The 57,671-nt window shown below is 76.0% G+C and carries 22 protein-coding genes, 1 pseudogene and 1 CRISPR repeat array (2 of these 24 running past the window's edge); of the genes and pseudogenes, 4 read left to right on the forward strand and 19 right to left on the reverse strand.

What is annotated here, in order from left to right; all coding sequences use genetic code 11:
- From C1701_RS00690 to C1701_RS00700, 3 genes and pseudogenes are all read right to left on the reverse strand, one after another.
- Positions 1 to 10,739 (reverse strand): annotated as a pseudogene (locus tag C1701_RS00690) (SDR family NAD(P)-dependent oxidoreductase); its annotated part reaches 451 nt to the left of the window's first position; the annotation flags it as partial.
- Between the two features lie 141 nt (positions 10,740 to 10,880).
- On the reverse strand, positions 10,881 to 17,153 hold the full coding sequence (locus C1701_RS00695; RefSeq protein WP_103055314.1) for a type I polyketide synthase: 6,273 nt from the start codon (positions 17,151 to 17,153) through the stop codon (positions 10,881 to 10,883).
- A gap of 16 nt (positions 17,154 to 17,169) precedes the next feature.
- Positions 17,170 to 29,508 carry a type I polyketide synthase gene (locus C1701_RS00700; RefSeq protein WP_103055315.1) on the reverse strand — a complete coding sequence of 4,113 codons (12,339 nt, stop codon included), beginning with the start codon at positions 29,506 to 29,508 and terminating at the stop codon, positions 17,170 to 17,172.
- Positions 29,509 to 29,761: 253 nt separating this feature from the next.
- Between C1701_RS00700 and C1701_RS00705 the strand changes: the two genes are divergently transcribed.
- The gene (locus C1701_RS00705; protein ID WP_337662042.1) at positions 29,762 to 30,778 is read left to right on the forward strand and encodes an FkbO/Hyg5 family chorismatase; all 1,017 of its coding nucleotides are present in this window, start codon (positions 29,762 to 29,764) and stop codon (positions 30,776 to 30,778) included.
- A complete protein-coding gene (locus C1701_RS00710) occupies positions 30,775 to 31,998 on the forward strand; it encodes a 3-deoxy-7-phosphoheptulonate synthase (RefSeq protein ID WP_337662043.1) in 1,224 nt (407 codons plus the stop codon). Before C1701_RS00705 ends, C1701_RS00710 begins: the two co-directional genes overlap by 4 nt.
- 15 nt (positions 31,999 to 32,013) lie before the next feature.
- On the opposite strand, the gene C1701_RS00715 is transcribed toward C1701_RS00710, so the two are convergent.
- Positions 32,014 to 34,203, reverse strand: coding sequence for a BTAD domain-containing putative transcriptional regulator (locus C1701_RS00715; protein ID WP_103055317.1), 2,190 nt, complete (start codon positions 34,201 to 34,203; stop codon positions 32,014 to 32,016).
- A 250-nt stretch (positions 34,204 to 34,453) separates the two neighbouring features.
- A CRISPR array of direct repeats spans positions 34,454 to 35,338; the repeat unit is 28 nt; unit sequence GGAACAGCCCCGCGTGCGCGGGGACGAC.
- Positions 35,339 to 36,068: 730 nt separating this feature from the next.
- Entirely contained in the window at positions 36,069 to 37,067 is a 999-nt protein-coding gene (locus C1701_RS00720; protein ID WP_337662044.1) for an AfsR/SARP family transcriptional regulator, read from the reverse strand.
- Positions 37,068 to 37,450: 383 nt separating this feature from the next.
- On the opposite strand from C1701_RS00720, the gene C1701_RS00725 reads away from it, so the two are divergent.
- Complete coding sequence (locus C1701_RS00725; protein WP_337662045.1) at positions 37,451 to 38,188, forward strand: VC0807 family protein; 738 nt, start codon at positions 37,451 to 37,453, stop codon at positions 38,186 to 38,188.
- A 393-nt stretch (positions 38,189 to 38,581) separates the two neighbouring features.
- Here C1701_RS00725 and C1701_RS00730 read toward each other — a convergent pair whose 3' ends face one another.
- From C1701_RS00730 to C1701_RS00745, 4 genes are all read right to left on the reverse strand, one after another.
- Positions 38,582 to 39,577 carry an o-succinylbenzoate synthase gene (locus tag C1701_RS00730; RefSeq protein ID WP_026420369.1) on the reverse strand — a complete coding sequence of 332 codons (996 nt, stop codon included), beginning with the start codon at positions 39,575 to 39,577 and terminating at the stop codon, positions 38,582 to 38,584.
- Complete coding sequence (locus C1701_RS00735; RefSeq protein WP_030107206.1) at positions 39,577 to 39,879, reverse strand: hypothetical protein; 303 nt, start codon at positions 39,877 to 39,879, stop codon at positions 39,577 to 39,579. Before C1701_RS00735 ends, C1701_RS00730 begins: the two co-directional genes overlap by 1 nt.
- Positions 39,880 to 40,171: 292 nt before the next feature.
- Positions 40,172 to 40,432 (reverse strand): DUF397 domain-containing protein, encoded by a 261-nt coding sequence (locus C1701_RS00740; protein ID WP_245588941.1) that lies wholly within the window; start codon positions 40,430 to 40,432, stop codon positions 40,172 to 40,174.
- Positions 40,429 to 41,316, reverse strand: a complete 888-nt coding sequence (locus C1701_RS00745) for a helix-turn-helix domain-containing protein (RefSeq protein ID WP_103055320.1) — start codon at positions 41,314 to 41,316, stop codon at positions 40,429 to 40,431. Before C1701_RS00745 ends, C1701_RS00740 begins: the two co-directional genes overlap by 4 nt.
- A gap of 153 nt (positions 41,317 to 41,469) precedes the next feature.
- On the opposite strand from C1701_RS00745, the gene C1701_RS00750 reads away from it, so the two are divergent.
- Positions 41,470 to 41,841, forward strand: coding sequence for a hypothetical protein (locus tag C1701_RS00750; protein WP_337662046.1), 372 nt, complete (start codon positions 41,470 to 41,472; stop codon positions 41,839 to 41,841).
- Between the two features lie 497 nt (positions 41,842 to 42,338).
- On the opposite strand, the gene C1701_RS00755 is transcribed toward C1701_RS00750, so the two are convergent.
- From C1701_RS00755 to C1701_RS00800, 10 genes are all read right to left on the reverse strand, one after another.
- On the reverse strand, positions 42,339 to 45,245 hold the full coding sequence (locus tag C1701_RS00755; RefSeq protein WP_337662047.1) for an AAA family ATPase: 2,907 nt from the start codon (positions 45,243 to 45,245) through the stop codon (positions 42,339 to 42,341).
- On the reverse strand, positions 45,242 to 47,764 hold the full coding sequence (locus C1701_RS00760) for an AAA family ATPase (protein ID WP_103055323.1): 2,523 nt from the start codon (positions 47,762 to 47,764) through the stop codon (positions 45,242 to 45,244). The genes C1701_RS00755 and C1701_RS00760 overlap by 4 nt, the downstream gene beginning before the upstream one ends.
- Positions 47,761 to 50,532: an AAA family ATPase gene (locus C1701_RS00765; RefSeq protein WP_162183686.1), complete on the reverse strand. Its 2,772-nt coding sequence runs from the start codon at positions 50,530 to 50,532 to the stop codon at positions 47,761 to 47,763. Before C1701_RS00765 ends, C1701_RS00760 begins: the two co-directional genes overlap by 4 nt.
- On the reverse strand, positions 50,529 to 51,236 hold the full coding sequence (locus tag C1701_RS00770; protein ID WP_081715691.1) for a helix-turn-helix transcriptional regulator: 708 nt from the start codon (positions 51,234 to 51,236) through the stop codon (positions 50,529 to 50,531). The genes C1701_RS00765 and C1701_RS00770 overlap by 4 nt, the downstream gene beginning before the upstream one ends.
- A 332-nt stretch (positions 51,237 to 51,568) precedes the next feature.
- The gene (locus C1701_RS00775) at positions 51,569 to 52,339 is read right to left on the reverse strand and encodes a hypothetical protein (RefSeq protein ID WP_030107193.1); all 771 of its coding nucleotides are present in this window, start codon (positions 52,337 to 52,339) and stop codon (positions 51,569 to 51,571) included.
- Complete coding sequence (locus tag C1701_RS26995; RefSeq protein WP_211256680.1) at positions 52,336 to 53,325, reverse strand: Gfo/Idh/MocA family protein; 990 nt, start codon at positions 53,323 to 53,325, stop codon at positions 52,336 to 52,338. Before C1701_RS26995 ends, C1701_RS00775 begins: the two co-directional genes overlap by 4 nt.
- Positions 53,326 to 53,369: 44 nt before the next feature.
- Positions 53,370 to 54,803, reverse strand: a complete 1,434-nt coding sequence (locus tag C1701_RS00785; protein ID WP_156038647.1) for a GMC oxidoreductase — start codon at positions 54,801 to 54,803, stop codon at positions 53,370 to 53,372.
- Between the two features lie 26 nt (positions 54,804 to 54,829).
- Positions 54,830 to 56,308, reverse strand: coding sequence for a glycosyltransferase (locus tag C1701_RS00790; protein ID WP_156038646.1), 1,479 nt, complete (start codon positions 56,306 to 56,308; stop codon positions 54,830 to 54,832).
- A complete protein-coding gene (locus C1701_RS00795; RefSeq protein ID WP_026420379.1) occupies positions 56,308 to 57,501 on the reverse strand; it encodes a glycosyltransferase in 1,194 nt (397 codons plus the stop codon). Before C1701_RS00795 ends, C1701_RS00790 begins: the two co-directional genes overlap by 1 nt.
- 35 nt (positions 57,502 to 57,536) lie before the next feature.
- On the reverse strand, positions 57,537 to 57,671 hold the final stretch of the coding sequence (locus C1701_RS00800; protein WP_103055324.1) for a UDP-glucose dehydrogenase family protein. The gene runs 1,197 nt beyond the window's last position; only the last 135 of its 1,332 coding nucleotides appear in the window; its start codon lies off the right edge, out of view; it ends in the stop codon at positions 57,537 to 57,539.

Raw genomic sequence — 57,671 nt, forward strand, 5'->3', positions numbered from 1 at the left:
GCGCGGTCGACGGCGAGTTCGGTGAGCCGTTCCGCCGCCTCGGCGGGGGACAGCCCGGCCAGCTGCCGGACCAGGGTGGAGGTGTCGGGGGCGGGGGCGGTGGTGGTGGCGGTGCGGCGCACCGGTCCGGCCAGGTCCCGCAGCAGCGGCGGGGCGGCGGCCCCGAGCCGGCGGGGGTCGACCCGCAGCGGGACGAGCAGCGCCTCGGGTCGCCGGGTGGCCTGGTCGAACAGTCCGAGCGCCTGGTCGGCGGTCAGTGGCGGGAAGCCCTGTTCGGCGAGGCGGCGGCGGTCGGTGTCGGTGAGGTCGCCGGCCATGCCGGTGTCCGCCCACAGGCCCCAGGCCAGGGACTGGCCGGGCAGGCCCCGCTGCCGGCGGCGGAGGGCGACGGCGTCGAGGGTGGCGTTGGCCGAGGCGTAGCCGGCCTGCCCGGGGGCTCCGAGGACCCCGGCGGAGGAGGAGAACCCGACGAAGAAGGACAGGTCGTGGGTGCGGGTGGCCTGGTCGAGCAGCTCCGCCGCGTCGGCCTTGGGCGCCAGCAGCGCTCGGACGCGGTCGGCGGTGAGCGAGCCGAGGACACCGTCGTCGACGGTCCCGGCGGCGTGCACCACGCCCTGCAGATCGGGGTGGGCCCCCAGCAGCGCGGTCAGCGAGTCCTGGTCGGTGACGTCGCAGGCGGTGACGGTGACGGCGCCGTCGTGGTCGGCGACGAGGTCGGCGGCTCCCGGGGCGTCCAGGCCCCGGCGGCTGGCGACGACGACGTGCCGGGCGCCCCACGCGCTGACCAGGTGGCGGACGAGGTGCGCGCCGACCCCGCCGGTGCCGCCGGTGACCAGGACGGGGGCGTCGGGGTCGAAGGCCCTGGGCACGGTGACGACGATCTTGCCGACGTGCCGGGCCTGGCTCATGAACCGCAGGGCCTCGGAGCACCGGCGGATGTCCCAGGTGGACACGGGCAGGGGGGTGAGGGAGCCGTCCTCGAACAGGGGGAGGAGTTCGGTGAACATCTCCCGGATCCGCACCGGACCCGCCTCCAACAGGTCGAACGACCGGTACTCCACCCCCGGGAACTCCCCCGGGTCCCGCAGGTCGGTCTTGCCCATCTCCACGAACCGACCACCCTCGCCCAACAACCCCCTTGAGGCGTCGACGAACTCCCCCGCCAACGAGTTCAGCACCACGTCCACCCGCCCGAACCGCTCCGCGAACCCGGTGTCCCGCGAGGACGCCACCCGCTCCGGGGCCACCCCCAACGCCTCCACGAACCCCCGCTTCACCGGCCCGCACGTCCCGTACACCACCGCACCCCACTCCCGGGCCAACTGCACCGCCGCCATCCCCACCCCACCGGCGGCCGAGTGCACCAACACCGACTCCCCCTCGACCAACCGGCCCAGGTCCCGCAACCCGTACCAGGCGGTCAGGAACGTCACCGGCACCGTCGCCGCCTCCGCGAACGACCACGACCCCGGGAACCGGGACCACATCCGGTGGTCGACGACCACCTCGGAGGCGAACCCGCCCTCGCACAGGCCCATCACCCGGTCACCCACGGCGAACCCGTCCACCCCGCGTCCGACCTCGGTGACGACCCCGGCGGCCTCCAGGCCCAACGGCAGGGGTTCGCCCGGGTACATGCCGAGCACGGTCATGACGTCGCGGAAGTTCACCCCGGACGCCCGCACCGACACCCGGATCTCGCCGAGGCCCAGCGCCTCGCGGCGGGCGGTGTCCACCCGGACCCCGTCGAGGGAGCCGCCGGGTTCGGTACCAACCGTCCACGGCGTGCCCGGCAGGGACAGCCCGCCGTCGACGGGGCGCATCCTCGGTGCCCAGAGCCGACCGGAACGCAACGCCAGCTGCGGTTCGCCGGCGGCGACCGCGCCCCGGACCTCGGGGGCGTTCACCGACAGGGGGCGGTCGGTGTCGACGAGCAGGATCCGCCCCGGGTTCTCCGACTGCGCCGAGCGCAGCAGCCCCCACACCCCGGCGGCGGCCGGGTCCACCGGTGCCTCCGCCAGGCCCTCGTCCGGGTCGGCGGTGACCGCGTCGCGGGTGAGGACGACGAGCCGGGTGCGGGTGAACCGGTCGGCGGCGAGGAACGTCTGGACGAGGTCGAGGGCGGTGACCGGGCCGGTGCCGCTGGCCGCCTCCCAGAACAGGACGTCGGGTGCGGTGTCGAGGTCGCGGAGGGCGTCGGCGCCGGTGACGCGGTCCCACGACCAGCCGACGGTGCCCTCGGTGGGGCGTTCCACCGCCCGCCACGCCACCTCGTGCAGGGCGCCCCCGGTGGCCGCGGCGGCGCGCACACCCTCGGGGGAGGCGGCGCGGAGCATCAGCCGGTCGACGGTGAGGACGGGGACGCCCTCGGCGTCGACGGCGCGCAGGGAGACGGTGTTGTCGCTGAGCCGGGAGACCCGCACCCGGACGGCGGTCGCTCCCGAGGCGTGCGGGGTGACCCCGCGCCAGGAGTAGGGCAGCAGCGGGCCGCCGTCCCCGGCGGGCAGCAGCTGGGCGGCGCCGACGGCGTGCAGGGCGGCGTCGAGCAGGGCCGGGTGCACGCCGAAGGCGGTGGCCGGGGCGTGTTCCGGTTCGGGCAGTTCCACGGAGGCGAGGGCGTGGTCGCCGTCGCGCCGGGTGGCGCGCAGCCCCCGGAAGGCGGGGCCGTAGTCCAGGCCGGCGGCGGCGAAGGTCTCGTACACGCCGTCGGTCCCCGCCGACACGGGGGCGCGGCGGGCGAGGTCGGCGTCCGGGGCCGGCGCGTGGTCCGGGCCGGCCGACAGGGCACCGGTGGCGTGGACCCGCCACTCCCCCTCGGACTCGAGGCGGGCGTGCAGGGTGAACGGCCGGTGTCCCTGGTCGTTCTCCCGGGCCACGACGAGGCGCAGCTGGGTGGGTTCGTGGTCGGAGAGCACGAGGGGCGCGGTGGTGACCAGTTCGTCGACGGTGCCCCGGCCCACCTCGTCGCCGGCGCGGACGGCCATCTCCACGATGGCGGCGCCGGGGACGACGACCTGCCCCAGGACGCGGTGGTCGGCCAGCCAGGGCCGGCTCGTGGTGGACAGGGCGCCGGTGAGGACCACCGCGCCGGTTCCGGGCACCTCCACGGCGGCGGCGAGCAGCGGGTGGTCGGTGCCGGTGACACCGAGCCCGCTGGTGTCGGCGGCGGGCCGGGAGGTCCCGGTGAGCCAGAACCGTTCCCGGTCGAACGGGTAGGTGGGCAGGTCGACCCAGTCGCCGGCGCCGAACAGGTCGTCCCACTCCACCGGGACCCCGGCGCAGTACAGTTCGCCGACCGCCGCGAGCAGCGACGCCGCCTCGGGTCGGTCCCGGCGCAGGGCGGCCACGGCGCGCCCCGGCTCGGCGAGGACCGTCGCGGCCAGCCCGGTGAGGGTGGCGTCGGCGCCCAGTTCCAGCACCGCGTCCACTCCCGACGCCTCCAGCGCGGCGAGGTCGTCGGCGAACAGGACGGGGGCCCGCACGTGGTCGACCCAGTAGTCGGGGTCGGTCCAGCGGTCGGCCGGTCCGCCGGTGACGTTGGACAGCCCCGGCAGGGTCGGGGCGGCGAACCGCACCTCCCGCAGCACGCGGGCGAAGTCGGCGAGCACCGGTTCCACCAGGTGCGAGTGGAAGGCGTGGGACACCCGCAGCGCCCTGGTCCGCAGTCCCCGGGCCTCGGCCGCCTCGGCGACCGTGGCCACCGCGCCGGACTCCCCGGAGACGACCACCGAGGTGGGGCCGTTGACGGCGCCGACCCCGGCGCCGGGCACCAGGAGTTCCTCGACCTCTCCGCGCCCGGCGGCCACGGCGACCATCGCCCCGCCGTCGGGTAGGGCGTCCATCAGCCGGGCCCGGGCCGCCACCACCCGGCAGGCGTCGGGCAGGTCCCACACCCCCGCCACGTAGGCGGCCGTCAACTCCCCCACGGAATGACCGGCCACCACCTCCGCCCGGACCCCCCACGAGGACACCAGCGCGTGCAGCGCGGCCTCCACCGCGAACAACGCCGGTTGCGCCCAGCCGGTGCGGTCCAGCGCGTCGGCGTCCGCACCGAACACGACCTCGGCCAGGGGGCGGTCGGCGGCCAGTTCGGCGTCGAGGGCGGCGCAGACCCGGTCGAAGGTGTCGGCGTAGACGGGGAACCGGTCGTGGAGTTCCCGGCCCATCCCGATGCGTTGCGAGCCCTGCCCGCCGAACACGACAGCCAACTGGTGCACCGGGACCACTCCTGAGACGAGTCGGGGGTTCGTTTCTCCTCGGGCGAGCGCGCCGAGCGCGGCCGACGCGGCCGGCCGGTCGTCGGCCAGGACGACGGCGCGGTGGTCCAGCCGGGCCCGGGTGTGGGCCAGCGACCGGGCCAGGGCGCCCAGCGGGACCTCGGGGCGGGTGTCGACGAGCTCGGCCAGCCGGGCCGCCTGGGCGCGCAGCGCCGACGGTGTCCGCCCGGACAGCAGGAGCGGGACCGGGTTCTCCGTCCTCCCGGGTTCCTCGCGGGCCGGTGTGGGCGGCGGTGCCTCGAGGACCACGTGGGCGTTGGTGCCGCTGAAGCCGAACGACGAGACGGCGGCGCGGCGGGGCCCGGGGGTGTCGGGCCACGGCCTCGTCTCGGTGGCCAGCCGCACGGCGCCGGCGGACCAGTCGACCCGCGAGGTGGGGGTGGTGACGTGCAGGGTGCGGGGCACGGTGCCGTGCCGCATCGCCAGCAGCGCTTTGATGACGCCGGCGACGCCGGCGGCGGCCTGGGTGTGGCCGAGGTTCGACTTGACCGTTCCCAGCAGCAGCGGCGCCTCCCGGTCGGCGCCGTAGGTGGTCAGCAGGGCGTGCGCCTCGATGGGGTCGCCCAGGGCGGTGCCGGTGCCGTGCGCCTCCACGACGTCGACGTCGCGGGCGGTCAGGCCGGCGTCGGCGAGGGCGGCGCGGATGACCCGCCGCTGGGCCGGGCCGTTGGGGGCGGTGAGCCCGCTGGCGGCCCCGTCGTGGTTGACGGCGGAACCGCGCAGCAGGCCGAGGACGTGGCGGCCGTGGCGTCGGGCGTCGGAGAGGCGTTCGAGGACGAGGACGCCCACGCCTTCCGACCAGGCGGTGCCGTCGGCGTCCTCGGAGAAGGACTTGCACCGGCCGTCGGCGGCGAGCCCGCCCTGCCGGGAGAACTCGACGAACGCGGCCGGGGTGCTCATCACGGTGGCTCCCCCGGCCAGGGCCAGGGTGCTCTCCCCGGTGCGCAGCGACCGGGCGGCCAGGTGCACGGCGACCAGGGAGGAGGAGCAGGCGGTGTCGACGGTGAGGGCCGGCCCTTCCAAACCGAGGACGTGGGCGACCCGGCCGGAGGCGACGCTGCCGGTGGTCCCGGCGCCGAGCAGGCCCTCCACCTCGGGGGGAGCGTCGGCGAAACCGGGGCCGTAGTCGTGGTACATGATGCCAGTGAAGACGCCGGTCCGGCTGCCCCGCGCGGACCGGGGGTCGATGCCGGCGTGTTCGAGGGCCTCCCAGGAGGTTTCCAGCAGCTGGCGTTGCTGCGGGTCCATCGCCATCGCCTCGCGGGGGGAGATCCCGAACAGCCCGGCGTCGAACAGGGCCGCGTCGTCGAGGAACCCGCCCTCGCCCACCGAGCTGGTGCCGGGCCGGGTGGGGTCGGAGCCGAGGACGCGGTGGAGGTCCCAGCCCCGGTCGGTGGGGAACGGGCCGATGGCGTCGACCTCGGCGGTGAGCAGGTCCCACAGGTCGTCGGGGCCGCGCACCCCGCCCGGGTAGCGGCAGGCCAGGCCGACGATCGCGATGGGGTCGTCCGAGGAGCCCGCCGTGGGGGCGGCGGCCGGGGTTTCCTCGGGGTGCCCGTCGGCGGCGAGGAAGGCGGCGAGCCGCTCGGCGGTGGGGTGGTCGAACGCGAGGGTGGCGGGCAGGGGCCGGCCGGTGGCGGCGCTGAGCCGGTTGCGCAGTTCGACGGCGGCGAGGGAGTCGACGCCGAGTTCCCGCAGACCCCGGTGGGCGTCGACCCGCCGGGGGTCGTCGTGGCCCAGCACGGCGGCCAGGTGGGCGCGGACCAGGGCGAGCGGGTCGGACGGCGGGGGCGGGGGTTCGGCGGTGCGGGGGCGGGCGGCGGGCAGCAGGTCGGTCAGCAGGGCCGGCGGGTCGGGGTGCCTGGCGAGCTGCCCCGGGTCGAGGTCGAGGGCGACCAGGGAGGGTTCGGCCCGGGTCATCGCCAGGTCGAGGAGTTCGAGGGCGCGGGGCGGGTCGAGCGGGGGGAACCCGGTGGTGACCAGTCGGCGGCGTTCGGACGCGGTCAGCGTGCGGGCCATGCCGGTGTCCGCCCACAACCCCCAGGCCACGGTCTGCCCGGGCAGCCCCTGCCGGCGGCGCCGGGCCATCAGGGCGTCGACCTCGGCGTTGGCGGCGGCGTAGGCGGCCTGCCCCGGCGCGCCGAGCACGCCCGCCGCCGAGGTGAAGGCGACGAGGAAGTCCAGGTCGAGGTCCCGGGTGAGCTGGTCGAGCGTGCGGGCGGCGCCGGCCTTGGGCGCGGCGACCCGCCGCAGGCGGTCGGGGGTCAGGGAGGTGAGCACGCCGTCGTCGAGCACGCCGGCGGCGTGGACGACGCCGGCGAGGGTGTCGGCGAGGGTGGCGAGCAGGCCGGCGAGTTCGTCGGGGTTGGACACGTCGCAGGGCACGAACCGGACCGCCTCGCCGCAGTCGGCGACGAGGTCGGCGACCCCGGTGTCGGAGCGGGCCGCGACGACCACCCGGGTGGCGCCCCACTGGTGGACGAGGTGGCGGACGACGTGGGAGCCGACTCCCCCGGTTCCCCCGGTCACCAGCACCGTGCCGTGGGCCGTCGGGGACCGCCGGCCGGCGGTGTCCTCGGCGACCGGGGTGAGGCGCGGGGCGAACACCCGGCCGTCGCGGACCGCCACCTGCGGTTCCCCGGTGGCCAGGGCGAGGCGCACCGCCTCGGCGCTGTCGTCGGCGTCGAGGAGGACCAGCCGGCCGGGGTGTTCGGCCTGGGCGGAGCGCACCAGCCCCCACAGGCCCGCCGCCTCGGGCACGACCGGTTCGTCCCCGAGGTCCACGGCGCCCCGGGTGCGCACCACGACGCGGTCCGGCCGGTCGAGGAGGTCGAGGAGCGTCGGCAGCTCCTCGGCGGCGTCGCCGCTGGGTGCCCACTCGGTGGCGGCGGCGGGCGCGGTGGAGGTTGGCGCGACCTCCACCCAGTCCGTGGCGTGGAGGTGACCGCCCGAGGTGGCGGCGGGCGGTGGGGTGGCGGGGCGGAGGGTGAGGCGGTCGACGGTGAGCAGCGGGCGGTCGGTGCCGTCGGTGAGCAGGAGCGACACCGAGGAGTCGTCGAGCCGGGTGATCGTGGCCCGCGCGGCCGTGGTGCCCGGGTGGTGCGCGCGCACCCCGCGCCACGAGTACGGGACCAGGGGCGCGCCGTCGTGGTCGGGCAGCAGCCCGGAGGGGTGCAGGGCGTGCAGGGTGGAGTCGAGGACGGCGGGGTGCGGCCCGAAGCCCTCGGCGGGGCCGGGGACCTCGACCGAGGCGTGGACGGTGGTCCCGTCGCGGCGCGCCGCCCGCAGGCCCTGGAAGCTCGGCCCGTAGTCCAGGCCGCGTTCCGCGAGTTCCGCGTAGAGCGCGGCGGTGTCGACCGGGTCCGGCGCCGCCGGCGGGGGCGCGGGGGTCGGCGGGGGGCCGGCGACGCCGAGGGTGCCGGTGGCGTGCCGGGTCCACTCGTCGCCCGACTCGGGGCGCGCGTGCACCGTGAAGGGCCGGTCACCGGTCGCGTCGGCCGGTGCCACCACGACCCGCAGCACGAGGGGACCGTCGAGCACCAGCGGGGCGAGGCTGGTCAGTTCGGTCACCTGGGGGTGGCCGACCTCGTCGCCCACCCGCAGGGCCAGGTCGACCAGGGCCGCGCCGGGCACCACGGTCCGGCCCAGCACCCGGTGGTCGGCCAGCCACGGCGGCGTGTCGGGGCACAACCGCCCGGTGAACAGCACCTCGTCCGAGCCGGGGACGTCGACGACACCGCCGAGCAGGGGGTGCCCGGCGGCGCGGACGCCCAGACCCGTGCCGTCGGCGCGCGGCCCGGGGGCGGTGAGCCAGTAGTGGCGCCGGTGGAACGGGTAGCCGGGCAGGTCGAGCGTCCTGGCGTCCTCGAAGAACTCCCGCCAGGCCACCGGGACCCCGGCGACGTGCAGGTCGGCCAGCGCGCGGAGCAGGGATTCGGCCTCGTCGTGGTCCCGGCGGAGCGCGGGGACGGCCGGGACCGCGTCGCCGAGGACGAGACCGGTGAGGCCGGTGAGGGTGGAGTCCGCCCCGAGTTCGAGCACGGCGGTGACGCCGAGGCCGGGCAGGGCGGCGACCAGGTCACCGAACAGGACGGTGGCCCGGGCGTGCTCGACCCAGTAGTCGGGGTCGGTCCACCGTTCGGCGGTCCCTCCGGTCACGTTGGACAGCCCGGTGAGGCCCGGTTCGTGGAAGGTGACGCCGTCGAGGGCGGCGCGGAGGTCCGCCAGCGCTGGTTCCACCAGCGCGGAGTGGAAGGCGTGGGAGACCCGGAGCCGGGTCGCGCGGATGCCGCGCGCGGCGGCGGTGCGGACGGCGGCGTCGACCGCGTGCGCCGGGCCGGAGACCACCACGGCCTCGGGGCCGTTGACGGCGGCGATCTCCACCCCGTCGACGCGCAGCGCCTCGGCGGTTCCGCGGTCGGTGTTGAGGGCGGCCATCGCGCCGCCGTCGGGCAGGGCGTCCATCAGCCGGGCCCGGGCCGCCACCACCCGGCAGGCGTCGGGCAGGTCCCACACCCCCGCCACGTAGGCGGCCGTCAACTCCCCCACGGAATGACCGGCCACCACCTCCGCCCGGACCCCCCACGAGGACACCACCGCGTGCAGGGCGGCCTCCACCGCGAACAACGCGGGCTGGGCGTGGCCGGTGCGGTCGAGGCGCGCGGCGTCGGCGGGGCTGGTCTCGCCGAGGACGAGGTCGCGGACGGGGAACCCGAGCTCCGGTTCCAGGGCGGCGCAGACCTCGTCGAGGGCGGCGGCGAAGGCCGGGTAGGCGGCGTGGAGCCGCCGGCCCAGGCCGGGCCGTTGGGTGCCCTGCCCGCCGAAGAGGACCGCCAGCCGCCCGGGGCGGGTGGGGCGGGGGGCGGTGACCTCGGCGAGGCCGGCCAGCAGGTCGGCGCGGTCCCTCCCGAGCACCACCGCCCGGTGGTCGAGGCTGGCGCGGGTGGTGGCCAACGAGTGGCCGAGGTCGGCGGGCTGGGCGCCGTCGCGCAGCACCTCGGCGATGTTCCGTGCCTGGACCGGCACCGCCTCGGGGGTGCGGGCCGAGAGCACCAGGGGTGTGAGCGGGCCGCGCACCCGGCCGGGTGCCGCGTTCGGTGGCGGGGGCGGCGCCTGTTCGAGGATGACGTGGGCGTTGGTGCCGCTGATCCCGAAGGAGGACACGGCGGCCCGCCGGGGCCGGTCGTGCTCGGGCCACGGGGTGTCCTCGGTGGTGAGGGTGACCGCGCCGGAGGTCCAGTCGACGTGGCTGGTGGGCCGGTCGACGTGGAGGGTGCGGGGCAGCACGCCCCGGCCCAGGGCCAGGGCGGTCCTCAGGACGCCGGCGACGCCGGCGGCGGCCTGGGTGTGGCCGAGGTTCGACTTGACCGACCCCAGCAGCAGCGGGGTGTCCCGCCGCTGCCCGTAGGTCGCGAGCAAGGCCTGCGCCTCGATCGGGTCGCCGAGGGCGGTACCGGTGCCGTGGGCCTCGACCGCGTCGACGTCGGCGGGTTCCAGCCCGGCGGCGGCCAACGCGGTGCGGATCATGCGCTGTTGGGCCGGCCCGTTGGGGGCGGTCAGCCCGTGGGACGCGCCGTCGGAGTTCACGGCGGTGGCACGGACCACGGCGAGGATGCGGCGGCCGTGGCGGAGCGCGTCGGAGAGCCGTTCCACGAGCAGCAGCCCGGCGCCCTCGGACCAGGCGGTGCCGTCGGCGGCGTCGGCGAAGGACTTGCAGCGCCCGTCGGGGGCGAGGCCGCGTTGCCTGGCGAACTCGACGAAGAGGTGCGGGGAGGTGAGGACGGTGGCGCCGCCGACGAGGGCGAGGCGGCTCTCCCCCGACCGCAGGGACCGGGCGGCCAGGTGCAGGGCGACCAGGGAGGAGGAGCAGGCGGTGTCGACCGAGAGGGCGGGGCCTTCGAGGCCGAGCGTGTAGGCCAGGCGCCCGGAGGCGACGCTGGTGGTGTTCCCGGCGAGCAGGTAGCCCTCGACCTCGGGGACCCCGTGGCGGGCGTCGCGGTCGTAGTCCTGCCCGGACACGCCGACGAACACCCCGGTGGGGGTGCCGCGCAGCGACCGGGGGTCGATGCGGGCGTGTTCGACGGCGCGCCACGCGGTTTCCAGCAGGACCCGTTGTTGGGGGTCCATGGCCAGCGCCTCGCGGGGTGAGATGTCGAAGAGGGCGGCGTCGAACAGGGCGGCGTCGGCGAGGAACCCGCCCCGGTCCACGTAGGTGCGGCCGGAGGCGGCCGGGTCGCTGTCGAAGAGGTGGTCGAGGTCCCATCCCCGGTCGGTGGGGAAGGGCCCGGCGACGTCGCGGCCCTCGGCCAGCAGCCGCCACAGGTCCTCGGGGGAGTCGACGCCGCCGGGGAAGCGGCAGGCGGCGCCGATGATGGCGATGGGCTCCGCCTCGGTCTCGTCCCTCTCGCGCACCCGGCGGGTCAGGCGCTCGTTCTCCTTGAGCGACGCCCGCAGCGCTTCGACGAGCCGCTCGTCAGCCTCCGCCATTCCGCGTCTCCTCCGCAGGGGTCGAGCCGTCCAGCAGCACGCTAGGTCGGGGTGGGGGGGTGGACCAATGGCACGCGTCCACCCCGGGGGCATTGCCGGCGCACTCCGCCAGGCGGGTCAGTCGCCGGCGCCGGCCAGGGCCCGGCGGATCAGTTCGTCCGGGTCGAGGGAGTCCAGTTCGGACTCGGCGTCCTCGGTCGGTGGCGTCGCGGTGCCCGGGTCGGTGCCCGGGTCGGCCGTGGGTGGCCGCAGGGTGTCGAGCAGGTGGTCGGCCAGCGCCTCGGGTGTCGGGTGGTCGAAGACGGCGGTCGCGGTGAGGCGGACACCGGTGGCCCGCACCAGCCGGTTGCGGAGTTCGACGGCGGTCAGCGAGTCGAATCCCAGGTCGCCGAAGCCCTGGTCGGGTCGGATGTCGGTGGTCTCCCCGTGCCCGAGGACGCTCGCGGTGTGTTCCCGCACCACGTCCAGCACGGCGGCGCCGGCCCGGGCGGTCGGGAGTGCCGCGAGGCGGTCGGCGAGGGCCGCCGGGGCGGTGTCCCCTTCGGACGCGGCCCGCCGGGTGGGCCGCACCAGGCGGGCCAGCGGCGGGGGCACCGGGCGGCCGGCCACGGTCGCCAGGTCCAGGCGCAGGGGCAGGCACCGGGGTTCGGCGGTGGTGACGGCGTGGTCGAACAGGTCCAGGCCCTCGGACCGGCCCAGTGGGAGCAGCCCGTCGCGGCGCATCCTGGCCCGGTCGGTGGCACTCAACCCGGCGGTGATTCCCCTGTCCTGTTCCCACAGCCCCCAGGCCAGGGAGGTGGCGGGCAGTCCGTGGGCGTGGCGGTGGGCGGCCAGCCCGTCGAGGACGGCGTTGGCGGCGGCGTAGTTGCCCTGGCCGGGCCCGCCGAGGACCCCGGCGGCGGAGGAGAACAGCGCGAACAGCGCGAGGTCGCTGGTCAGTTCGTGCAGGTGCAGCGCCGCGTCGGCCTTGGGCCGCAGCACCCGGTCGAGCTGGTCCGGGGTGAGGGAGCCGATCACGGCGTCGTCGACGACCGCCGCGGTGTGGACGACGCCGGTGAGGGGGTGGGCGGCGGGCACGGAGGCGATCGCCTCGGCGAGGGCGTCCCGGTCGCCGACGTCGCAGGCCAGGACGCGGACCCGGGCGCCGGCCGAGGTGAGGTCCTCGGTGAGGGCGGCGGCGCCGGGGGCGTCGGGGCCCCGGCGGGAGAGCAGCAGCAGGTGCCGCACCCCGTGGGCGTCGACCAGGTGGCGGGCCAGGAGCCCACCGAGGTCCCCGGTCCCCCCGGTGACGAGGACGGTGCCGTCCGGGTCGGGACGCCGGGGCAGGGTGAGCACCACCTTGCCGGTGTGGTGGCCCTCGCGGACGTGCCGGAACGCCTCCCGCGCCCGGTGGACGTCCCAGGTGGTCACCGGCAGCGGGGCGAGCGCCCCCCGGTCGAAGAGGTCGAGCAACGCGGTGAACATCCGCTGGATGTGGTCGGGGCCGGCGTCGAGGACGTCGAAGTCCCGGTAGCGGACGCCGGGGTGGTCCCGGGCGATGGTGGCGTCGTCGCGGATGTCGACCTTGCCCATCTCCAGGAACCGGCCGCCGGGGCGCAGCAGCCGCAGGGAGGCGTCGACGAACTCGCCGGACAGCGAGTTGAGGACGACGTCGACCCCGTCGGCGAAGGCGTCCTCGAACTCGAGGGTGCGGGAGGAGGCGATGCGCTCCTCGGCGATCCCGTTCCCCCGCAGGGCATCCCATTTGCGGGGGTGCGCGGTGCCGTGGACGGTGGCGCCGAGGTGGTGGGCGAGTTGGGTGGCGGCCATGCCGACACCGCCGGCGGCGGCGTGGACCAGCACCGACTCCCCCGGGGCGAGGTCGGCGAGGTCGACCAGGGCGTGGTAGGCGGTGAGGAACACCAGGGGCATCCCGGCGGCCTGCTCGAAGGTCCACCCGTCGGGGAACCGGGTGAGCAGGCGGCGGTCGGCGACGGCGACGGGCCCGAACCCGCCGAACACCAGGCCGGTGACCGGGTCGCCGGGGCGGAGGTCGGTGACCCCGGGGCCGACCTCGCGGACGACGCCGGCGGCCTCGCCGCCCAACAGGCCCGTGACGCTGGGGAACAACCCGAGGATGGTGAAGACGTCGCGGAAGTTCACGCCGGCGGCCCGGACGTCGATGCGGACCCGCCCGGCCGGGAGCGGGGTGTCGAGCACGTCGGGGCAGGGGTCGATCCGCAGGTTCTCCACGGTGCCGGTGCCGCTGGTGCCCAGCCGCCACGCCGGCTCCCCCGGTGGCGGCGCGAGGACCCCGTCGGAGGTGAACCGGGTGAGCCGGGCGGCCAGCGGCCGGCCCTCCCGCACGGCGATCTGGGGTTCTCCGGTGGCGAGGGCGCGGCGCAGCGCGGCGGGGAGGTCCCGGGTGGTGGCGGTGGTGGTGTCGACGTCGACGAGGACGAGCCGGCCGGGGTGTTCGGACTGGGCGGAGCGGACGAGGCCGTGGACGGCGGCTGCGGCCAGGTCGGGGACGTCCTCGCCCGGTGCCGTGGACACCGCGCCGGTGGTGAGCACGAGCAGGCGGGTCCCGTCGTCGGTGGCCAGCCAGTCCCGCAGGGTGGTGAGGGCGGCGGTGGTGGCGGTCCGCACGTCCCCGGTCGGGGGTGACCAGATCCGCACCTGGGCGTCGGTGCCCTCGCCCGGTCCGAGGCCGAACCGGTCCTCCCCCAGCGGCGCCCACCGGGCGGGGTCCTCCTCGGTCCCGCTGGTCGGGGTCCAGCCGGGGCGGAGCAGGTGGTCGAGCACGGCGGGGTCCCGGGTGGTGGGGTCGCCGCCCAGCCTGCGCACGGTCAGCGCGGCGATCTCGGCGACGGGCGCGCCCCCGGCGTCGGCGAGGACGAGGCGCACCGCCTGCCCGCCCAGGTGGGTGACGCGGACCCGCAGGGTGCGGGCGCCGGTGGCGTGGACGCGCATCCCGGCGAAGGAGAAGGGCACGAAGGCCGCGTCGGCGGGCAGGAACCCGGTGAGCCGCAGGGTGTGCAGGGCGGCGTCGAGCAACGCGGGGTGCACCGCGAAACCGTCGGGTTCCGCCGGGGCGGGCAGGGTGACCTCGGCGAACACCACGTCGTCCCGGCGCCAGGCCGCGCGCAGCCCGCGGAAACCGGGGCCGTAGTCGACGCCGACGGCGCGCAGGCTGGTGTAGACGTCGCCGGTGGACAGGGCCCGCCCGCCGCTGGGGGGCCAGTCGGTGAGCGGGTCGGGTTCGGCGTGGCCGTCGGTGAGGGTTCCGCTGGCGTGTTCGGTCCAGGTGCCGCCGGGGTGGTCGGGGCGGGCCAGCACGGACACGGTGGCCGGCTCACCGGGGGTGGCGACCACGCGGATCCGGACGGCGCCTCGGTCGGGCAGTTCCAGTGGGCGGTGGACGACGAACTCCTCCAGCGTGCTGGCGCCGAGCTCGTCGCCCGCGCGGACGGCGAGGTCGACCAGGGCGGTGCCGGGGACCAGCACCCGGTCCAGGACCCGGTGGTCGGCGAGCCAGGGCTGGTCGGCCCGGGAGAGCCGTCCGGTGAGCAGGACACCCCCGTCGGGCAGGTCGACGGCCGCGCCGGCCAGGGGGTGACCGGTGGTGTCCTGTCCGAGCGCGGCGGCCCCGGTGGCGGCGGCGGGGGCACCGAGCCAGTACGGGGTGTGCTGGAAGGAGTAGGTGGGCAGCTCGACCGGGGTGGCGCCGAGGTCGGTGAACAGCGGGGTCAGGGTGACGTCGTGGCCCCGGGTGACGAGCCGGCCGACTCCGGCCGCCACCGACCGGGTCTCGGGGGTGTCGTGGCGCAGCAGGGCGATGGCGGCGCCACCGGGGCGGCGGAGGGTGTCGGTGACCATCGCGGAGAGCACGCCGCCCGGTCCCAGTTCCACGAAGGTGGTGGTCCCTCCTCGTTCGGCGGCGGCGACGCAGTCGGCGAAGCGCACGGTTCCCCGCGCGTGGTCGGCCCAGTAGTCGGGGGAGGCCACCTGGTCGGCGGTGAGGGGGGCGGCGGTGCGGTTGGACAGCACCGGGATCGACGGTTCGCGGGCCGTGGTGCCGGCGACGACGGCGCGGAACTCGTCGAGGACCGGTTCCACGAGCGCCGAGTGGAACGCGTGGGACACCCGCAGTTCCCGTGTCCTGGTGCCGCGCCCCGCCCAGCGGGCGGCGAGGGCCCGCACCTCGGTGGCCTCACCGGAGATCACCACGGAGGCGGGGCCGTTGACGGCGGCGACGCTGACGGCGGTGCCCGCCACCTCCACCGACACCTCGGCCTCGGGGGCGGCGACGGCGACCATCGCCCCGCCGGGGGGCAGCGCCGCCATGAGGCGGGCCCTGGCGGCCACGACGCGGCAGGCGTCGGGCAGGTCCCACGCCCCGGCGACGTGGGCGGCGGCGAGTTCGCCGACCGAGTGCCCGATCAGGACGTCGGGACGGACGCCCCAGGACTCCAGCAGCCGGAAGAGGGCGACCTCGACGGCGAACAGCGCCGCCTGGGCGTGGCCGGTGTCGTCGAGCCGGCCGTCGTCGGCACCGGTGAGCACCAGGTCGGCCAGCGGGGTGGCCGCCCCCAGATGGCGGTCCAGTTCGGCGCAGACCTCGTCGAAGGCCTCGGCGTAGCGGGGGTGGGCGGCGCGCAGCTCGCGTCCCATGCCGGGGTGCTGCGCGCCCTGCCCGGTGAAGGTGAAGGCGATACCGCCGCCGTGGCCGTGCTCCCCGGCGTCCGCCGGCAGGGACCGCAGTTCGTCGAGCCCACCGGTGACGACGACGCGGTGCGGGAGCAGCGCGCGGCGGGTGGCCAGGGTCAGGCCGACGTCGGCCGGGCGGAGCTCGGGGTGGGCGGTGAGGAAGTCCGCCAGGGTCCTCGCCTGGGCGAGCAGGGCCGGGGGGTTGGGGGCTGACAGCAGCCAGGGCACGGCGGGCGGGGTGGGTCCACCGGTGGGGTCGCCGGTGGCGACCACGGGCGGGGACACGGGTGCGGGCTCGGGTTCGGGTTGGGGTTCGGGTTCGGGGGCCGCTTCGAGGACGACGTGGGCGTTGGTGCCGCTCATGCCGAACCCGGACACGGCGGCGCGGCGCGGCCCGGGGCCGGCGGGCCAGGGCCGGGCCTGGGTGAGCAGTTCGACCCGGCCGGCGGTCCAGTCGACCTCGGGGGTCGGGGTGTCGGCGTGCAGGGTGCGGGGCAGTGCGCCGTGCCGGAGGGCGCCGAGCGCCTTGATGACGCCGGCCATCCCGGCCGCGCCCTGGGCGTGGCCGAGGTTGGACTTGACCGAGCCGAGCCACACCGGGGTGTCCCGGTCCTGCCCGTAGGTCGCCAGCAGCGCCCGCGCCTCGATCGGGTCGCCCAGGCGGGTGCCGGTGCCGTGGGCCTCCACGAGGTCCACGTCGGAGGGTCGGAGGCCGGCGTCGGCGAGGGCGGCGCGGATGACCCGCTGTTGGGCGGGTCCGTTGGGGGTGGTGAGCCCGCTGGAGGCGCCGTCGGAGTTGACCGCGCTCCCCCGGACGAGGCCGAGGACGGGCAGCCCGGCGCGGCGGGCCTCCGACAGGGGGGCGAGCAGCAGGACGCCGGCCCCTTCGCTGAACCCGGCGCCGTCGGCGGCGGCGGAGAACGCCTTGCAGCGGCCGTCCGGGGCGAGGCCGCGCTGCCGGGAGAACTCCACGAAGACCGCCGGTTCGGCGATGACGGCGACCCCGGCGGCGACGGCCAGCCGGCATTCGCCGGCCCGGAGGGCGCGGGTCGCGAGGTGCAGGGCCACCAGGGAGGAGGAGCAGGCGGTGTCGACGGTCAGCGAGGGCCCTTCGAACCCGTAGGCGAAGGACAGCCGTCCGGAGACGACGCTGCCGGCCTTCCCCGTGCCCAGGTGCCCCTCCAGGTCGTGGGGCACCCCGGCGTGGCGGGCGCCGTACTCGGTGGCGCTGATGCCGGTGTAGACGCCGACCCGTTCGCCGCGCAGGCCGTCGGGGGCGATGCCGGCCCGTTCCAGGGCCTCCCAGGTCAGTTCCAGCAGGAGCCGCTGTTGCGGGTCCATCGCCAGCGCCTCCCGGGGGGAGATGCCGAACAGGTCCGCGTCGAAGCCGGCGACGTCGGCCAGGAACCCGCCCCGCCGGGTGGTGATGCCCCCGCGCGTCCCCGGGTCCTCGGCGTGCAGGCCCTCGATGTCCCAGTGCCGGTCGGTGGGGAAGTCCCCGGTGGCGTCCCGTCCCTGGGCGACGAGGTCCCACAGCGCCTCGGGGCTGTCGGCCCCGCCGGGGTAGCGGCAGCTGGCGGCGACGATGGCGACGGGTTCCCGACCCGGGTCCTCGGGCCGCGCGGCGAGCTGGGCCCGCGCCTGGCGCAGTTCCACCGTCACCTTGTTCAGCAGCCGCCGCATGCGGTCGTCGTCGGTCACGTCCTGCCTCCGTTCCTCAGGAGATGCCGAACTCGGCGTCGAGCAGCGCGATCAGTTCCTCGTCGCTGGCCGACTCGATGTCCGCCCCACCGGCCCCTGGCGCGTCGTCGAGATCGAGTTCGGCGAGCACGTGGCGGGTGAGCGCGTCCGGGGTGGGGTGGTCGAACGCGGCGGTGGCGGGCAGTCGGAGCCCGGTGGCGGTGTTCAGGCCGTCGCGCAGCCGGACCGAGGCCAGTGAGTCGAACCCCTGTTCGCGGAATCCCCGGCCCGGGTCGACGGAGTCCAACTCGCCGTGTTGGAGGACGGCGGCGGTGGTGTCGAGGACGAGGGCGCGCACGATGCGGTGCCGGGCCGCCGGGTCGGCGGCCCGCAACCGGGCGAGCAGGTCGGCGGGGCCGGCGGTGTCCTCGGCGGCGGGCAGCAGGTCCCGCAGCAGCGGTGGCGGGGTGGGGCCGGCGACGACCGCCCAGTCCAGGTCGGCGACGAGGGTGTCGGCGGGGGCGTCGAGGATCCGCCGCAGCGTCGCCAACGCGCGCTCGGGGTCGAGGTCGCGGACCCCGGGGCGGCGGCCGTGGTCGCCGTCGGAGGCCCAGTGGCCCCAGGCGACGGAGGTGGCGGGCAGGCCCTGGGCTCGGCGGCGGGCGGCGAGGGCGTCGAGGACGGCGTGGCCGGGGGCGTAGCCGCCCTGCCCGGACGCGCCGAGGGTGCCGCCGACCGAGGAGAACAGGACGAACGCGTCCACCTCGTGGTCGCGGCTCACCCGGTCGAGGGCGGTGGCGGCGGTGACCCTGGCGCGCAGCACGCGGGTGAGCTGGGCGTCGGTGAGGTCGGTGAGCATCGCGTCGTCGAGGACCCCGGCGGTGTGCACCACGACGCGGGGGGTCTCGTCGGCGAGGGCGGCCCGCAGGGCGTCCTCGTCGGCCGGGTCGCAGGGAACGGGGTGGACGGCCGAGGGCAGGTCCTCGGGTGGGGGCGTGGCCGGGTCGGTCAGCAGGAGGACGCGCGGGGCCCCCAGGGCGGCCAGCCAGGTGGCGACGAGGCGGCCGGTGGTGCCCTCTCCCCCGGTGACCACGGCGGTGCCCGCCGGCCGCCACCGGCCCGGGGTGGGCGGGGCCGGCGCGGGCCGGATCCGGCGCGTCCACGCCCGGCCCGCCCGCAGGGCCAGTTCGTCCTCGTCGCCGGCCACGGCCGTCGGCAGCCAGGTCAGCGCGTCGAGGTCGACGACGTCGACCAGTCCACCCCAGGAGTCGGGGCGCTCGGCGGCGAGCACCCGTCCCAGCCCCCACTGGGCGGCCTGCCCGGGGTTGGGCACGTCGTCCCCGGGTGCCGCCGAGACCGCGCCGCGGGTGACGATCCACAGCGGAACGCCCTTCGGGAGGGCCTGGACCAGGTGGACGGTCGCGAACAGGCCGCCGGTGGCGGTGCCCTCGTCGGCCAGGGACAGCAGGGAGACCACGCCGGCGGTCTCGCCGTCGGCCAGCAGCCGCGCCAGGCCCGCGCGGGAGGTGTCGGTGGCGGTGCGCACCTCGAACCCGGCCGGGATGCCGGCGGGGACCTCGACGGAGCTCGGGGTGAGGACCAGCCACCGGCCCTCGGGCGGGGTGGTGGCGGGTCGGTGCGGGAGGGGCCGCCACTCCACGCGGTGGCACAGGTCGGCGCCGGCCGGGGTGTGCCAGGTGGCCAGGGCGGGCAGCAGCCGGTCGAGGGCGTGGAGGTCCTCGACGTCGGCCAGCCCGAGCCGGGTCCGGAGCGTCTCGGTGTCGCCGTCGTGGACGGCGGTCCAGAAGTCGTCGTCCCGCTCCTGGGGGGTGTCCGGTTCGTCGATCCAGTAGCGCCGGTGTTGGAAGGGGTAGGTCGGCAGGGCGACGGGCCGGGCGGTGCGCCTGGCGATCACCGTCGACCAGTCGACGGGGACACCCCGCACGTGGGCCTCCGCGACGGCGGTGAGCACCTGCCGGTGGCCGCCGTGGTCCCGTCGGAGGGTGGCGACGAGTCCGACGGGCACGCCGGCGGCCTCGGCGATGTCGCCGGTGGCGGGCAGCAGCACCGGGTGCGGGCTGACCTCCACGAAGGTGCGGTGGCCCCCGGCGAGCAGTGCCTCGGTGGCGGGCAGGTAGCGGACCGGTTCGCGCAGGTTGCGGAACCAGTGGTCGGCGGTGAGTTCCCCGGCCCGCACCCAGTCGCCGCTGACCGTCGAGCGCATCGGCACGGTCGGGTGTCCCGGGTGGATGTCGGCGAGGTCGCGGACCAGGGTGTCCCGGAGCGTGTCGACGGCCGGGCTGTGGGAGGCGTAGTCGACGGCGATGCGGCGGGCCCGCACCCCGGCGGAGTGGAGGGCGGCGGCGAGGGCGTCCAGGTCCTCGGGCGGTCCGGCGAGGACGGTGGCCAGGGGGCCGTTGGTGGCCGCCACGCTCACCCGGCCGGCGTGGGGTGCCAGGTGGTCGGCGGCGTCGGCGGCGGACAGCCCCACCGACAGCATCCCGCCGGTGCCCGCCAGGTCCCGCAGGGCGCGGGCGCGGACGGCGACGACGCGGGCGGCGTCGTCGAGGGAGAGGGCACCGGCGACGCAGGCGGCGGCGATCTCCCCCTGCGAGTGGCCGATGACGGCGTCGGGTCGGACGCCGTGCTCCTCCCACACGGCGGCGAGGGACACCATCATCGCGAACAGCGCGGGTTGCAGGACGTCGACCCGGTCCAGGCCGGCCCCGGTGCGCAGCGCCGCCTCGAGGTCGAGGTCGGCGTGCCGGCGGAGGGCGGCGGCGCAGTCGGCGATCCTGGCCGCGAACACCGGGCTCTCGGCCAGCAGGTCGCGGGCCATGCCGGGCCACTGTGCCCCCTGCCCGGGGAACACGAGGACGGTCCGCGCGTCGGGGTCGACGACCCCGGTGACCACCGACGGCGTCGGACGTGAGGAGGCCAGCGCGCGCAGCCCGGCGTGGAGCCCGTCGCGGTCGGCGCCGAGGACGACGGCGCGCCGGTCGAGGGCGGCCCGCCGGGTCAGCAGTCCGTGGGCGACGTCGGTGACGTCGACGTCGTCGTCGGTGAGCAGGCGGGCGAGGCGGCCGGCCTGCTCGGTGAGCGCGGCCCCGGACCGGGCGGAGAGCAGCAGCGGCGGCGCCGTGGACGGTCCGATGTCGGGTGCCGGGTCGGGCCGTCCGGGCTCGTCGGGGGCCTGTTCGAGGATGACGTGGGCGTTGGTGCCGCTCACCCCGAAGGACGAGACCGCGCCCCGTCGTGGCGCCTCCCCCGTCCAGTCCCTGGCCTCGGTGAGGAGTTCGACGGCGCCGGCGGTCCAGTCGACGTGCCCGGTGGGCCGGTCAACGTGCAGGGTCCTGGGCATCCGGGCGTGCCGCATCGCCTGCACCACCTTGATCAGGCCGGCGACGCCGGCGGCGGCCTGCGAGTGGCCCAGGTTCGACTTGACCGAGCCCAACCACAACGGGGTGTCCCGGTCCCTCCCGTAGGTGGCGAGCAGGGCCTCGGCCTCGATGGGGTCACCGAGCCGGGTGCCGGTGCCGTGGGCCTCGACGAGGTGGACGTCCCGCGCGGCGAGGCCGGCGGATGCCAGCGCCTGCCGGATCACGCGTTGCTGGGCGGGTCCGTTGGGGGCGGTCAGCCCGTTGGAGGCGCCGTCCTGGTTGACCGAGGTCCCCCGCACGACGGCCAGCACGGGGTGACCGTGGCGGCGGGCGTCGGAGAGCCGTTCCACGAGCAGCAACCCGGCGCCCTCGGACCACCCGGTGCCGTCGGCGGCGGCGGCGAAGGGTTTGCACCGGCCGTCGGGGGCCAGGCCCCGTTGCCGGGAGAACTCCACGAACGGTGTGGGGGAGGACATCACGGACGCGCCGCCGGCCAGCGCCAGGTCGCACTCGCCGGACCGCAGGGCCCCCACGGCGAGGTGCAGGGCCACCAGCGACGACGAGCAGGCGGTGTCGACCGTGACGGCGGGACCCTCCAGACCGAAGGTGTAGGCGATGCGGCCGGAGGCGACGCTGCCGGCGGTGCCGTGGCCCAGGTAGCCCTCCAGTTCCCCGGGGACGGTGCGCAACCGGCCCACGTAGTCGTGGTGGATCTGCCCGGCGTAGACGGCGACGGGACTGCCGCGCAGCGCGGTCGGGTCGATCCCGGCGTCCTCGAAGACCTCCCAGGCCAGTTCCAGCAGCAGCCGCTGCTGCGGGTCCATCGCGGTCGCCTCCCGGGGGGAGATCCCGAAGAACGCCGCGTCGAACCCGGCGACGTCGTCGAGGAACGCCCCGGCCCGGACGTAGCTGGTGCCGGTCCGGTCCGGGTCCTCGTCGAACAGGGCGGCGAGGTCCCAGCCCCGGTCGGTGGGGAACGGGCCGACGACGTCGACCTCGTCGTCCACCACCCGCCACAGGTCCTCCGGCGAGGCGATGCCCCCGGGGAACCGGCAGCTCATCCCGATGATCGCCACCGGTTCGTCCTCGGCGGCCGGGGCCGCCCTCGTGGCGGTCCGGGCCGGTGCGGGGGTTCCGTCGAGCGCGGTGAGCAGGTGGGTGGCCAGGGCGGCCGGGGTGGGGTGGTCGAAGGCGGCGGTGGTGGACATCCGCAGCCCGGTCGCCGCCTGGAGCCGGTTGCGCAGTTCCACCCCGGTCAGGGAGTCGAAGCCCTGCTCGGAGAAGGCCCGGTCGGGGACGACGGCCGCCGGGCCCGGGTGGCCGAGGACGGCGGCGGCCTCCGCGCGCACCAGGGCGAGCGCGGCGGCCGGTCGGTCGGCCGCCGGCAGGTCGCCGAGCCGCGCCCCGCCGCCCCGGGCGGGCCGGTCGACGGGCCGGCCCCGGACCAGGACGCGCATCGCGGGTGGCAGGGGGCGCGCGGAGCGCGGGTCGAGCGCGGCGGCCACCACGCAGGGGTCGGGCGAGTCGAGGGCGGCGTCGAACAGGGCGAGGGCCGCGTCGGTGTCCATCGGGAGGACACCGCCCCGCCGCAGGCGTTCCCGGTCCCGGTCGGTGAGGTGGCCGGTCATCCCGCTGACCTCGGCCCACATGCCCCAGGCGATCGAGACGGCGGGCAGGCCGGCGGCCCGCCGTTCCACGGCGAGCGCGTCGAGGGCGGCGTTGGCGGCGGCGTAGCCGGCCTGCCCGGCGCCGCCGAGGGTGCCGGCGATGGACGAGAACAGCACGAACGCGGCGAGGTCGGTGTGGGCGGTGAGCTCGTGCAGGTGGCGGGCGGCGGCGATCTTCGGGTCCAGCACCGCAGGCAGGGTGTCGGGGTCGGTGTTCGCCACGGTGGCGTCGGCGAGGACCCCGGCGGCGTGGACGACCACGCCCAGGTCGTCCACGGTGGCCAGCAGCGCCCGCAGCGCCGCGCGGTCGGCGGCGTCGCAGGCCACCACCCGGACCTCGGCCCCGGCCTCGGCGAGGTCGGCGAGCAGTTCCGGCGCGGCGTGGCCGCCGCGGCTGAGGAGCACCAGGCGGCGGATGCCGTGCCGGGCCGCCAGGTGGCGGGCGACGAGTCCGCCGAGGACACCGGTGCCGCCGGTGATCAGGGCCGTGCCGCCGGGGTCGACCGGTGCCGGCACGGTCAGCACGTTCTTGCCGGTGTGCCGGCCGGCTGCCATGACGCGCAGCGCGGCGCGGGCGTGCCGGACATCCCAGGCCCGGGTGGGTAGGGGCCCGGGGCCGTCGGTGGTCAGCGCGGCGAGCATCTCCCCGATCCGCTCGGGCCCGGCGTCGGTGAGCAGGTCGAACGCCCGGTAGGTGAGCCCGGGTGCGGTGCCGGGGTCGCGGATGTCGGTCTTGCCGAGTTCGACGAAGCGGCCACCGGGCGCGGTCAGGCGCAGCCCGGCGTCGACGAACTCGCCGGTGAGGGAGTTCAGGACGACGTCGACTCCCCGGCCGCCGGTGACCGCGCGGAACCGCTCCTCGAAGCCGGTGTCCCGGGAGGAGGCGATGTGGTCCTCGGGGATGCCGAGGTCCCGCAGCACCGACCACTTCCCGGGGCTGGCGGTGGCGAGGACCCGCGCGCCGTGGCGACGGGCGAGGGCGATCGCGGCCATGCCCACCCCGCCGGTCCCGGCGTGGACCAGCACGGTCTGCCCGGGTTGGAGGCCGGCGACGTCGAACAGGCCGTAGTGGGCGGTGAGCTGGGCGATGGGCACACCCGCCGCGTCGGCGAAGGACCACCCGGCCGGGATCGGCGCGAGCATCCTGGCGTCGGCGACGACCCGGGGCGCGAAGGCACCGTCGACGACGCCGAACACGCGGTCGCCGGGGTGGAGGTGGGTGACGTCCGCGGCGGTCTCCACCACGACCCCGGCGGCCTCGCCGCCGAGCACGTCGTCGGTGACGGCGACCACGCCCAGGGCGAGCAGGACGTCCCGGAAGTTGACGCCGGCGGCGCGGACCGCGATCCGGACCTGGCCGGGCCGCAGGGGGGCTGGTGGCGCGGGGACGGCGGCGAGGTCGTCGAGGGAGCCGGTTCCGCCGATCGCCAACCGCCACGGCCCGTCGGGCACGGGCAGCGGCGGTGGGTCGGTGGGTGGTGGGGCGCTGGCCGGTCGCAGCCGGGCGGCGGTGACGACCCCGTCCCGCACGGCCAGGTCGGACTCGCCGGCGCGCAGCGCGCCGAACACCGCCGGCCAGGCCGGGCCGGGGTCACCGTCCACGGTGGCGAAGGCGCCGGGGTGTTCGGTGGCGGCGGCGCGGAACAGCCCGGTCACCGGCCCGCCGCCCCGGGTGAGCACGACCAGCGTGGCGTCGCGGCCGATCCAGTCCTTGGCCAGGGCGAGCGCGGCGCGGGTGGCGGTGCCCGGGTCACCGGCGGGGGCGCGGACCAGGACGAACTCGGCGTCCTCGACGGGCACCGGGTCCGGCACCGGGTGCGGGGCGGTCAGGTCGGCGTCGAGCGCCGCGACCCGGACGTCGGTCGCGGCCGGGTGGTCGACCGGCACATGGTCGAGGCGGTGCGGTGCCGGCGCGGCGGCGGCGGGGGACCGCAGGGTCAGGGCCTCGACGCGGGCGACGAGCCGGCCGGCGTGGTCGACGGCGACGACCTCGACGGTGGTGGCGTCGAGGACGCGGAGCCGGGCCCGCAGGGCGCGGCCGGTGGGGGCGCGGAGTTCCACGCCGGTGAAGCCGAACGGCAGTGGCGTGCCCGCTCCCCCGACGTCCGCGCCGCTGGCGCCGATGGCCTGGAGCACCGCGTCGAGCAGCGCGGGGTGGCAGGTGAAGTCCCCGCCGGTGTCCTCGGGCAGTTCGACCTCGGCGTGGAGTTCCGCGCCGGGCCCGGTGCCGGTGCGCCACAGCGCCCGCAAGCCCCGGAACAGCGGCCCGTACTCGTAGCCCCGGTCGGCGAGCCGGTCGTAGGCACCGTCGAGGTCGACCGGCTCCGCCGCCCCGGTCGACCAGGCGGCCGGGGCGGGGCCCGGGCCGGCGGCGACGACGGCCCCGGTGGCGTGGGTGGTCCACGGGCGGTCGCCGGCGCGGGCGTGCAGGGCCACCGGGCGGCGGCCGTCCGCGTCGGGCTGGTCGACGACCAGCCGGAGGGTGACCGGGACGTCGAGTTCCACGGCCACGGGGGCGGTGAGGGTCAACTCCTCGATCCGGTCGCAGCCGTGCCCGGCGGCGACGGTGGCCACCAGGTCGAGCACGGCGGTGCCGGGCACCAGGGCGGTGCCGCGCACGGCGTGGTCGGCGAGCCACGGGTGGGTGGTGAGGGAGATCAGCGCGGTGTGGACGGTGGCGTCGGGCAGGTCGACGGACGCGCCCAGCAGCGGGTGGTCGGCGGCGGTGATCCCGGCGGAGCCGAGGTCACCGGTCCCGCCGCCGGCCGGGGGCAGCCAGAACCGCTGGCGGCGGAAGGCGTACCCGGGCAGCGGGACGCGGCGGGCGCCGCTGCCCTGGAACCAGGAGGTCCAGTCGACGTCGACCCCGGCCGTCCACAGCTGGGCGGCGGCGGTGAGCAGGGGGGTGAGGTCGTCGTGGTCGCGGCGCAACGAGCCGGTGACGACCCCGGTGGCCTCCCGCTCGTCGAGGATGTCGGTGAGGCCGACGGTGAGCACGGGGTGCGGGCTGGACTCGACGAACACGCGGTGCCCGTCGGCGAGGGCGGCCTCGACGGCGTCCTGGAACCGCACGGGGTCGCGCAGGTTGCGGAACCAGTACTCCGGTCCCAGGTCGGCGGTGTCGACGCGGGTGCCCGTCACCGTCGAGTAGAAGCGGGTGTCGCAGGCGCGGGGGCGGATGTCGGCGGCGAGGTCCACGAGCCGGTCCCGCAGGGCCTCCATCCGCGGCGAGTGGGAGGCGTAGTCGACGGGGATGCGTCGGGCGCGGATGCCATCATCCGCGCAGGAGGCGACGAGCCGGTCGAGGGCCGCGCCGTCACCGGAGACCACGGTGGACCGGGGCCCGTTGCTGGCGGCGACGACCGTTCCCGGGGGCAGTCGGCGTTCGGTGTCGGCGGCGGACAGCGGGACCGAGACCATGCCGCCGTCGCCGGCGATCTCCCGCAGGGCGCGGGCGCGCAGCGCGATGATCCTGGCGGCGTCACCCAGGTCGAGCCCGCCGGCCACGCAGAGGGCGGCCAGCTCTCCCTGGGAGTGCCCGATGACCGCGTCCGGGCGCACCCCGAGGGAGGTCCAGAGCCGGCCCAGGGCCACCATCACCGCCCACAGCACGGGTTGGACGACGTCGACGGTGTCCAGGCCCGGGGCGCCCTCGGCGCCGGTGAGGACGTCGAGGGCGGAGTACCCCAGGTGGGGGCGGAGGGCGTCATCGCAGGCGGCCAGTTCCGCGCGGAACGGTGCGGACACCGCCAGCAGCCGGGTGCCCATGCCCGCCCACTGGGAGCCCTGGCCGGGGAAGACGAGGACGACGCCGTCCCCTCCTCCGCCCACCGTGGTGGTGACGGCGCGGTCCGACCAGTCGCGCAGCGCCCGCGCCGGGTCCTCGTCGGCGCCGAGGAGCAGCACGCCCCGGTGGTCGAGGGTGGCCCGGCCGGCGGCCAGCGAGAACCCCAGGTCGCTGGCGTCGGCCCCTCCGGACCCGCGGAGGTGGTCGGTGAGGCGGTCGACCTGGGCGCGCAGCGCCTGGTCGTCGCGGCCGGACAGCACGAGGGGGACCAGCGGTGGGGGTGTCCGCGTGGTGGGAGCCGCCTCTGGCGGGGCGGGCGCCTGTTCGAGGACGACGTGGGCGTTGGTGCCGCTGATCCCGAAGGAGGACACGCCGGCGCGGCGGGGGCGGCCGTGGTCGGGCCACGGCTGTTCCTCGGTGAGCAGCGCCAACCCGGAGGTGGCCCAGTCCACGTGGGGGGAGGGCCGGTCGACGTGCAGGGTGCGGGGCAGTCGGCCGGCGCGCAGGGCCAGCACCACCTTGATCACGCCGGCCACGCCGGCGGCCGCCTGGGTGTGGCCGAGATTGGACTTCAGCGATCCCAACCACAGCGGGTGGTCCCGGTCGGCGCCGTAGGTGTCGGCGAGGGCGTTGGCCTCGATGGGGTCGCCCAGCACGGTGCCGGTGCCGTGCGCCTCGACGGCGTCCACCTCGGACGGTTCCAACCCGGCGTCGGCGAGGGCCCGGCGGATCACGGCGCGTTGGGCCTGTCCGTTGGGCACGGTCAGCCCGTGGGAGGCGCCGTCGGAGTTGACGGCGGAGCCGCGCAGCACGGCCAGCACCTCCCGGCCGTCCCGCCGGGCGGCGGACAGCCGCTGGAGGAGCAGCAGTCCGGCCCCCTCGGCCCAGCCGGTGCCGTCCGCGTCGGCGGAGAAGGACCGGCAGCGGCCGTCCGGGGAGAGCCCGCGTTGCCGGGAGAACTCCACGAACAACTGGGGTGTGCTGATGACGGTGGCCGCCCCGGCGAGGGCCAGCTCGCACTCCCCCGCCCGCAGGGACCGGGCGGCCAGGTGCAGGGCGACCAGGGAGGAGGAGCAGGCGGTGTCCACGGTGAGGGCGGGTCCCCGCAGCCCCAGGGTGTAGGCGATGCGGCCGGAGGCGACGCTGCCGAGCTTGCCGACGTCGAGGTAGCCCTCCAGTTCGGGCGGCAGCGGGTCGATGCCGGCTCCGTACTCGTGGCGCATGACCCCGGTGAAGACCCCGACCTCCCGGTCGCGCAGCGAGTCCGGGGCGATGCCGGCGTTCTCCAGCGTCCGCCAGGCCACTTCGAGCAGCAGCCGCTGCTGGGGGTCCATCGCCAGCGCCTCGCGCGGGGAGATCCCGAAGTGCTCGGCGTCGAAGTCCTCGACGTCGGCGCGGAAACCGCCCCGGGTGGTGATCGAGCGCCCCGGCCGGTCCGGGTCGGGGTCGTGCAGCCGGTGCAGGGGCCAGCCCCGGGTGGTGGGGAACTCACCGGTGGCGTCGACGCCGTCGACGACCAGCCGCCACAGGTCCGCCGGGTCGTCGACCCCGCCGGGCAGGCGGCACCCCATGCCGACGATCACGACCGGGTCGTCGTCGGGTTCGGCCGGTGCGGCCCGGCGGCGCGGCTCGGGCCGGGACGAGGTCCCCCCGGCCGTGACCGTGGTGGTGGTGCCGAACAGCCGGTCCCGCAGGAGGCGGGCGACGGAGTCGGGGGTCGGGTGGTCGAAGACGACGGTCGCCGGCAGCGGCACGCCCGCGCGGCGCACCACCGCGTCGCGCACCAGGAGGGCGGTGAGCGAGGTCAGCCCCAGCTCCCCGAACGGCCGGTCGTCGGTCACGTCGGCCCGGTCGACGCCGAGCGCGGCGGCGGTGCCCTCCCGGACCAGGCCGAGGAGCCGCCGGTGCCGTTCCCGGCGGGACAACGGGAGCAGGCTGGCACGGAGGCCGTCCGCGCGCCCCTCGTCGGCGCCGGGCGCGGGCTCCTCGGCGGTGGTCGGGACCTCCGCGAGCAGCCGCCACGGCCGCTCGGCCAGCAGGTGCCGGGTCACCTTGCCGGCGGCCGTCCTGGGCAGGGCGTCGAGCGCGCGCAACTGGGTGGGCACCCGGAACCCGGCGAGCTTCTCCCGGCAGACGCGGAGGACCTCCTCGGGGTCGAGGTCGTCCCGGGCGACGAGGTAGGCGACCGGCACCTCCCCGAGCCGGGGGTCGGGCGCGGGCCCCACGGCGGCGTCGAGGACGCCGGGAGCGCCCAGCAGCACCTGTTCCACCTCGGCGGGGTGGATGTTCTCCCCACCTCGGATGATGAGTTCGGAGATGCGGCCGGTGACGGTCAGGTAGCCGTGGTCGTCGCGGCGGGCCAGGTCGCCGGTGCGGTACCAGCCGCCGGGCAGCGCGTCCGCCGTGGCCCCGGGGTCCCGGTGGTAGCCGGCCATGACGTTGGGGCCGCGCACCCACACCTCGCCGTCCTCGCCGACCGGCACGTCGGTGCGGGTGCCCGGGTCGACCAGCCGCACGGACAGGCCGGGCACGGGCAGCCCGCACGACCCGGGGACGCGGGTGCCACCGGGCCAGTTCGTGGTGATGGGCCCGCAGGTCTCGGTGGTGCCGTAGCTGTCGATCAGCGGGGCACCGAACCGGGCCTCGACGCGGGCCGGCAGCTCGGCGCCGCCGACCGCGCCGGCGGTCAGGCACAGCCGGAGCCCGGGGGCGACGATGCCGTCGGCGTCGGCGGCCCGCAGCAGCTCCTGGTACATGGCGGGCACCCCGACCAGCACGCTGAACTCCCCGGCCGCCAGCCCCGCCAGCACCTCCTCGGCGGCGAAGCCGGAGGTGACGTGGGCGCTGGCGCCCACCGCCAGCACGCCGAGGGTGCCGAGGTGGTGGCCGAGGCAGTGGTGCAGCGGCAGCGGCCACAGCACGCGGTCCTCGCCGCTCAGGCCGAGGATCGGGGCGTAGCAGGCGGCGATCGTCCACAGCGAGTTCCGCGTGGAGGAACGCACACCCTTGGGTCGGCCGGTGGTCCCGGAGGTGTAGAGCATGAACGCCCAGTCGTCCACCCCGAGGTCGTCGCGGGCGGGTTCCGGCGCGGGGCTGGTGGCGAGGTCCTCGAACCGGGGGCCGTCCCAGTCCACCGGGTCGACCTCGTCGGCGAGGACAGTGGTCAGCGCGGGCGCCACCCGGGTGAGCCTGGCGATCCGCGCCGGGTCGGTGATGACGGCGACGGCGCCGCTGTCCGCCAGGAGGTGGGCCAGCTCGTCGTCGCTGGACAGGGGGTTGACCGGCACCCCGACCGCCGAGGCGCGGGCGGTGGCGAGGTAGCTCTCCACGAGGGACACGCCGTTGCCGAGCACGAACGCCACCCGCTCCCCCGGGGCCACCCCGAGGGCGGCCAGGTGCCCGGCGAGCCGCCCGGTGCGGGCGGACAGCTCCGCGTAGCTCACGGAACGGCGGGCGTCGGAGTAGGCGGTGCGCTCCGGGATGTCGCGGGCGTGGTCGCGCACCAGCTCGTGGACGGGGCGGATCAACTCGGTCCTGAGCATGTCACCACACTTCGCTCACTGGGGTCGGGGCCGCCCGGCGCGGGGAGCGGGGCGCGACAGGCGGCCACGTTACGAACGGCGACCGTCGGCACGCTGCGGAAGAAGCCCACCGCACGGCCATCCCCCGGGAATCCGGGCGGCCGCTCACCAGCCCGCTGTTACCGACAGGTGGAAGTCCGGCACTGCGCCGGGACTGGCCTGGTTCCTAGCGTCGGGGCCGACAGCCGTCGGAACTCCACTGCTGGGGTGGTCCATGACTCGCTCGCCCGTCCAGCCCGTGGGCGCGCTCGCCCCGCTGCTGCTCGCCCCCGACTCCGACTCGGCGTCCGCCGAGGACGGCCCGGTGCTCGGCGTCAACCGGTACCTGGACGTCGCGTCGGCCCCGGCGGACGCGGCGCACCCGGGCATGACCGTGCCGCTGGCCGCCCCGACCGACGAGGTCGCCGAGGTGTGGCCCGCCGACGGCCCCATCCGCTCCGGGGACCACGGCGGCATCCGGTACGCCCACTCGGACCGCTTCCTGTTCTGCTCGGCGCGGCTGCCCGGCTCCGGCTCCGGTGCCCGGGAGGTCGGCCGGATGTACCGGGAGCTGTTCGCGCTGCTGGCCCGCCTCGACTACCCCCGGCTGGTCCGGGTCTGGAACCACATCGCCGGCATCAACGACCGCACCGGGACCGGTGAGGAGACCTACCGCGACTTCTGCGTGGGCCGCAGCCTGGCCCTGGAGGAGTTGGGGATGCTCAGCGACATGCCGGCCACGACGGTGATCGGCGCGGCGGCCGGCGGCGTCGAGCTGTCGTTGATCGCCACCCGGGGTGTCGACCCGGTCAACGTGGAGAACCCCCGGCAGGTCCCGGCCTACCACTACCCGTCCCGGTACGGGCGGCGCGCCCCGAACTTCGCCCGCGCCACCTACCTGCCCCGGCACGGCGACCCGGCGGCGCGGGGCTCGGTCCTCGTCTCGGGCACCGCCAGCATCATCGGCCACGAAACCCGGCACGTGGGCGACGTGCGCGCGCAGTGCCGGACCGCCCTGGGGAACGTCGAGTTGCTGGTGGGCCCGGAGAACCTGGGCCGCCACGGCGTCGACCACGCCTACGGGCTCGCCGACCTGCGGGCCGCGAAGGTGTACGTGCGGCACGCCGAGGACCTGCCCGCCGTCCGCGAGGTCTGCGCCGAGCTGTTGCCCGCCGACGGCCGGGTCGCCTACCTGCGGGCCGACATCTGCCGCGCCGACCTGCTCGTCGAGGTCGAGGGCGTCGCGACGTGACCTCCGGCGAGGTCGGGGAGGCGGGCGCCCTGCCCGTCGGGGCGGTTGGCCGGGGCGGGTTCCCCGCCGGGGTGGACTGGCACGGGGTGCCCGCGCTCCAGCAGCTGGACTGGCGGTGGGACGAGTCCCACACACCCGTCCTCCGGGCCCTGGAGGCGGCCGAGCCGCTGGTCACCGGGGCGGAGGTCCGGGAACTGTCGACCCGGCTCGCCGCCGTCTGCTCGGGCGACGGGGTGCTGGTGCAGGCCGGTGACTGCGCGGAGAGCTTCCACGCGGCCTCGGACCCGCGCACCGACGCGGTGGTGGCGGTCCTGGACCGGTTGGCGGCCGGGTTCGGAGGTGGGCGCCCGGTCCTGCGGGTGGGCCGGATCGGTGGCCAGTTCGCCAAACCCCGGTCGCGGTCGGAGGAGGTGGTCGACGGGGTGCCGCTGCCGCCGTTCCGGGGGCACCTCGTCAACTCCGAGGTCGCCGACGCGCGCGCCCGGCGCCCCGACCCCCGCCGGATGCTGACCGGCTACCGGTTGGCCGCCTCGGCCCACCGCAGGCTCGCCGCCCACCGGGCGTCACGCCCCGACGGGTGGGGGCCGTGGTCCAGCCACGAGGCACTGGTCCTGGACTACGAATCGGCGTTCCTGCGCCCGGACGACACCGGGGAGCTGGTGTTGGGGTCCACCCACTTCCCCTGGGTCGGGGAACGGACCCGCCAACTCGACCACGGGCAGGTCCGGTTGGTGGCCTCGGCCGGCAACCCGGTGGCGTGCAAGCTCGGCCCCGGGGCGACGGGTGAGGACGTGGTCCGGCTGTGCGAGGTCCTCAACCCCGACCGGACCCCGGGCCGGTTGACCTTCGTGGTGCGGATGGGGGTGCCGGCCATCACCTCGGCCCTGCCGCCGCTGCTGCGCGCCGTGCGCGCGGTCCATCACCCGGTGGTGTGGGTCAGCGACCCGATGCACGCGAACACCGTCGCCGCACCCGGCGGTCGGAAGACCCGGTTCCTGACGGCGATGGTCGAGGAGGTCGGCTGGTTCACCCGGATCGTCCGCGACCACGGCGAGCACGCCGGCGGACTGCACCTGGAGGTGGCCGCCGAGGAGGTCACCGAGTGCGTGGGCGGGCCCGTGCCCGACGTCGAGGCGTTGGACGCCCGCTACGAGACGCTGTGCGATCCGAGGCTCAGCCCGGCCCAGGCGGCGGAACTCGTCGCCCGGGCCGGGTTCTGACCGTCACGCGGGCGATCAGCCCGGGATCGCGGCGACGGCCGGGACCGGTACCCCGGCCTCCGCCCCACGCGGGTTGAACCGGGCGAAACCGGCCATGCCCTCGCGGTGGGCGGCCTGGTCGTCCCCGGCGGCGTTGAACCGGGCCGCGTACTCCAGCGCGCGCAGCGGGCAGCCCCGGATCTCGCCGAGCAGCTCCCGCCACTCGCCGGTGGCGGCCGACGGCTGGGACGGGCCGAGGTGCGACTGGCGGCGACGCGGGTTGAGCACCACGTCCAGCAGCCGGGTGACCGCGTTGTCGGTCAACCGGTCGAGGACGAAGCTCAACGAGTTGGGGCCGGTGGCGTTCTCGGACACGCGACGGGAGAACGCGTCCCTGGCGGTGGTCACGATCATCAGCGGCAGCGGGTCCGGGGTGTCGACGAGGGCGGCCAGCGCGGCGAGGAGGTCGTCGTCCGCGTGGTGCGCGTCGTCGACGACGACGAGCGCGGGCTGCCGACTGGCGAGACCCCGCAACGCCTCCACCCCGCCGCCCGGCTGGTCCCGGACCAGTTCGGACAGGACCGTGCCGGCGTCGCCGTGGCCGGGCCGCACTCGGGTGCGCAGGACCCGGGTGGTGTTCAGCGTGCCGTCCCGCAGCTGGTCGACGAGTTCGGACACCAGCCGTGTCTTGCCGACGCCGGGGGCGCCGAGCAGTGTCACCATCGCCGGTCGTCCCGTCGCGTGGGTGCGGGCCGCGGTGCGCTGCAACAGGTCCAGTTCGAAGGACCTGCCCACGAAGGGGGTGGGGCCGTGCCAGGAGCTGGGGAGCTCCGCCGGTGCCCCGGTGGGTCGTGGTCGTGCCGCGAAGGGGCCGTGTCCGACCGGTCCCTCGGGTGGGGCGGTGTTGAGGACGACCCGGCCGGGGGTGGCGGCGGCGGCGAGCCGTCGGCAGCTGTCGAGCACGACGGCGGCGACCTTCGGCACGGCGGTGTCCCCGTCGACGAGCCGGGTGACCACCGCCTCCCCGGAGTGCACGGCCACCCGGACCTCGGCGGGGTGGAAGTCGACCACCGAGCGGCGGGCGATGGCGCCGGCGGCGGCGAGCGCGCGGTCGGCGTGGTCGGGCTGCCTGCCGGACGCGCCGAAGTAGCCGCACCAGGACGAACCTGGGCCGGGCGCGGGCTGCCCGCCGTGGTGGCGGATCTGCTGGCACACGAACCCCTCCACGGTGGCCGCGTGCTCGGCGGTGGTCATGACCATGACCACCGTGAGGGCCCGCTGTTCGGCGACCGCCCCGTTCTCCGGGATGGGGCCGGGGGCCGGGCGGGCCGGCTCCGGCGGGGCCGGGGCGCCGAGCCGGGTCGCCGACGCGCCACCGTTGTGCCGTGGCGCGGGCGCGAGGGCGGGCGACGGAGCGGCGCCGGGGACCACGGTGGGCCCGGGCACCCCGGCTGCTGCCCCGGGAGTGGTGGGTGCCGCCAGCTCGGGCCGCTGGTTGAGGATGTCCCGTTCGAGGGTGCGCAGGGTTTCCCCTGGTTCCACGCCGAGTTCCGCGACCAGCCGGGTGCGCAGGGAGCGGTAGGCGGCAAGCGCCTCGTGTTGGCGCCCGCACCGGTACGCGGCGAGCATCAACAGCCCGCACAGGCGTTCCCGCAGGGGGTCCGCCGTGACGGCCAGTTCGAGCTCCCCGACGACGTCCTGGTGCCGTCCCCTGGCCAGTTCCGCCTCGAACCTGTCCTCGACGGCGGAGGCGCGGGCCTCCCGGAGCACGTTCAGCTCCGGCCAGTCGAACCCCAGCTCCACGAGGTCCGCCAGCGGATCTCCCCGCCACAGCCCGAGGGCCAGGCGGAGGGACTCGGCCGCGCCGGCGGGATCGCCGGCCCGCAGGGCGGCGCGGCCCCGCTCGGCCAGGTCGGTGAACGCGTGGCGGTCGACGCGGACCGGGTCGACCTGGAGCAGGTAGCCGGGGGCGTGCGTGAGCAGGATCGGCGCGTCCTCCTCGGCGGCGAGCAGCCCGCGCAGCCCCGACACCGCGTTCTGCAACATCTTCCGGGCGGTGCGTGGCGCGTTGTCGCCCCACATGGTGCGCAGGAGCCTGCTGGTGGGGATGACCTCGTTGCCGTGGAGCAGCAGGTAGGCGAGAACGGCACGTTGGTGCACTCCGGACACCGGGAGCGGCGCGCCGCCTCGCGACACCGACAGCGGCCCCAGTATTCCGAACTCCATGGTCCTCCTCCTGTCGGTACGACGTCCCCCTGTTGGGGGACGTTATGTCCGGGACCAGTAAGGAAAACCTCACTACCTCATTGGCGAATCGGTGAGTCGGCAACATCGACCGACTGACTCTCACCGTCGGTGACGACGTGCGGGTGGGCCGTCGCTCTCCGCTTCGCAGCTGAGCGCGGAGCCCCCATCAATCCTCGGGACCAGCTTCGCGCGGGGACGACGTGGCGGGTTGACGGACGGCCACCACCTGGGAACAGCCCCGCGTGCGCGGGGACGACTCGCCGCCGCCGCTGGCCCGGACGGCCGGTGGCGGAACAGCCCCGCGTGCGCGGGGACGACGGGCGCCCTCTCCGTGCCCGCGCCTCCTACGACGGAACAGCCCCGCGTGCGCGGGGACGACTCCGCCGGGCCGAGCTGGCCGCCCGTCCAAGTCAGGAACAGCCCCGCGTGCGCGGGGACGACATCGCCATCGACCGCCACCAGCAGGACGGGACCGGAACAGCCCCGCGTGCGCGGGGACGACTCCGCCGGGCCGAGCTGGCCGCCCGTCCAAGTCAGGAACAGCCCCGCGTGCGCGGGGACGACGTGCCGCTGATCCCCCGCAGTGATCGTGACGGAGGAACAGCCCCGCGTGCGCGGGGACGACGACCGGCTCCAGAGTGCGGCCCGTCGCAGCGAAGGAACAGCCCCGCGTGCGCGGGGACGACCGACCGTGCTCTCCGACGAACCGGACCCGGACCCGGAACAGCCCCGCGTGCGCGGGGACGACGCAGCGCCTCGGTGTGATCCGCCGTGGCCTGCGGGAACAGCCCCGCGTGCGCGGGGACGACGCTGGTCTCACCCGCCCCACGTGGGGGCGGAAGGGAACAGCCCCGCGTGCGCGGGGACGACGGCCGCATCCGGATCGTGCTGGTCGGCGGGTCCGGAACAGCCCCGCGTGCGCGGGGACGACGATTCGTGTTCCTGGAGAACGTCGCAGCGATCCGGAACAGCCCCGCGTGCGCGGGGACGACAACGGGGTGCACCCAGTGCACCCAAAGCAGTCCGGAACAGCCCCGCGTGCGCGGGGACGACACTTCATCGAAACGATGAAGGAAATGTCTACCCGGAACAGCCCCGCGTGCGCGGGGACGACACTTCTTGACCTGCGGCGTTACGAGCGACACGACCGATTCTCATTCACTTTCCCGACGGTCTCCCGCATCCCACAGATCCTCCCTGCCCACAGTATCCCGTCCCCCCGCCACAGCCCTCCAGCAGGCCCTTCGCGACTCCACCAGGCGTCCCCACGACCCGCCGCCGCCCTCCCGCGACGGCGAGGACATCCGCACCGCTCGACCACGCGCCGCCCACCAGCACGAAACTGTCCGCAATTCCCGTCAGCCACCACATCGCGCCATACCTGGTGAAACATCCACAACAACTGCCGTTCCCGCCCTCCCCGCCGTCCCTCACACCTCTCACCACCATCTGACCTGCGAGTTCTCGCCCGTTCGTACCTCGAACCACGAAGAAACGGTCCGCACGACCACTCGCTCACGCGACCCGAGCGGGCTGTCCACTCCCTGCCGTTCGGCGGCGAAGCACAGTTCCGGCCGCCCTCCGGCGCCCGCAGGCCTACCCATCCCTGGCAATTCAGGTCACGAACTGCCCTGAATTCGGCCACACCACCACCCGTGGCCGAACGGTTCCTCACTTCGCTGGCAGCCCGACGCTGGGGAGCATGCGCTCAACCGGCTTTTCCAGCACCCCCACCGCCGGGGACAGCCGAGCACGGCCTCCAGGCGAGGTTGACGCGGCGCGGGAACCGGGACGCGCTCACGGGTGGGAGCCTGGCCGACCTCGGAGGCGATGGTTCAGCAGTGTCACGCCCTCACCTCCGACAGCAACTCCGCCGGTGCCGCCTCCACTCCCCGTTCGCGTTCGGACAGCAGGCGGACCCCCTCGTCGACCAGGGCGGCCGGTACGGGCTCCTCCGCCGGCCCGGCGGGCAGCACGACCGCTGAGACGGTGCGGGCCCGGCCGCCCTCCCGGCCGATCAGGTCCGCCCGGATGCGGCCGGCGACGGCACGGGCCTCGGCGGGCGGTGCGGGCAGGACGGCGATGACCAGCGACCCGAACTCGACGTGGACCCGCCCTCCGGCGGCGCGCAGATGCGCGTGCACCCGGGCGGCGGCCCACGCCTCCCGGTGGGTCGTCTCGGCGGGGGACTCACCGGGTGTGGCCGGGGACTCGGCGGTCACCAACAGCACGCTGCTCGTGCCGAGCCCACCACCGTCCGGTCCAATCACCTCCCGGGGAGGACGGTCCGGTTCGGGGCGGGCCGCGAGGGCACCGCCCGCTTCGGACTCCTCGACGATCCGTTCCTCCACGGCGCGCCGCAGCCGCAGGAGGTCCCGCCACTCGGCCCACTCCGCCTCCAGGGACCCCGGTGCTGGTTGGGGTGCCTCGGGCGGCCACACCGCCAGCGCGGAGCGGAGGCGGTCGAGTCCCTGCCTCCGGTCGCCGTCGCGCAGGAGGCGGAGCCCGTCCTCGGCGTGCCGCGCGAAGCGCCCGGCGTCGACCCGGTCGGGGTCGATGCGCAGGAGGTAGCCCGGGGAGTGGGTGAGGAGCACCGCGCCGCCCGAGGGGTCGTCGTCCTGGGCCAGCACACCCCGGAGCTCGGAGACGGTGTTCTGGATCATCTTCCGCCCGGTCCTGGGGGGTTCGTCGCGCCACAGGGCCGCGAGCAGGTCCTCGATCGACACCACGGAGTTCGCCCGCAACGCCAGGTAGCGCAGGACCGCCCGGTGCTTGGGCCCGCCGAGCAGCAGGGCCGTTCCCCGCGCCTCCGCCCGGACCGCGCCCAGTACACGAATTCGCATCCTTCGGCCCCGCTTTCGGATCAGGCGTCGGTGCTGTGCCGCCGCTCCGCCGTCGTGGTGGGTCGTCCCGCGCTGCCGTGCCCGCCCGGCGCGGTGTCGTGGGTCCGCCGTCCCGCTCCCCCGCCCCGTCACGGCCGGACGCCTACGGAGCGCGGTGCCCCGCTGGGAGGGCCACCGCCGGTCACCGGAACGGCGGTGGCCCCGTGGACCGGGCACGCTAGCCATCCGTGCCACCCCGGTGACAGTGCGTGCTTCCACCGGTGGGGTCAGCGGGCGGTAACCGGTGGGCGGTCACTGACCGAGCGGTGGAGGATCTCCCGGGGTACCGGGCGGCGCTCCGTTCGACAATGGTCGGGGCCGGGGAAACCGTGGGAGGAGGCCGGGTGGGCGGAGACGAGCGGCGTCCTCGCTCGCCGGTTCGCCCCGCGCGGGTGTTGGGCGGGGTGTTCCTCGACGCCGGCCTGTCGGTGTCGGCGTACCTGGTGTTCCGGTGGGCCGGGGCCGGTGACTACCTGGCGTTGCTGGCCGGGACCGTCGTCGCCGGTCTGCGGCTGGGCTGGGTGCTGTTGCGCACCCGGCGGCTCGACGCGTTCGCCTTGTTCATGACGGCCACCTTCGCGGTGGGCCTCGGCCTGTCGTTCGTCACGGGAGACGCCCGGTTCCTGCTGCTCAAGGAGTCGGTGGGCACCGCCGTCACCGGGCTGCTGTTCCTGCTGACCTGCCTGCTGCGCCGTCCGCTGCTCTACGCGGCGTCCAAGCGCTTCGCCGGTCTCGACGCGGCGGAGTCGACGGCGTGGGATGAGCGGTGGCGGGCCAGCCCGCACTTCCGCCGGCTCTTCTACCGCACCACCATCGTGTGGGGGTTGGGATTCGTCGCGGAGGCGGTGCTGCGGGTGCCGTTGGTGTTCCTGCTCCCGATCCCGGTGATGGCCACGGTGGGCTCACTCGGCACACCCGTGCTCATCGTGGGCCTGCTGGGGTGGACGCTGTGGTACGGGCCCCGCCGGGAACTCCGGGTCCAGGAGATCGAACGCGCCGAATCCGCCGGAGCGGCGGGAACGGATCGCGAGAACGCCCTCCCAGCCGGCACCGAGGCGCGGGACCGGACGACGAGCGGCTGACCGGCCGGTGCGGGGCACCCGAGCCCGCTGGCACCCCCGGCCTCCCCGCCCCCACCGAAGCACGTCGAGTGCGCGCCGATGCAGGAAGCGACCCACACCCCGCCCTGTCGCCGCTGCGCGGGATGCGAGGCACCGGACACGGCCCTTCGCGGACACGCTGGACGAGCGTGCCACCGCCACTCCGCACACCACCGACGAGCAGCGGCCCTTGCGCTGCTGGATGAGGAGGAGCGCCGAGGCCCACGCGACGTCCTGGTCGTGCGCCCTCCTCTGCCCTTGGGCGCACGACAAGCTCGAACGATCAGCGAGGCCCGAACCGCACCAACGCGGAACCCAGCAGGGACGATCAGCTCCTCGGGTGTTTCCGCGCGGACCGCCGCCCTCACGCTCGTATCAGCCGGACCGGTCCGCGCCGTGCACCGCGCGCACGCGGGCCAGCCGGTCGCGCCACCACCCGGCTTGTTCGGGCTCGACGAGTTCGTAGGTAGCGAGCAAGGAGGGGTCCGGGGCTGGTGGCGTGCGAGGCACGGGAAGGAAGCCGTCCACTGCCCGCAGGGAGCCGGGGCCGGACACGAGATCGCTCTCGAACAGCGACAGCGTGCCCAGACCGCAGGCGAAGTCCAGTTCGGGCAGTGCGGCGGCGAGGGCGACCTGTGCGGCGAGACCGACGCTGGTCTCGAGTGCGGAGGAGACCACGCAGGGAAGCCCGGCGGCTTCGGCGACCCGCAACGAGCGACGGACGCCACCGAGTGGGGTGCACTTGATCACCGCGACGTCCGCTGCGCCCGCGACGGCCACCCGTAGTGGGTCGTCGGCGCGACGGATGGATTCGTCGGCGGCGATCCGGACCTCGACAGCCCGCCGGACGATGGCGAGTTCCTCGATGGTGCGGCAGGGTTGTTCGACGTACTCCAACCCGCCGGCGGCCTTGTCCAGCTGGCGGATGTGGGACACGGCGGTGTCGGTGTCCCAGACTCCGTTGGCATCGACCCGGATCGCGCCGTCCCGCCCGAGTGCGGCACGAACGGCTTCCACGCGAGCGAGGTCCTCCGGGAGCGACTCGGGGTGATCAGCGACCTTGATCTTGGCGGTCCGACACCCCGAGTTCGCGGTGATCTCATAGGCCCGTTCGGGGCCGACGGCGGGCACGGTGCAGTTGATGGGGATGCGGTCACGCACGGCTGGCGGCCAGCCAATGGCGCACTGCTCGATGGTCGTCGACAACCACCCCGCCGACACGGTGTCGTCGTAGTCGGAGAAGGGGCAGAACTCGCCCCACCCGGCAGGACCTTCGAGCAACATCCCCTCGCGGACGGTGATGCCCCGAAAGCGGGCACGCATGGGAATCGCGTAGATGCGGGCACCCTCGAAGTCGATTCCGGTGGTCATCAGGTGGCGGTGTCCTCGTCTCGGTGGGTACGGGTGCGGGTCAGGTCGGTGATGCGGTCGTCCAGCTCGCGCGCGTCCGGTGAGGTGCTGCTCAGCGGACGAACCCGCCGTTGGAGCATACGGAGCCTGTCGAGGACACGGTTGGAGCTGACCTGCCGCGCCATGCGCACGGCGTCCCGTCCCACGGAGGCGGCCTGTTCCAGATCACGGCTGGCCAGGTGAGCGAGGGCGAGGTCAGCCTGGACGAAGCATCGGCTGCGCACCCGCCACGGTTCATAGGTGTCCAACGCCTGTTTGATCAAACTGGCGCCTTGGTCTGGGTCGCCCACGTCGCGCAGACATCGGCCGAGATCGGCGGCGAGTTCGGCTTCGGTGTAAAAGGCCAGCCGTTGACCTCAACGCGATCGCCAAGCTGAGGTTCTGACTCCCACCTTCTCCATCACGAACCCGCGCACGGGCAGCCACCGCGTGGCATCAGTTTCGTCCCGGAGGCCGCGCTGCGGGGCCGTTGGTGGTCGTGCTCCCGCTCCCGGTGGCGGTCACGGTGAGCTCGCTGGGGACAGGCGCACCGTGTCCCGGTGCGCCTGCTCCAGGTCACTGGGTGTCGAGGTCGTCGAACTCGCCGGCCTTGCAGCCCTTGATCCACGCGGCCATCTCGGCGCGGGTGAAGAAGACGACGCCCGCGTCGGGGTGCTTGCTGTTGCGCATCGCGATGGTGCCGTTGGCGAGCGGGGCGACCTCGACGCAGTTGCCGCCTCCTGGGCCACCGCTGCCCGAGAAGCTGCTCTTGCGCCACGCGGCGTGAGCCAAGGCGTCGTTGTCCACCACTTGGCGTCCTCCTTCGTCGTGGATCACTGGTACTCCTTCGCGGCTTTCCTGACCAAATCCACCGAGTCGGTGTGGGGAAGCGCTCGCTCGGTGAGGACAGCCCACTTCAGAATACAAGCGCGGACAGCGTCACGGTCCTCGATGTACGCCGCTCCGCCGGATCCCTCGGCGTAGCCGAAATCCGGGATGGGGTCGGGGAGAGTCAGGACGGAGAACGGTCCCTCCATCGCGGGACTCGCTCCGACGGTCCTGGGAAGCACCTGAAGGGTGATGTGGTCAGCCTCCGCCTCCTCGACCAGGCGGCGCAGCTGGTTGCGCATGATCACGGGCGTCCCGACCGGCCGTTCGAGGATGGTCTCCTCCAGGATGACATGGCAGTCGAGCGGCTTCGGCCTGGTCAGGATCTGTTGGCGGGCCATCCGGGCCACCACGCGTCGTTCCACGACTTCGGCAGCGAGGCCAGGGCTCATACCGCTGATCAGCGCGCGGGTGTAGTCGGGGGTTTGCAGCAGTCCGGGGACGAGCATCGTCTCGAACTGGCGCAGTGCCACCAGCGAGGCCTCGACGTTCAGGAAGTCGTGGAAGTCCTCCGGGAGATCCTTGCGGATCGCGCGCCAGTAGCCACGTTCGTGGGCGGTGGCGGCGAGGTCGAGCAGCCAGGCGCGGAGGTTCGCGTCGGCGACCTGGTAGAGGTCGAGGAGTTGTTCGACCTCGCGGATCCGCACGCCCTGCTCGCGGGTCTCGATTCTGCCGATCTTCGAGCGTGACCATTTTCCGGCCCCGGAGGCACGCAGCTGCTCCGCGACCTGCTCGATGGTCAACCCGGCGCGCTCGCGCAACTGTCGCAGGGTTTCGGTGAGCTGCCATCGCCGCACGGTCGCGTTGACCACGTCACCGTTGTCCTGGCTCATCGAATGCCCCTTCCGCACACGATTCGACACCCGCCCATGCGCGCGACGCTGAACGGGTGAAAAAACCGAGTTCCCACTAGCATTTCTGGGTTCCCGCTTTCAACATTGGATGGACGCAGAGTACCCGACCACGCACCAGGAGTGAGCGACCAGATGCTAGCCGCAGCACAGAACCCGCCATCACCAGAGGGCACCCACCACCCGATGGACGCCTACGTGCCCGATCCCCGAGGGATGGAACCGATCTGCGACGAGGCGGAGTTCACCGCACTGGTGCGGGGCATGGTGGCTGATGAGGCCCCACGGCTGTTCGCGGTCGTGCAGGAGTACGGCGACCGGGTGGACGCCCAGATCGCGGCCTGGGGAATGGTGTTCGGCGACCGTGCCGAGATAGTCCTGCTCGATGGCGGCACGCGCGTCAGCGCGACCACCCCGGAAAGCGCGCTTCGAGGCTTCCACCTCGGCCCACACATCCGCGCCCGCCTGGTCTGGTGCGCTCCGCACACGGCCCCCCGTCGGGGGTGAGGAATCACCTGGAACGGTCAGGCGGGCGCGCATCCTCCTGCCCATTGCCACGACGAGCACCGGTGGGCAGGCACGCCTGAGCACGTCGGTCGGCTGGCGCACACATCGGGCGACGCGTTCGAGCTGGTCGTTCGGGTGGGGAGCGAGAGGGGCCAGGCGCGCCACGACGACGGATGCGGGCACGCCCGCCCACGCTCCCCAGCCCGTCAGGCCTGGCGGTGACCTTCGGGGCCGCGCCGCTCCGCCCGGCCCACCTCGCGTTCGCGCGAGGGCAGGGGGGATGACCGGCTACCGGAACGCAGCTGGGGGCTGCCGCGCACTGGGCGCCGGCACGAACGTGGCCGTCACGCCGGTCGGGTCACCGGTGGTGTCCGGCGAGCACGACCGCCCGACAGGGTGGACGAGGTGCTGCCGGTGGTGTCCGCACGTCGAACGCGCGGGACCCCGGCCTGCCAGGTCGCCGCCACCGTGGCGGACCACGGGGCGGGTGGCGGGAGTCAGCAGGCTCGGGTGCTCGGGTCGCCGGGGCCGGTGGAGACGGGGACGAGTGCGGCGGCGAGCCCGGAGCGGCCGTCGACGGCCAGCTTGCGGTACACCCTCGTCAGGTGCTTCTCCACGGCGCGCACGCTCACGGTGAGGGTGTCGGCGATCTCCTTGTTCGTCCTGCCCTCGGCGGCCAGCACCGCCACCCGCAGTTCGGCCCTGGTGAGCACCAGGTCCACCCCCGACGCCCGGGAGCAGGCGGCCAGGTCGAACCGGAAACGGTCGGTGAGCCAGTCGATCCCTCGGTCGGCGGTCAGGTCGTGGCCCTCCCGCAACACCGGTTCCGCCGCCGGATCGCCCGCCCGCAGCAGTGCCCTGCCGAGTTCCGCCAGGGTGCGGCCGAGTTCGAGGCGGTTCCCCGAACCGGCGAGCACCCGCCGGGACTCCCTGAGCAGTTCGATGCCCCTCCTGCCGTCGGTGACAGTCCCCAGCAACCGCAGCGCGGCGCCCAGCGTGGCGGGGGCACCCCACCGGACGGCGAGGTCGTACTCCTCGGCGGCCACCGCCCTGGCCGCCGCCGGGTCCCCCATCCGCAGGTGCAGGGAGGTGGCCCAGTGCCGCCACGGGCTGAGCGCCGGGTTGCGGCGCCCGGCGCGGGCCAGCAGCTGGCCGCACTCCTGGACGTGGTGGAGGGCTCCCGGCAGGTCCCCGGCGTGGGAGCGGAGGAACCCGCGCAGCGGCAGCAGCGCGTCGTGGTGGTAGGCCGCGCCTTCCGAACCGGTGGCGTGCCGCTCCAACCGGTCGAGCAGCCAGCGCGCCATGCGCGCGTCGCGGGGCAGCAACGCCGTCGGCACCAGCGCCGCCAGGCACAGCGGTAGGCCGTCCGGCCACTCCGACTCGGCGAGCGCGACGGCGTCCAGCCCGCACGTCCGGGCCCCGGTGACGTCGCCCGCTCCGAGCCGCACGCTGACCAGGCCGACCGACACGAGGACGCGGGCGACGACGGAGTTCTGCCGCCGCGCCTGGTCGAGGGCGATGTCGAGCCAGGTGCCGACGTCCTCGGCGGCGTCGGCGGCCACCAGGGTGGGTGGCAGCAGCACCAGTCCGGTGTGGACGTGCCGGGCGGCGGCGGGTTCGCCGGCGAGCACCGCCCGGCCGATCCGCCCCACGGCGTCGGAGGACAGCAGGAGTCCGCCGGTGGCCTGGTGCAGCAGCACCGACACCAGTTCCCGTTCGGCCGGGGTGCGGCCGCCTGGCACGACGTCGAGGTCGCGGAGCCGGTCGAGGACGGAGTCCTCGGTGTCGGGTGCCAGTCCGGCGCGGCGGACCCGGCACTCCACCCGCAGCGCGATCTCCAGGTCCTGCCCGGTCAGCGGTTCCCCTGACCGCAGGTCCGCCTCGGCGCGGCCCAGCAGTTCGCGGACGGCGGGCGTCACCTCGTCGAGGAGTTCCGGGGCGAGTCGGGTGGCCGCGACCGCGCGTTCCCTGGGGTGGGGCAGCAGGGGGACGGCCTGGGTGAGGTGTCGTCGCGCGGCGGCCCGGTCGAACTCGCGTTCGGCGAGGGCGAGTTCCACCAGCAGCCGGGCGCGCACCACCCCGTCGTCCACGTCGAGCAGCAGCCGCCGCAGGTAGTCGGCCGCCTTTCTCGGCGCTCCCCGCCGGAGCGCGGTGTCCGCCGCCTCCCGCAGGACCCTGGTGGCCCAGGCGTGTTGGGGGGTGGTGACGGCGAGGAGGTGTTCGGCCACGCGTTCGGGGGGTCGGCCCCGCTGGTGCAGCAGGAGGGCGGCGCCCTGGCGCAGGCGTTCCCGTTCGGCGACGCCCATCGCGCGGTCGACGGCGGCGCTGGCGCAGGGGTGGCGGAAGGAGCAGGTGCCGTCGACGTCAACCAGTCCCAGCTGGCCCAGGACGTGCAGCGAGCGGTCGCAGGTGAGCTGGTCGAGTCCGACGAGGTCGGCGACGAGTTCGGGGGTCGCCTCCTCGCCGAGCACCAGCACCGCGCGGCCCACGTCCCGCACGGGCGCGACGACGGCGTCCAACCAGGTGGTCAGCCGGTCGCCGAGCAGCCCGGACCACGGGCTGTCCTCCGCCGTGAGCTGGTCGGCGGTGGCGGGTGCCCCCGAGGACGCGACCGCGTCGAGGATTCCGGTGAGGAACATCGGGTTGCCCCCCGACGCGGCGTGGGCCCGGGTGACGAACTCCTCCTCGACCGGTGCGCCGAAGCGGTCCCTGGCCAGGGTGCGGGCGGCGTCGACGCCCAGCGGTCGGGGCCGGAGGGTGCGGGTGGCGGCGGCGAGGACGTCCTGGACGTCGGGGCGTTCCGACCAGCAGCCGACGTCCCAGGCGGCGGCCACGACGGTCACCGGGACACCGGCCAACCGGCGGGCCAGGTAACCCAGCCAGCGCAGGGACTCGGTGTCGACCCACTGGAGGTCGTCGACGACGACCAGCAGCGGCCGTTCCGCCGCCAGGTTCGCGGCCAGCGCGCGCAGCGCCGGCCACAGCGTCGCCGGTGGGACGGGCTCGGGTGGGCCGGGGTCGGGTGGGCCGGGGTCGGCGTCGAGGAGCGGGGCGGCGGGGGCGGCGGCTCCGGCGAACCAGCGGGACCGGCGCTCCGGGTCGGCCGACCAGATGGCGGGTTCGAACAGTTGCCGGGTGACGCCGTGCGCGAACTCCCGTTCCAGCGGTGCCCCGCTGGCCAGCACCACCCGGGTGTCGGCGGTCTCCTCCAGCTGGTCGGCGACCGAGCGCAGCAGGGCGGTCCGGCCGATGCCGAGCGGGCCGACGACGGCGGTCAGGGAACCGTGGCCGGCGTGGGCGGCGCGGACGGCGGCGCGGATCGCCGCGACCTCACCCTCGCGCTCGCACAGCCGCATCGCCTCTCGCCTCCCGCTGGACGATACGACGTGCCCGTCGGGGGTCACCGCACGTCCTCCCGCCCCGGTTCCCCCGAGCGGCGACCGAGTGGGTACCCGGGTTCGACGAGGTCACGGCGTCGCGTGCGGTGCAGCGTCGACCACGCCCGTGCGGCGAGCTCCTCGGTGCGCCGCAGCGGCGCCGGCGCTCCCCACCTGCCGGCCAGCTCCCGTTCCTCGTCGAAGAGCCGGGTGGCCTGCGCGACGTCGCCGGTGGCCAGGCAGGCGGTGGCGGTGTGTCCGCGCCACGGCAGCAGCGCCGGGTTGGGTTCCTGGCGGGCCAACAGCCGCCAGCCGCACTGGCGGAGGTCGGCGAGCGCCTTCCCCGGCTCGCCGAGGGCGAGGCTGAGCCGACCTCGGGTGTAGAGCACCCTGGCTCCGATCTCCCCGCCGATCGTGACGTCGGGGGGACAGGTGCGGAGCGCCCGCTCCGCGTCGGCCACGTCACCCACGTCGAGGTGGTGGAGGGCCCGCACCGAGGCCACCTGGGCGGCGAGGCTCCTCGACCGTCGCACGGCCGGCAGGGCGTCGCTGATCAGGGCCAGCGTCCGGTCGACCTCGGCGGGCAGTGCGGCGCGCAGCGCGGTTCCGGCTCGGACGGTCAGCACCCGGGCGACCACCCAGGACGGGGCCTGGCGGCGGGCCTCGGCCAGGACGGTGTCGATGGCGTCGAGGGCCTCCTCGTCCCGGCCCGCGAGGGACAGCGCGCGGGCGGCGGCCAACCGGGGGGCGGTCAGGGCGGCGGTGAGGGGTGCGCTGGTGGCCGGCTGCCCGTTGGGGGACAGTGCCCTGCGGGCGAGGTCCACCGTCCTGGTCAGGTCCACTCCGGCCACGGCGAGGGCGTGGGCGAGCGCCGCGCTCCGCGCGGGGTCGCCGGGGTCCGGTGGCAGCGGGGGTGGGGCGAGCTCGACGAGCCCGCCGGGTTCACCGCGTTGGGTGGCGTGGGCGAGCTGGCACAACGCCGTGAACGGCGCGTGGATCTCCTCGGGGGTGGTGTCGGCGTGGTGGGCGTCGGCGAGCGCGGACAGCTGCCAGTAGGCGGTGCGTCCGCGTCCCCCGGCCAGCAGCAGGTCGGCCGCGCGCAGGGTCGCCTCGCCGGGGGCTCGTCCACCGCCGGCGTCGGCGAGGACGTCGGCGAGGTAGCGCTCTCCCGTGTCCGCCGTGGCGCTGACCGCCGCCCGTTCGATCAGGGTGTTGACCCGCGTCGTCGGGGCCAGGGGTTCCCGCAGCGCCCGGTCGAGGTAGCGGGCGGCGTCGTCGGGGTGGCCGGTCGCGCGGGCCTGGTGGGCGGCGCGTCGCAGCACCCCGACGGCCCAGCCCCCGCCGCCGGATGGGGCGCGCATCAGGAGTTCGGCGACGTCGACGTCGTCCACGGCGGACCGGTGGCCGAGGTCGGCGGCCCGCGCGTACAGGTCCTCCCGGTCGTGGGTGGGCATCTCGGCGAGCACGCGGTCGCGGACGATCGGTCCGACCACGTCGGGGCGGTCGTCGGGGCCGCCGCGCCCCCGGACGAGGCCCATTCCGGCGAGCCGGTCGAGGACGACGCGCTCGGAGGCGTCGCGGAGGCCGGCGAGTGCGGCGACGAGCCGGAACGGCAGGCGGCCCCCGGTGGCGGCGAGCGCGCGGAGCAGTCCCGCCGGTTCGGCCTCCAGGGTCGCGGCGAGCCGGGTGACGCGGTCGCCGTGGGCGGCCGCGACGACACGCCACACGTCGGTGGCCGCGAGGTCCTCCGGGGGGACGCTGGCGGATCCGAGGTGGCGGCGGAGGACGTCGAGCAACCAGGGGTTGCCGCCGGTGGCGTCGGTCGCCGCCCGCGCGAGCGTCTCGGGCGCGGGCGCACCGGCCCGCCCGAGGGCGGTCCGGACGCTCTCGGGGGTCAGCGGACCCACGGCGAGCAGGTGTGGCGCGGTGACCCGGTCCGGGCCGTGCGGCGCGCCCTCGGCGCGGGGGGACAGCGGCACGGCTCCGGTGTCGCCGGCGAGCAGCAGTGCCAGTGGGACGTCCCGCAGGCGCCTGCGGAGCGCGCCGAGCCAGCCCACCGACCACCGGTCGGCCCAGTGGGCGTCGTCCACGACGACCAGCAGGGGTTGTTGGCGTGCGACGGAGAGGAAGTCCCGGCACAGCAGCGGGACGAGTTCGGCGTCGCGGTCGGGGTCGGTCCACACCGGCGAGGTCCACAGGGAACTGCCGGGTGGGGTGAGCGCGCCGAGCAGTTGGGAGGTGATGCCGTGCCGGAGCCGGGTCTCGGCGGGTGTCCCCCTGGCGAGCACGACCCTGGCGCCGCGCCGTTCGGCGGCGGCGGCCGCGTGCAGCAGCAGCGCGGAGCGCCCGCTGCCGGGGGTTCCCTCGACGACCCCGACCGACGGGGTGGAGGCGAGGAGTTGGGAGACGATCCGGCGCAGGATCGCCAGTTGGGGGGCGCGGTCGAGCAGGTGCGCCCTGGCGGCCTGGTCCTGCCAGTGGCGCCGTCCGGTGAGCACGGACGCGGCGGAGGTCGCCGGCGGCGCGGCGGGCTGGTCTGGGTTCATCGGTGTTGGCCGGTCGGGTCGGGTTCGGGGAGGACGGCGCGCAGCGCGGCCCGCCCTGGCACGTCGAGCTTGCGGTAGGTGTTGGTGAGGTGCACCTCGACGGTCCGGACCGTCACGAACAGCGCGTCGGCGATCTCGCGGTTGGTGTGGCCGGCGGAGGCCAGGGCGGCGACCCGCCGTTCGGCGCCGGTGAGGAGGTCCACGGCGGCGGGTCCGGTGGAGCGCCGGCGGCCGCCGGCGGCGGCGTGGCGGCGGCTCGCGGCGAGGAACAGCGCCTGGGACCCGCACTGGGTGGACAGGTCGAGGGCGGCGCGCAGGTGTTCGCGGGCCTGCCGGTTCCGGCCGACCCGCAGCAGCGCCTCCCCCAGCCGGAAGCGGGCGTTGGCCAGGCACAGCCGCGCCGGGGAGGTGGCGAGCAGGTCCACCGCGTCGGACAGCAGGGCCACCGCGCGGCGCCCGGACTCGGCCAGTCCCCGGGCGGTCAGCCCGAGGCCGATGGCGCGGGGCGCGCCCCAGCGCAGGGCCCGCTCGTGCTGCCGGTGGGCCAGTTCACCGGCCTCGGTGCGCCGGCCGAGTTCGACGAGGATCGCGGTGGCGTCCACCCACCAGGTCGCGAACAGGGGGTTGGTGATACCGGTCCGGTCGAGGTGGTCGCCGCAGCGCCGCAGGTGGTGCAGGGCGCCTTCGGTGTCGCCGCTCTGCCAGCGGGCTCGTCCCCGGGCCAGCAGGTGGTAGGGGTGGTTCCACACGACCCGGTCGGCCCCGGGGCGGCGGGCGAGCAGCAGCGCGCGTTCGGCTCCGGGGAGGTCGCCGTGGGCGACGAGGGTCACGGCGAGCATGGTGTTCGGCCAGGCGGCCCTGGTGCGCCGGGGGTTGCGGGCGGCCGCCTCGGCCGCGTCGCGGGCGTCGGCGACGGCGTCCCGGACGCGTCCGGCGGCGAAGAGCACGTGGGCCCGGTTGGCGAGGGCGACGCTGAGGGTTCCGGAGTGGGTCCGTCTGCGGGCGGGGTCGGTGAGCCGGTCGAGCACGGTCAGCGCGGTGGGCAGCTCGTCGGCGAGGTGCAGGGCGAAGGTGGCGCTGACCAGTGCCCAGTCCCCGGTGCCCTCGGGGACCCGCACGGCCCGTTCGGCGAGGTCGAGGCTGCGCGGCAGGTCGGTTCCCCCGCCCGCGTCGAGGGCGGCCAGGACTCCCAGGAGCTGGCGTTCCCCGGGGGTGCGCCCCGGCGGGGCGGGGATGCTCCGGGCCAGTGCCCGGGTCTCCGCCAGGGTGCTGGCCTCCTGGATGCCGGTGAGCAGGAGGGTGGACTCCACCTGGGCGCGCAGCTCCCGGTCGGTGGGTCCCGGGTTGTCGCCCACCGCGGCGATGAGTTCGGCTCGTGCGTCGGCGAGCACCCGGGTCCCCTCCGGGGCGCGTTGCGCGCTGACGGCCGTCAGTCCTACCTGGACGGCGAGGCTGGCGCGGTCCCGCGCCCCGGTGGTTCCGGCGAGGGCGGGGGCGAGGTGGGCGAGGGCGGCGGCGGGGTCCACCTGGGCCAGCGGGCGGGCCAGCTCGATGCGCAGTTGCACCGGTGGGGTGAGCGGCCCGCCGGCGGCCAGCACCCTGGCGAGGTAGCTGGCGGCGTCCTCGGGGGCGCCGCGGCGGCGGGCCGCGTCGGCGGCCTCCCGGAACACCCCGGTCATCCACGGTTCGAGGGGGCCGTTCCGTTCGAGCAGTCGCAGGGCGACCTCCTCGGCGGGGCGGCCGGCGTCGTTGAGCAGGCGGGCGGCCCGGTCCCGCAGGCGTGGCAGTTCGTCGGCGGGGTGCGCGGTCAACACGGCCAGCCGGCCGGTGGTGTGGGTGAACCGGCCGCCGGTGACGAGCCCGGCCCGCGCCAGTGCGGTCATGGCATGGCTGGCGACGTGTTCCGGGACGCCGGCGAGCGCGGCCACCAGCCCGATCCCGGGGGTGGCCCCGGGTCCGGGGTCCTCCAGCACGGCCAGGGCCCTCGCGACCACCCGGACGTGGTCGGGCAGGGTGTCGAGGCGGATCAGGGCTGATCGCCGACGGACCTCGGCTCCCAGCTCGGTCACCCGGTGCGCGTCGCGGTCGTCCGGGGTGATCCCGGCCGTGTGGAGTTCGTCGAGCAGCCGCCGCAGCAGTGCCGGGTTGCCTCCGGTGAGGTCGTGGCAGCGGCGCACGAAGCTCGGGGTGCCGGGGCCGTCGAACGCCTCGCGGACCAGTTCGGCCACGGCGGGTTCGGTCAGCGGTGGGAGGGGCAGGCCAGCGGCGCCGGGGCCGCGCAGCAGGCGGGTGAGCACCGGGTCGGCCGGGGCGCGGACGGCGTCGTGCCAGCCGAGGACGACCAGCAGCGGTCCCCGGGTGGTCCGCCGGAGGAGGAAGTCCAGCCAGCGCAGCGACGCGGCATCGCACCACTGGGCGTCGTCGATGACGAGGGCGAGCGGGCGGTGGCGCATCAGCTGGCTGACCCGCCGGTAGGGGGCGTGCAGGGCCTCGTGGGTGTCGTCGCCGGCGTCGGCGGGCCCCGGGTGGTGTCCGAGGGGGGCGAGCAGCGCGTGGACGGTGCCGCGGTGGCGGGTGGCGGAGGAGGGTCGGCAGGCCGCCCGGAGGACGGTGAAGTCGGCGGCGAGTCGCCGGCGGAGGGTGTCGAGGACGACGGTGCGGCCGGTGCCGGCGGCTCCCGTGACGACGACGAGCCGGGCCAGGCCGGCGCGGACGTGGTCGGTGTGGGCGGCGAGCTGGTCGAACTCCCGCTCGCGCCCGACGATCACCGGACCCATTCCGGGGCGACTCGGGGTGGCCAGGCTCCCGGGCGCAACATGCCGAGGCTGTAGGCCTTGGAGACCAGCGCCGGCCGGTTGGGCACGTCCAGCTTCCGCATCAGGGTGCGGACGTGGTAGTCGACGCCCTGCCGGCTGAGGTAGAGGTGGGCCGACATCCACGCCGTGGACTGGCCGGCGGCGACGGCCTCGAGCACGCGGCTGCCGGCGCGGCTGAGCCGCGGTTCCCCCCGTCCGCCGGGCCGCTCGCCCCGTTCCGGGGTGAACACGACGACGAGCATGCGGGGTTGGTCGTCGGCCCCGCACAGGGCGGTGCCGGTGAGGTGGCCGGGGACGAGGGCGCCGTCGGCGCGGCGGATCAGCACGTTCTCGGTGAAGCGGGTGGCGCTGCCGTCGGCGAGGTGTTCGGCGCGGCGGCGGATGTCGACGGCGAAGCCGGGCTCGACGAGGGCGGCGATGTCGTGGCCCCGCACCTGGCCGGGAGGTCGTCGCACCACCTGGGAGAACTCGTGGCTGACGCCGAGCACCCTCAGGGTGAGGTCGGACCAGGCGATGCAGAGGGTGGAGGATTCCAGGAGGGTGTGGAAGAGGCCGGGGGGAACGTCGGTGCGGTCGGGCGGCGGGTCCACCTCGGGGTGGGTGCCGGTCGCGTCCAGCTCGGCCAGGTCCGGGGTGCGGACATCGGTCTCGGACACACTGCCTCCTTTTCCCGCCAGCACGCGAACCCGCGATTCCCCCTCGCCGTCGGAGCTTCACGAGCCGGGGTCAGGGAGTCGGAACGGGCTCCAAGATCACCGGTGATCGTCGCGCCGATCCTATGAAGCGATCACGGAGAGCGGCAACGCGAGCACGTTCCTGTCGCCTAACCTTGTGGTCCCGTCCCCCTTTGGTTCGGTCCTCAACCACCTGCTCCCGCATTCGTACGGGCCCCAACGGAGCAATGACGGACTCCGAACGGAGCAACCGGTTCTGGGAGATGGCCGTACCCGCGCCGTCGCGGCCCGCCGAGCGCCGCGCCGTCCGCCGCTCATCTGAGCAGCGCGGCGGTCTCCTGGAGGACGGGGAGGGTGTCGAGGGGGCTCGGCGCCCCGGAGGCGAGGACCGCCCGGACCGCCTCCCACAGGCCGCGACGGTCGTTGACCTCGGGCAGCGCGTCGCACCGGACACCGGCGGGATCGTGCCGGACCAGGGTCGAGCGGGGGCCGAGGGTCACCGACCAGCGCACGGCGGACCCGACGGCGTCGAGCACGAGCACCGGCCCGTCCCCGTCGACGCCGCCGGTGAGCAGGACGTCGTGGTCCGCCCGGTGGGACACCAGGGAGTACCCGTCGGGTCGGAGTTCGACGGGTGCCAGCGCGCCGAGGCCCGGGACCAGCCCGCGCGCCACGGCGAGCTGGGTCGCCAGGGCCGTGTGCGCATCGCCTGCCGGGAGGCGGATGTCGAGGTCGAGCAGTTCCGCACCGGCCAGCGGGAGCCGACCGCCCGGAGCACGGGCGGCCCAGCCCGGGAGGGTGGGCCGGGGAGCGTCGAGCACGCAGCGCACCGACCTGGCCGTCAGGCCCTCGACGAGGGGCAGGGCGGCGGCGACGGGCCGGGAGAGGACGACCACGCGGGTGCGGTCGGAGCGCTCCCGGAGCCGGTCGGACCAGCCGGGGACGCCGCAGTCGACCAGCAGGACCTCGGCCCCGGCCGGTCCCGCCACCACCCGGAACGCGCCACCGAGGCCGGCCAGGGCCCGCCGGTGCCACTCGTCCGCGCCAGGGTCGCCGCCCAGCGCCACCGTGACCGGGCCGGTCACGACGGGTCCCCGAGCAGGGGCGCGGCCGCGTCGGCGATCCCGAGCAGGTAGTCCAGGTCCGCGACGGCCTCCTCCAGGGGCAGCACCGGTTCGGCGGTGCCGGCGGCGACCTCGGCCACGTTCTCCCACATCGCCCGGTACCCGTCGAGCGGGGTGGACCAGCGCCGGGTCTCCCCCGCCGCCGTCCAGCGCGCCGTGGCGGACCCGGCGCGCAGGTAGGAGGAGGGCAGGTCGACCCGCAGCCGGCCTCCCTCGCCTCGGGCGTCCACATGCCAGTCCGGCCGCCGCCAGTCCCCGGCGGAGAACCCGGAGAGGACGGCGGTGCCGCCCGGGCCGGCCAGCCCCAGCAGGTAGCCGCCGGAGGGCAGCAGCCTGGCGTGGGTCACCCGGTCCACCTCCGGGAGGAGCGCCCGCAGGTGGGTCGCGGTGTGGACACCCAACCCCAACAGGGCGAACCGGAGCACGACGGCGCGGGCCGAGGGGTCGGTGATGGGCGGTGGCGCCGGCGGCGCGGGTGGAGGTGCGGAGCCGGACGCCAGGGCGACCAGCACCTCGGTGCGCGGCACCCAGGCGCGGACCCGCACCCGCCGGGCTCCTCCCAGCCGGGGGCGCGCGTGCCCCAGGGCCGCCCGCCACGCGGGGTCGTAGGAGTGCATGGTCCCGACCAGCACCCGGGTGCCGGCGCGGCCGGCGGCGGTGGCGATCCGCCGGGCGTCCTCGACGCCCAGCGCGAGCGGCTTCTCGCACAGCACGACCCGCTTGCCGGCCTCGCAGGCCGCGACGACGTGATCGGCGTGCGTCCAGTGCGGACCGCAGACCGCGACGACGTCGACCGCCTCGTCGTCGAGCAGGGCGGCCACGTCCACCCCTGCCCGGGCGCTCATCTGAGCGCCCTCCAGGGCGGTTCTCGCGGAGTCGGGTGTCGCGGCCACGGCGTGGACCACGGGGAGCCGGTCAGCCAGCTCCCGCAGCACCGGGAGGTGCACGCTCCGTACAACACGACCGGTCCCGATGATGCCGACTCCCGCCATCACACCCCCTGGATCATCCGCGCCACCGCCGCCGCCGAGCGCACGGCGAGGGCCGCGCTGGTGAGCGTCGGGTTCGCCGCCGTGGGCCAGCCGATGACCCCGTTGCCGCCGACGACGAGGTTGTCCACACCCCACACCCGGCCGTCCCGGTCGCAGACCGAGGTGCGCGGGTCGTGGCCCATCCGCACCGTGCCCTGGTAGTGCAGGGAGCTGCCCGCCGGCAACAGCCGGGGCTCACCCCCGGGGGTCGCCTCCCCGAGCGAGGCGGCCACCGTGGACACGAGTTCGGCGGCGCGGGCGGCGGTGGCCCGGTCGGCCCGGGTGAGCCCGTACTCCACGCGGGGCGCCGGCATCCCGTAGGCGTCGAGCCGCTCCGCCGAGAAGGTGACGCGGTCCCGGGCACGGATCTCCTTGGCCGCGTACCAGGTCAGGCTCAGCAGGGGACGTGGGTCGGCGACCCCGGGGCCCAGCGGGCCGAGGTCGGCGAGCATGACCTGCCCGTGGAAGGGGTGCCCGCTGGTCCAGGGGACCCGCAGGACACCGGTCACCAGGTCCCGCCACTCCCCGTCGAACGGTTCGGCCGGTTCGGGGTGACGGGGAGGGTCGTCGAGGTCCAGCAACGCCCACGCCATCACCGCCAGGTGGTCGTTGAGGTACCGGCCCAGGGCTGGTGGTCGCAACCCCGACGCCCACAACAGCTGCGGTCCTCGGAACGCGTCGGCCGCCACGGCCACCGCGCGGGACCGCACCACCCACCGCCGGCCACCGCGCAGGCACTCCAGTTCCGCGCCGACCACCCGGCCGTCGTCGAGGAGCAGCCGGCGGCACAGGGTCTCGGGGCGGAGCAGGAACCCCGGCTGGCGGTCGAGGTCGCCGAGCACGGTGTCGACACCGCCCCACTCCCCCGGCCCGCCCGCCATCGGCATCCACCCGACGTCCTGACCGGGCAGGGCGTCCCGGAGCCCGGCGAGCAACCGGGTGCCGGCGGCGGTGTCGGCGTAGGGCCGGGCGCGCACCCCCAGCAGCCGCTCGGCGACGGCGAGGTCGTCGGAACCGACGAACGGGGACCGCTCCGCCGGCCCCGGGCGGGGGGTGGCGCAGGTCCAGTGGCCGCCCATGCCGCCGACGCAGGTGGACAGCGCGGCGGCGGGCATCCCGTCCTGCTCGTCGCCCTCCGGGTCGGCCGGGCGCAGCAGCCCGGTCCCGAACCGGGGCGTGACCGCGCCGGCTCCGACCGCCGGGTACCGCCCGGCGGAGCGGTGGCGGGGTTCGGCCCGGTCGGCGGCCGGGAGGTTGTGCACGTTGCGGCCGGGTGGCCCGGTCACGGCGGGGCCCGCGTCGACGACGAGCACCGAGGCCCCGGGGACGAGGTCCCGGACGCGGCGGGCGACGGTCGCGCCGACGGGTCCGCTACCGACCACCAGCAGGTCCACGGTGGAGGGTCCCTCCGGTGGGTCGGTCACGGCGTGGCCCGGGGCGGTCGGAGACCCTGCTCCTCCAGCAGGGTCAGCAGGTTGTCGATGGACAGGTCGTCGGGGCCGGGAGGTTCCCCGGTGCCCCACTCGGCCGCGTCCACCCCCTCCACCCCGCCGATCTCGTCCAGGACACCGTCGAGGTCGGACGCATCCGGGGACAGCAGGGCGGCCCGCCGCACCAGGGCCGTCCGTTCGAGCCGGCCGAGCTCGCCCCCCTCGGGGAGGCCGAGCGGGACGACCGCGAGGCGCCGGACGTCCGACCACCGCACCAGCCGGGCCAGCGCCCCGGGGTGGAGGCGCCACCCGGCCGGGCAGGTGAACCGGAACGGGACGGGGAACGAGTCGCGCCCGGCCGAGGTGGCGAACCGGACCCGGCCCTCCCCCCGGTAGTGGACCCGGGTGAGCCGGGCGTCGACGAACTCCTCGGCGAGCACGTCCCGCCGTTCCCCGCCCAACTCGTCCCACGGCCCCAGCAGCGTGACCCGCACGTCGGGCACCCCGCCGGCCAGGGCCGCGTCCACGCTCGCGCACACCGCCTCGTGCCCGGCGCCCCGGGTGTCGATCACGACGTCGACGTAGGGCACCGTCCACTGCCGCGCCACGCCCCGGCGGGCCAGCCGCAGCGTCGGCACGAGATCCGCCAGGTAGGGGCGGTTGTGCCGGACCGTGCCCTCGGGGTCGCGGAGCAGACCGGAGGCGCCGAGGTGCCAGGACGTCGCGCCCGCCTCCGGCACGAACACCGCACCGGCCTGCGACAGCCGGTAGCCCAGCTCGGTGTCCTCGCCGTGCGTCAGGCGCGGGTCGACGCCCCCGGCGGCCCGCAGCAGGTCGGCGGGGACGGACATGCTGGCGCCCACCAGGGTGGTGCCCACGCTCGGCCCGGCCTCCCGCAGCCCGTCGGTCTCCCCGCTGACCGCGTCGATCCAGTGGTTGGGCGTGGCGCCGGCCGGGTCGTACAGCTCACCGGAACGGCCCTCCGCGACCGAGGCCCGCACCTGCTCCGGGGTGAGGTCGCCGCTGGTGAAGTCCACCATCAGCCGGTGGCCGAGCACGACGAGGTAGTCGGCGAGGTGGTGCCACCGCAGGTGCAGCTCCACCTCCTCCCGGCAGGCGATCATGTCCGCGTCGAGCCGGTGGATGACCGTGCCCTCGGCGACGTCGACGCCCCGCCGCAGCGCGTGCCCCGGCCCCCACCCGTCGGGACCCGCCGTCACCAGCCGGGTGCGCTCCGGCCTGATCTCCGGCAACCGGACCGGCGGGGTGCTGCCGTCGTCGACCACGACGACCTCCAGCAGTTCAGCCGGGTAGGACTGGGCCGCCAACGCGGCCAGGGTGAGGTCCAGCCGGTCGTGGTAGTCGTGCGCGGGGATGACGACGCTCACGGGCAGCTCCGGCGTCCACCCGCCCGGGTCCGGTGGGTGGAGCACCCCGTGGTCGTTGTGCCGGATGCGGGGACGGGCCATCACCGCACCAGCCCTTCCAGGTGGGCCACGGCCGACTCCACCGGCGGCAGGGCCAGCATCCGCCGCTGCGCGCCGCGAAGCCGCGCTTCGTACCCGGGATCGTCCAGCAGGGTCCGGCAGGCCTCGGCGACGTGGTGGCCCTCGGGGTCGGCGACCCGCACCCCCAGGCCGAGCTCGATCAGCCGGTCGCTGTTGTGCTCCTGGTCGCCGAACAGGGGCAGCACCGCCATCGGCACCGCCGCGCGCATCGACTCGCGGATGCTGTTGTAGCCGCCGTGGGTGACGAACAGCTGCGCGCACTGCAACAGCGACGGCTGGGGGATGTGGTCGACCACGTGCACGTTCTCCCCGGCCAGGTCCGGGTCGACGGGGATCCCCCCAGTGGCGACCACGCCCACGCAGTCCAGTTCGGACAGGCCGGCGATGAAGGACTCGGGGACCACCGCGAACGGGTGCTCGGTGACGGAGTCGGGGAGCTGCCCAGGCTCCGGGGTGAACCCGGGGAGCATGGTGCCGGCCGAGGCGATGACCAGCGGTCGGTCCGCCGGCAGGTCGGCCACCCAGTCCGGGAGCCGTTCGGCGCGGGTCACCGCCGCCGGCTGCTGGTAGGCGAAGGCCGGTGCGGCGTCCGACCGGGCGAAGGAGAGTTCGGCGGGCACGCAGTCCAGGCGGCCGTGCGGGTACATGGCCAGCGGGTCGTCCAGGGGTGCCAGCCCCAGCTCGGCGCGGCGCCCGTTGAGCTCGGCGTGCACCAACGCGGGGTCGAGGAACTGGCCGGTCCCCGACGGCGCGGGCACCGAGGGGACTCCGAGCGCCTCCGCGACCAGGGCGCCAGCGAAGTCGGTGCCGTCCCGCAACACCAGGTCGGGGTCGAAGTCCCGGGCCAGGGGCAGGATCGCCTCGTGGTTGGCTGCGATGTGGGGGCCGCAGCCGGTCATCACCCACAGCGCCTGGTGGTGCCGGTCGACGTCCGCCGGCACCGTGGAGGTGCCGTCGGCCAGGGCCCGCATCACCAGGTCGGCCAGTTCGGACAGGACCGGTTCGACGCGGACCGGTTCACCGTCGAACACGGCTGCCGGTTTCGGCGGCGCGACGACCAGGAGCTCGTGCCCGGCCGCGACGAGGCCCCGCGCGAGGGGCAGCAGCGCCCTGGCGTGGGAGGGGGTTCCGGTGATCGTGCAGAGCACGCGCATCGCGGTGTCCTTCTCTTCTCGGATGGTCGACCCGGTCAGGGTTCGGGGACCAGGTCGGGCTCGGCACGGGCCGCCCCGGGGGCGGCACCGAAACCGGTCAACGTGATCCCCGCGCCGGCGAGCACGTCGGGATCGAGGTGGTTGCGGGTGTCGACGACGACGGGCCGGGC

It is taken from the genome of Actinoalloteichus sp. AHMU CJ021, from assembly GCF_002895405.1.
Taxonomy (GTDB): domain Bacteria; phylum Actinomycetota; class Actinomycetes; order Mycobacteriales; family Pseudonocardiaceae; genus Actinoalloteichus_B; species Actinoalloteichus_B caeruleus.

Bases quoted from the DNA above. Each gene is read 5' to 3' on its own strand.
- C1701_RS00700 (WP_103055315.1), bottom strand. From the start codon at position 29,508: ATGCTCAGGACCGAGTTGATCCGCCCCGTCCACGAGCTGGTGCGCGAC.
- C1701_RS00705 (WP_337662042.1), top strand. From the start codon at position 29,762: ATGACTCGCTCGCCCGTCCAGCCCGTGGGCGCGCTCGCCCCGCTGCTG.
- C1701_RS00715 (WP_103055317.1), bottom strand. From the start codon at position 34,203: ATGGAGTTCGGAATACTGGGGCCGCTGTCGGTGTCGCGAGGCGGCGCG.
- C1701_RS00720 (WP_337662044.1), bottom strand. From the start codon at position 37,067: ATGCGAATTCGTGTACTGGGCGCGGTCCGGGCGGAGGCGCGGGGAACG.
- C1701_RS00730 (WP_026420369.1), bottom strand. From the start codon at position 39,577: ATGACCACCGGAATCGACTTCGAGGGTGCCCGCATCTACGCGATTCCC.
- C1701_RS00745 (WP_103055320.1), bottom strand. From the start codon at position 41,316: ATGAGCCAGGACAACGGTGACGTGGTCAACGCGACCGTGCGGCGATGG.
- C1701_RS00750 (WP_337662046.1), top strand. From the start codon at position 41,470: ATGCTAGCCGCAGCACAGAACCCGCCATCACCAGAGGGCACCCACCAC.
- C1701_RS00760 (WP_103055323.1), bottom strand. From the start codon at position 47,764: ATGAACCCAGACCAGCCCGCCGCGCCGCCGGCGACCTCCGCCGCGTCC.
- C1701_RS00790 (WP_156038646.1), bottom strand. From the start codon at position 56,308: ATGGCCCGTCCCCGCATCCGGCACAACGACCACGGGGTGCTCCACCCA.
- C1701_RS00795 (WP_026420379.1), bottom strand. From the start codon at position 57,501: ATGCGCGTGCTCTGCACGATCACCGGAACCCCCTCCCACGCCAGGGCG.